Source organism: Nostoc sp. (assembly GCF_036917615.1).
In the GTDB taxonomy this organism is placed as follows: Bacteria; Cyanobacteriota; Cyanobacteriia; order Cyanobacteriales; family Nostocaceae; genus Nostoc.
This window is the reverse complement of the sequence record NZ_JBALCZ010000026.1, coordinates 1-57,671: the sequence shown is the minus strand read 5'-3', so window position 1 is coordinate 57,671 and position 57,671 is coordinate 1. Positions and strand designations below refer to the sequence as shown.

The 57,671-nt window shown below is 41.9% G+C and carries 48 protein-coding genes and 2 pseudogenes (1 of these 50 running past the window's edge); 32 read left to right on the top strand and 18 right to left on the bottom strand.

Going from position 1 to position 57,671, the window contains the following annotated elements; genetic code table 11:
• On the top strand, nt 1-1,343 hold the 3' portion of the coding sequence (locus tag V7K85_RS08730; protein ID WP_334812762.1) for a CHAT domain-containing protein. Its footprint begins 1,282 nt before the window's first position; only the last 1,343 of its 2,625 coding nucleotides appear in the window; its start codon lies beyond the left edge, outside the window; the stop codon is at nt 1,341-1,343.
• A gap of 36 nt (nt 1,344-1,379) precedes the next feature.
• Here V7K85_RS08730 and V7K85_RS08725 read toward each other — a convergent pair whose 3' ends face one another.
• The 8 genes from V7K85_RS08725 to V7K85_RS08690 all read right to left on the bottom strand — a co-directional run bounded on the left by V7K85_RS08725 (nt 1,380) and on the right by V7K85_RS08690 (nt 9,968).
• A complete protein-coding gene (locus V7K85_RS08725; RefSeq protein ID WP_334812760.1) occupies nt 1,380-2,225 on the bottom strand; it encodes a DUF928 domain-containing protein in 846 nt (281 codons plus the stop codon).
• Between the two features lie 422 nt (nt 2,226-2,647).
• Nucleotides 2,648-3,718 carry a hypothetical protein gene (locus tag V7K85_RS08720; protein WP_334812758.1) on the bottom strand — a complete coding sequence of 357 codons (1,071 nt, stop codon included), beginning with the start codon at nt 3,716-3,718 and terminating at the stop codon, nt 2,648-2,650.
• Between the two features lie 101 nt (nt 3,719-3,819).
• On the bottom strand, nt 3,820-5,463 hold the full coding sequence (locus tag V7K85_RS08715; RefSeq protein WP_334812756.1) for a galactose oxidase-like domain-containing protein: 1,644 nt from the start codon (nt 5,461-5,463) through the stop codon (nt 3,820-3,822).
• A gap of 671 nt (nt 5,464-6,134) precedes the next feature.
• On the bottom strand, nt 6,135-6,752 hold the full coding sequence (locus V7K85_RS08710) for a hypothetical protein (protein WP_334812754.1): 618 nt from the start codon (nt 6,750-6,752) through the stop codon (nt 6,135-6,137).
• A 101-nt stretch (nt 6,753-6,853) separates the two neighbouring features.
• Nucleotides 6,854-7,084, bottom strand: coding sequence for a hypothetical protein (locus V7K85_RS08705; protein ID WP_334812752.1), 231 nt, complete (start codon nt 7,082-7,084; stop codon nt 6,854-6,856).
• 121 nt (nt 7,085-7,205) lie between these two features.
• Nucleotides 7,206-7,610 (bottom strand): globin family protein, encoded by a 405-nt coding sequence (locus V7K85_RS08700; RefSeq protein WP_334812750.1) that lies wholly within the window; start codon nt 7,608-7,610, stop codon nt 7,206-7,208.
• A gap of 168 nt (nt 7,611-7,778) precedes the next feature.
• Nucleotides 7,779-8,507: a glutamine amidotransferase gene (locus V7K85_RS08695; protein WP_334812748.1), complete on the bottom strand. Its 729-nt coding sequence runs from the start codon at nt 8,505-8,507 to the stop codon at nt 7,779-7,781.
• Nucleotides 8,508-9,011: 504 nt separating this feature from the next.
• Nucleotides 9,012-9,968, bottom strand: coding sequence for a diiron oxygenase (locus tag V7K85_RS08690; RefSeq protein WP_334812746.1), 957 nt, complete (start codon nt 9,966-9,968; stop codon nt 9,012-9,014).
• Nucleotides 9,969-10,488: 520 nt separating this feature from the next.
• Here V7K85_RS08690 and V7K85_RS08685 point away from each other — a divergent pair.
• Together V7K85_RS08685 and V7K85_RS08680 are read left to right on the top strand one after the other, a co-directional pair.
• The gene (locus V7K85_RS08685; RefSeq protein ID WP_334812744.1) at nt 10,489-11,721 is read left to right on the top strand and encodes a sensor histidine kinase; all 1,233 of its coding nucleotides are present in this window, start codon (nt 10,489-10,491) and stop codon (nt 11,719-11,721) included.
• Between the two features lie 7 nt (nt 11,722-11,728).
• Complete coding sequence (locus tag V7K85_RS08680) at nt 11,729-12,388, top strand: response regulator transcription factor (RefSeq protein WP_334812742.1); 660 nt, start codon at nt 11,729-11,731, stop codon at nt 12,386-12,388.
• A gap of 202 nt (nt 12,389-12,590) precedes the next feature.
• Here V7K85_RS08680 and V7K85_RS08675 read toward each other — a convergent pair whose 3' ends face one another.
• Nucleotides 12,591-13,256, bottom strand: coding sequence for a MarR family winged helix-turn-helix transcriptional regulator (locus V7K85_RS08675; RefSeq protein ID WP_334812740.1), 666 nt, complete (start codon nt 13,254-13,256; stop codon nt 12,591-12,593).
• Between the two features lie 114 nt (nt 13,257-13,370).
• On the opposite strand from V7K85_RS08675, the gene tpx reads away from it, so the two are divergent.
• The 5 genes and pseudogenes from tpx (at nt 13,371) to V7K85_RS36425 (ending at nt 15,946) form a co-directional block, all read left to right on the top strand.
• A complete protein-coding gene (tpx, locus tag V7K85_RS08670; RefSeq protein WP_334812739.1) occupies nt 13,371-13,871 on the top strand; it encodes a thiol peroxidase in 501 nt (166 codons plus the stop codon).
• Between the two features lie 276 nt (nt 13,872-14,147).
• Nucleotides 14,148-14,381: a thioredoxin family protein gene (locus tag V7K85_RS08665; protein ID WP_334812737.1), complete on the top strand. Its 234-nt coding sequence runs from the start codon at nt 14,148-14,150 to the stop codon at nt 14,379-14,381.
• A gap of 307 nt (nt 14,382-14,688) precedes the next feature.
• Nucleotides 14,689-15,396 (top strand): MOSC domain-containing protein, encoded by a 708-nt coding sequence (locus V7K85_RS08660; protein WP_334812735.1) that lies wholly within the window; start codon nt 14,689-14,691, stop codon nt 15,394-15,396.
• A gap of 222 nt (nt 15,397-15,618) precedes the next feature.
• Nucleotides 15,619-15,783: pseudogene (locus V7K85_RS08655) on the top strand (hypothetical protein); the annotation flags it as partial.
• A gap of 1 nt (nt 15,784) precedes the next feature.
• Nucleotides 15,785-15,946: a hypothetical protein gene (locus V7K85_RS36425; protein ID WP_442940559.1), complete on the top strand. Its 162-nt coding sequence runs from the start codon at nt 15,785-15,787 to the stop codon at nt 15,944-15,946.
• Nucleotides 15,947-16,277: 331 nt separating this feature from the next.
• Here V7K85_RS36425 and dnaA read toward each other — a convergent pair whose 3' ends face one another.
• Entirely contained in the window at nt 16,278-17,729 is a 1,452-nt protein-coding gene (gene dnaA, locus V7K85_RS08650) for a chromosomal replication initiator protein DnaA (RefSeq protein WP_334812734.1), read from the bottom strand.
• Nucleotides 17,730-17,893: 164 nt separating this feature from the next.
• Here dnaA and V7K85_RS08645 point away from each other — a divergent pair, with 164 nt between their 5' ends.
• Together V7K85_RS08645 and def are read left to right on the top strand one after the other, a co-directional pair.
• Nucleotides 17,894-19,135, top strand: coding sequence for an HhoA/HhoB/HtrA family serine endopeptidase (locus tag V7K85_RS08645; protein WP_334812732.1), 1,242 nt, complete (start codon nt 17,894-17,896; stop codon nt 19,133-19,135).
• A 242-nt stretch (nt 19,136-19,377) separates the two neighbouring features.
• Nucleotides 19,378-19,908 carry a peptide deformylase gene (def, locus tag V7K85_RS08640; RefSeq protein WP_334812730.1) on the top strand — a complete coding sequence of 177 codons (531 nt, stop codon included), beginning with the start codon at nt 19,378-19,380 and terminating at the stop codon, nt 19,906-19,908.
• A 550-nt stretch (nt 19,909-20,458) separates the two neighbouring features.
• Here def and V7K85_RS08635 read toward each other — a convergent pair.
• The gene (locus tag V7K85_RS08635; protein WP_334812728.1) at nt 20,459-22,150 is read right to left on the bottom strand and encodes an NAD-binding protein; all 1,692 of its coding nucleotides are present in this window, start codon (nt 22,148-22,150) and stop codon (nt 20,459-20,461) included.
• Nucleotides 22,151-23,222: 1,072 nt separating this feature from the next.
• Here V7K85_RS08635 and V7K85_RS08630 point away from each other — a divergent pair.
• The gene (locus V7K85_RS08630; RefSeq protein ID WP_334812726.1) at nt 23,223-24,194 is read left to right on the top strand and encodes a c-type heme family protein; all 972 of its coding nucleotides are present in this window, start codon (nt 23,223-23,225) and stop codon (nt 24,192-24,194) included.
• On the opposite strand, the gene V7K85_RS08625 is transcribed toward V7K85_RS08630, so the two are convergent.
• On the bottom strand, nt 24,189-25,469 hold the full coding sequence (locus tag V7K85_RS08625; protein ID WP_334812725.1) for a TIR domain-containing protein: 1,281 nt from the start codon (nt 25,467-25,469) through the stop codon (nt 24,189-24,191). The two genes, V7K85_RS08630 and V7K85_RS08625, sit on opposite strands and share 6 nt — an antisense overlap.
• A gap of 1,066 nt (nt 25,470-26,535) precedes the next feature.
• Here V7K85_RS08625 and V7K85_RS08620 point away from each other — a divergent pair.
• From V7K85_RS08620 to V7K85_RS08610, 3 genes are all read left to right on the top strand, one after another.
• Nucleotides 26,536-27,636: a D-alanine--D-alanine ligase family protein gene (locus V7K85_RS08620; protein ID WP_334812723.1), complete on the top strand. Its 1,101-nt coding sequence runs from the start codon at nt 26,536-26,538 to the stop codon at nt 27,634-27,636.
• A 202-nt stretch (nt 27,637-27,838) separates the two neighbouring features.
• Nucleotides 27,839-28,489: a hypothetical protein gene (locus V7K85_RS08615; protein ID WP_334812721.1), complete on the top strand. Its 651-nt coding sequence runs from the start codon at nt 27,839-27,841 to the stop codon at nt 28,487-28,489.
• A 545-nt stretch (nt 28,490-29,034) separates the two neighbouring features.
• The gene (locus V7K85_RS08610) at nt 29,035-29,442 is read left to right on the top strand and encodes a hypothetical protein (protein WP_334812976.1); all 408 of its coding nucleotides are present in this window, start codon (nt 29,035-29,037) and stop codon (nt 29,440-29,442) included.
• On the opposite strand, the gene V7K85_RS08605 is transcribed toward V7K85_RS08610, so the two are convergent.
• Nucleotides 29,431-30,132, bottom strand: coding sequence for a hypothetical protein (locus tag V7K85_RS08605; RefSeq protein ID WP_334812719.1), 702 nt, complete (start codon nt 30,130-30,132; stop codon nt 29,431-29,433). The two genes, V7K85_RS08610 and V7K85_RS08605, sit on opposite strands and share 12 nt — an antisense overlap.
• A gap of 723 nt (nt 30,133-30,855) precedes the next feature.
• Between V7K85_RS08605 and V7K85_RS08600 the strand changes: the two genes are divergently transcribed.
• Nucleotides 30,856-31,629, top strand: coding sequence for a hypothetical protein (locus tag V7K85_RS08600; protein WP_334812717.1), 774 nt, complete (start codon nt 30,856-30,858; stop codon nt 31,627-31,629).
• A gap of 1,019 nt (nt 31,630-32,648) precedes the next feature.
• Here V7K85_RS08600 and V7K85_RS08595 read toward each other — a convergent pair.
• The 3 genes from V7K85_RS08595 to V7K85_RS08585 all read right to left on the bottom strand — a co-directional run bounded on the left by V7K85_RS08595 (nt 32,649) and on the right by V7K85_RS08585 (nt 35,815).
• Nucleotides 32,649-33,533, bottom strand: a complete 885-nt coding sequence (locus V7K85_RS08595; RefSeq protein ID WP_334812715.1) for a hypothetical protein — start codon at nt 33,531-33,533, stop codon at nt 32,649-32,651.
• A gap of 70 nt (nt 33,534-33,603) precedes the next feature.
• Nucleotides 33,604-34,203, bottom strand: coding sequence for a DUF1517 domain-containing protein (locus V7K85_RS08590; protein WP_334812713.1), 600 nt, complete (start codon nt 34,201-34,203; stop codon nt 33,604-33,606).
• A gap of 49 nt (nt 34,204-34,252) precedes the next feature.
• Entirely contained in the window at nt 34,253-35,815 is a 1,563-nt protein-coding gene (locus tag V7K85_RS08585) for a pentapeptide repeat-containing protein (RefSeq protein WP_334812975.1), read from the bottom strand.
• A 70-nt stretch (nt 35,816-35,885) separates the two neighbouring features.
• On the opposite strand from V7K85_RS08585, the gene V7K85_RS08580 reads away from it, so the two are divergent.
• The 4 genes from V7K85_RS08580 (at nt 35,886) to V7K85_RS08565 (ending at nt 38,586) form a co-directional block, all read left to right on the top strand.
• On the top strand, nt 35,886-36,725 hold the full coding sequence (locus V7K85_RS08580) for a prephenate/arogenate dehydrogenase (RefSeq protein ID WP_334812974.1): 840 nt from the start codon (nt 35,886-35,888) through the stop codon (nt 36,723-36,725).
• Between the two features lie 166 nt (nt 36,726-36,891).
• On the top strand, nt 36,892-37,182 hold the full coding sequence (locus V7K85_RS08575; protein ID WP_334812711.1) for a hypothetical protein: 291 nt from the start codon (nt 36,892-36,894) through the stop codon (nt 37,180-37,182).
• A 140-nt stretch (nt 37,183-37,322) separates the two neighbouring features.
• Nucleotides 37,323-37,466 carry a hypothetical protein gene (locus tag V7K85_RS08570; RefSeq protein WP_334812709.1) on the top strand — a complete coding sequence of 48 codons (144 nt, stop codon included), beginning with the start codon at nt 37,323-37,325 and terminating at the stop codon, nt 37,464-37,466.
• 190 nt (nt 37,467-37,656) lie between these two features.
• Nucleotides 37,657-38,586, top strand: a complete 930-nt coding sequence (locus tag V7K85_RS08565; protein WP_334812707.1) for a polysaccharide deacetylase family protein — start codon at nt 37,657-37,659, stop codon at nt 38,584-38,586.
• Nucleotides 38,587-38,929: 343 nt separating this feature from the next.
• Here V7K85_RS08565 and V7K85_RS08560 read toward each other — a convergent pair whose 3' ends face one another.
• Nucleotides 38,930-39,055 carry a hypothetical protein gene (locus V7K85_RS08560; RefSeq protein WP_334812705.1) on the bottom strand — a complete coding sequence of 42 codons (126 nt, stop codon included), beginning with the start codon at nt 39,053-39,055 and terminating at the stop codon, nt 38,930-38,932.
• A 274-nt stretch (nt 39,056-39,329) separates the two neighbouring features.
• On the opposite strand from V7K85_RS08560, the gene V7K85_RS08555 reads away from it, so the two are divergent.
• Complete coding sequence (locus tag V7K85_RS08555; RefSeq protein WP_334812703.1) at nt 39,330-42,188, top strand: CHAT domain-containing protein; 2,859 nt, start codon at nt 39,330-39,332, stop codon at nt 42,186-42,188.
• A gap of 339 nt (nt 42,189-42,527) precedes the next feature.
• On the opposite strand, the gene V7K85_RS08550 is transcribed toward V7K85_RS08555, so the two are convergent.
• Nucleotides 42,528-42,707 carry a two-partner secretion domain-containing protein gene (locus V7K85_RS08550; RefSeq protein WP_334812972.1) on the bottom strand — a complete coding sequence of 60 codons (180 nt, stop codon included), beginning with the start codon at nt 42,705-42,707 and terminating at the stop codon, nt 42,528-42,530.
• A gap of 271 nt (nt 42,708-42,978) precedes the next feature.
• Here V7K85_RS08550 and V7K85_RS08545 point away from each other — a divergent pair, with 271 nt between their 5' ends.
• The 12 genes and pseudogenes from V7K85_RS08545 to V7K85_RS08495 form a co-directional block, all read left to right on the top strand.
• Entirely contained in the window at nt 42,979-43,188 is a 210-nt protein-coding gene (locus tag V7K85_RS08545; protein WP_334812701.1) for a hypothetical protein, read from the top strand.
• A gap of 763 nt (nt 43,189-43,951) precedes the next feature.
• Nucleotides 43,952-44,161: a transposase gene (locus tag V7K85_RS36420; RefSeq protein WP_442940558.1), complete on the top strand. Its 210-nt coding sequence runs from the start codon at nt 43,952-43,954 to the stop codon at nt 44,159-44,161.
• An 801-nt stretch (nt 44,162-44,962) separates the two neighbouring features.
• Nucleotides 44,963-45,772 carry a response regulator transcription factor gene (locus V7K85_RS08540; RefSeq protein WP_334812700.1) on the top strand — a complete coding sequence of 270 codons (810 nt, stop codon included), beginning with the start codon at nt 44,963-44,965 and terminating at the stop codon, nt 45,770-45,772.
• Between the two features lie 109 nt (nt 45,773-45,881).
• Entirely contained in the window at nt 45,882-47,234 is a 1,353-nt protein-coding gene (locus V7K85_RS08535; RefSeq protein WP_334812698.1) for a PDC sensor domain-containing protein, read from the top strand.
• Nucleotides 47,164-48,261, top strand: coding sequence for a DUF7005 family protein (locus V7K85_RS08530; RefSeq protein WP_442940564.1), 1,098 nt, complete (start codon nt 47,164-47,166; stop codon nt 48,259-48,261). The genes V7K85_RS08535 and V7K85_RS08530 overlap by 71 nt, the downstream gene beginning before the upstream one ends.
• The gene (locus tag V7K85_RS08525) at nt 48,230-49,318 is read left to right on the top strand and encodes a cyclic nucleotide-binding domain-containing protein (protein ID WP_334812694.1); all 1,089 of its coding nucleotides are present in this window, start codon (nt 48,230-48,232) and stop codon (nt 49,316-49,318) included. Before V7K85_RS08530 ends, V7K85_RS08525 begins: the two co-directional genes overlap by 32 nt.
• 273 nt (nt 49,319-49,591) lie before the next feature.
• Nucleotides 49,592-49,912, top strand: a complete 321-nt coding sequence (locus tag V7K85_RS08520; RefSeq protein WP_334812692.1) for an NHLP leader peptide family RiPP precursor — start codon at nt 49,592-49,594, stop codon at nt 49,910-49,912.
• A 185-nt stretch (nt 49,913-50,097) separates the two neighbouring features.
• Entirely contained in the window at nt 50,098-51,231 is a 1,134-nt protein-coding gene (locus V7K85_RS08515; RefSeq protein ID WP_334812690.1) for a hypothetical protein, read from the top strand.
• Between the two features lie 68 nt (nt 51,232-51,299).
• Complete coding sequence (locus V7K85_RS08510) at nt 51,300-53,102, top strand: hypothetical protein (protein WP_334812688.1); 1,803 nt, start codon at nt 51,300-51,302, stop codon at nt 53,100-53,102.
• A 121-nt stretch (nt 53,103-53,223) separates the two neighbouring features.
• Complete coding sequence (locus V7K85_RS08505; RefSeq protein ID WP_334812686.1) at nt 53,224-54,294, top strand: radical SAM protein; 1,071 nt, start codon at nt 53,224-53,226, stop codon at nt 54,292-54,294.
• 148 nt (nt 54,295-54,442) lie between these two features.
• Nucleotides 54,443-55,889, top strand: a pseudogene (locus V7K85_RS08500) (NHLP bacteriocin system secretion protein).
• Nucleotides 55,876-57,671 (top strand): NHLP family bacteriocin export ABC transporter peptidase/permease/ATPase subunit (locus tag V7K85_RS08495; protein WP_334812684.1); only part of this gene is annotated, 1,796 nt, incomplete at its 3' end. The pseudogene V7K85_RS08500 and the gene V7K85_RS08495, both read left to right, overlap by 14 nt.

The window sequence follows — 57,671 nt, the reverse complement described above, 5'->3', positions numbered from 1 at the left end:
ATCGCCTTGAGTGGCAGTTAGGACGTTTGCTCAAAGCACAGGGAAATATGCCAGCCGCCATATCTGCTTATGATGCTGCTGTAACAACTCTTCAGTCTCTTCGCAGCGATTTAGTTGCGGTTAATCGAGACGTGCAGTTCAATTTTCGCGATCGCATAGAACCGCTTTATCGGCAGTCTGTAGAGTTGCTTTTACAAGAGAAAGGACAAGGAAAGCCTGATTTAGATAAAGCACGTCAGCGAATGGAAGCCTTGCAAGTTGCAGAACTCGACAATTTTTTCCGAGAAGCTTGCTTGAGTAACCAATTTGTGGTATTAGACAAAGTAGTAGACCGCGACAACCTGAATACTGCTATTTTCTACCCGATTATCTTAGATAACCATTTAGAAATTATTATCAAACTTCCCAAGCAAGCGTTGATGCATAAAACTTCTAAAGTCAACCGTCAGCAAGTAGAGCAAGCTATTACAAAAATACGAAATACGATAGTCGAACCCGATGCTCATCAGCAATTTCAAGCAGTTTCTCAACAGCTTTATAACTGGTTAATTAAACCAGTTGAAACAGACCTCAAAAATAGTAAAGTGAATACTCTAGTCTTTATCCCAGACGGTTTATTGCTAAATATCCCGATGTCTGCATTATATGATGGCAAAGAATATTTAGTCCAAAACTACTCTGTAGCCGTTAGTCCCGGACTGCAACTATTTGCTCCTAAACCTTTAGCACATAAAAAATTAAATGCCCTGCTTGGAGGACTATCGCAACCACCCAAAAATGAAAAGTTTGCACCGCTTCCCAACGTTAAGGTTGAACTGAAATTAATTCAGGAATCAGGCGTATCGACAACTACATTATTGGATGAAAATTTTACCAGTACGACTTTAGCAAAAACCATCAACGCTCAAGCTTTTAGAGTTGTTCATTTGGCAACTCACGGGCGGTTTAGCTCTAAAGCAAAAGACACTTTTATTTTAGCAGCTGATGGACGGATCAATGTGAGTGAATTAGATAGCTTGCTCAAAAGTAGAGAGCAAAAACGAACAGAGCCAGTTGAATTACTTGTTTTGAGTGCTTGCGAAACAGCAGCAGGAGATAACCGAGCTGCATTGGGATTAGCAGGAGTTGCCCTACGTGCTGGTGCGCGGAGTACTTTAGCCTCCTTATGGGAAATTGGCGATAACTCCACAGCTTTGTTTATTGATGAATTTTACCGCCAGTTAATCACTGGTAAAACTACGGCAGAAGCTTTACGTTTTGCTCAATTAAAACTACTCAAAACTTCTGAATACAACCGTCCGATGTACTGGGCACCCTACATCTTAGTTGGTAATTGGTTGTAGAAATTTAGGCTTATAGATACTTTGCTGGATATTAACTTATTGGCGGTTTGGTAAATTTTCTAGAGGAGCCGTAGCAATATTATCCAAATTGATGGATTGCAATAAACTTTGCCAATCTTGTTGAACAGATGCATTATTAGAATTAGAAATGTGTATTTTTGCCAGCATATTTAAAGCGTCGAACCAAATACCTTCTTTGGCATAGATTATAATCTTCTGTCGAGGGTCAGTTGTTGCTTCCAATTGCTGCATAACATGAGAATCTAAATTGATTCTTTTAATACCCCCTTCTACATACACAGGAATGCTTGGTGTATCTTGTTTACAATGTACTTTAAAATACCAGCGATATGTCTTATTTACTTCTAATGAAGCAATAGTACTAGGGAGAGAAATACCAATGACACTGGGCTTAGAAGGTAGCGCGATCGCATTTCTATAAACATCATTTTCTGCGCTATCCTGTAAGCTAAATTCGGCGCTTGAGTTAGACAAATCCTTAGTGTAGGGCATGTAAAACCAAAACGTAGGCTGTTCAGAAGTGGTTAGTCCCTCTACAACCCCGATAATTGATTTGTTTGTCTGTCCAGCAACCTTTTGTTCCTCTTTAAATGGTACTAAGGCAGTGAGCGGCGTTGAAACCGCAGGGCAATTATCCCGACTACCCATTCCTCTTCTACGCCCAGATACAGGACTTAACCGAGCAGGTGTTTTTGGTAAAGTAAAAACTAATCGAGAGGTCGGTTGTTGAGGTGAAGCAAGCGTTTTAACTGGTTGTGCAGGCTGTTTATTAGTGACTGATTGTTTAGTTTGATCTGTTGCTTGTGCTGAATATTGGGTAGTGCTGCTCAAAATCAGAGCAGTTGTTAAGATCCATTTCATTGACTTAACAAGGTAAGATTTTTGCTTGTTGCTATGTGCAAACGTTAATAAACATTGAATGTCCGAGTATGAAACAGAGCAAGCTTTGTCTTAGGGACTTCCAAAGGATTAATTTCTAGGCATTTAAATAATGATAATCATTAAAAGGGGGAAGAAAGTGGCAGCTAACGGCTGCCCTTGATTCCCCTATCCTAGTGATTATTATTATTTATAAGGGGATATTTTATTTTTTGGAAGACCCTAAATAGGTACTGGAAAGCTAATTAGTACCTATCTATGGGTTAATAATGTACTAGGAATCAAAGGTAAACAGAGTAGGCGTTTCCAGCGAAGTGGCATTAAATCAGGCGGATATCAGCTCAATCCGTTTAGAGCGCAGAGCGTCAATTCCGTAACTTTTTGACAGAATTGAATTTTCTCCCCTAACTGATTCCCCATTTAGTAGATGGAGTTGTTAAAAGTGTTGCTCTGGAAGCTTCCAAGTCTGTTTCCTTTATCATGAATCCTACCTTAGTCACGGATCCAGTGTCCAATTGTATAGTATAAATGGAATTAGGTAATCGATATTCAAGATTAGCTAATGCCACAAGTTGACCTGCTGGAGTGAATATTAGGCTTTGAATACCATGATACCAAGAATGCACACCATCGTAATCTTGGTAAGTCAATTCTGCTACAAGAGCAACTCTATTTTGTGCCAAGTCCAGTTTATACAGTTCTGCAGTAGCATTTGCTCTGAACACGCTTGTATAAATTGTCTCATCTGGAGCCTCAGCCAAACAGCTGAACCTCTTATCTGCGGGAAAACTAATCCGATTAGTGAAGCTAACTTTGCCAGTGGTGGGGTTAACATCTACTATTTCAGCGGGTCCCGTACCGTCTTTTTTCGTAACTAGACCAATAAGTGAACCACTCTTTAGCAACAGCAAACTATCAAGTGCTTGATCAATTTTTAGCCCGGAAACGGATATAGTTTGGGAAGACTTATTTAGAATTAGGAAACGAGTTGGTTCAGCTCCATTCGCGCTAGCACTATCAGGGGTAATAGCTACTAAGAGAGTACCATCAGCTAAGTAAGTTAAACCAGTTAATCGCTCACCAGGAGAGAGGATTGGTTGATTCACAATCCGACGAGTAATTTTTCTAGTTTCTAAATTTAAGAATTGTAAAACAATTGCTTGAATGGAGCTAGCTGGAGTATTACTAGGTGGTAGCTTGGTGTAGTCCTCTATAATTCCAGTGTAATCTTCTGTGACAATATCACCTACATATTCTATGTTAGGGAATTCGACAGATGGTAAGGTAGCATCTATGTTATAAACGATCCTTGCTTGAGAATTCTTGACAATATCACCATGCTCCACACCAACGATAACCAGGCTCTCTTTTACCGTTTGTGCAGATACACTGCTTAGGTAAACTCCCACTCCACCGATAGTAGTGGTGGCGATTATTAACCGATTAAACTGCCGACGTGTTAATTTCACAGCCATATTTTTACCCCGAAAATTTTTAGGTTTTCTAATTCAGAAGACAGGTTCAATGCAGTTGATGCAGTGTAGTCCCGCAGAGCGATTGATGTTTCAAATTAGTACTAAGTTAATTGAATCCAACTTGCCACTGATGGAATGTTATTTGTGTCAGTAATAAAGAGCATGTACCATCCAGGTGGCGCTAGATTGCGATTGCTCGTCACCTTGACATCAAGGGAGGATATATTTTTCGAGTTGATTCGCACATCTACTAACCGTTGTTCAGTATCGCAACTATGAGTAGTTGCGCTTGGTCTAATCAAGTTGACCCATTTAATATTTTGTGCTTGAGGAGTCTGGACTGTAAATTTTGCACCATAACCAATTTTTTTGGGAATACTTTGGATTATCGGTCGTGGCTGCGACATATACGATGGTTTATAAATTTGCATACGTAATTCATTACAAGCACCCGTAGGAGTTCCCCCGCCTGTAACTACGCTTCCATCTGGCAGGAGTAATCCTATTGAATGATAGACATGAGGAACTCCTTGCGCTTCTACAACTGTCCAAGTATTTGTAGCGGGATTATATATCTCGCTTGGCAGTAAGGCTAGCTTTGTATTTTCACCTATTACACTACCATTACAAACAAACACTGTACGATCTGGCAATATCACTGCATTGACGTGCATCCGGGGGCGACTTAAGGATGGCGCTTGCCGATAAGTTGGTGATGGTTCTTTGAAATCCACAATATATACTGTTTCAGTCGTCTTACCATTGACAGTATGCTTTGAGCCACCACCAATAATCATCACCTTCTGGTCTTGGGCAGGTGGTAGCAATACACTAGTAGCATGATTGCGTTGATCTTTAGGATTTTCAGGATTAAGGTTGTTTGGATTTTCAAACAACCCAGGCACCTCTACCTCTTGGATTGGTTTGGAGAAATCTTTGGGTAAGGTTAATATACGAGGCGTGATCACATCGTTTTCATTAAACGCACCACCTGAATAAAATATCTTACCATTGCTCAGGAGAAATAACTGTGCATATGTTGGAAACTTGCTTGTTGCTTTAGAAAAAGAAGTCCAGCCTAATTTAGAAAAGATTTCTGGGTTGAAATCGACATCGTTACCCTGGTTGTTTATACCAGTCATATTGAAGACTCTGCCGCTACCCAGTGTGACGAAAGTAGGATACCAACGACCACTGTTCATTGATGCTACTTTAATCCATTTTTGGTCAATCGGATCGAAAACAAGAGTGGATGTTGTACCACGGTCTGGAGCATATCCTGAAGTTCCACCACCAGCTAATAACCTACCATCGGGTAGAAAGGAATGACCAACGCAAAAAATGTCAATTGGTTTCCCTGTGTTATCAAGCGGTACAGCCGGACGGTAAAAAGTACCTTGATTTGGGTCCCAGACTGTACAAGAGTCAGTTAATCCCCACGGAGGACAAATAGTAGTGTCATTGGGATCTGCTGGGCAGCTATTGATAGAAGTAATATTAGGATTAGGACAGGTTTGCTCGAAAACTCTTAGGTCAGTAGCTGAACCAGCGATAAAAAGAACCTTGCCAGTTCGCAAAAGAGCAGCATGAACAGTTACTAATGGAGAGGAAAACGGTTTTTGCCAACCATTTTTACTACTAGACTGATTGATGAATGTAGGGGATTTTTCTCGAACTACTTGAGCTATTTTTGAGTTTAAATTCTCACTAAACTCTTTCCGCTGCATTGCTGACATGCGCTTCATATTTTTATCTCCTCAGTAAGAGTAGTACTAAACTTTCTAGAAAGCTGAAGGTAAATCGTCAAAAATAAATCCTTATTCATCAGGTTGCTATTAGTCATTGATATCTTCAATAACGCATAAAAGGCATAACGGTAGAACAATTATTTATTTCTGATTTTAATTACCTTATGTAATCAAACAGTACACCAATTTATCTTAATACAAATAGGCTAATTTGAAAAAATTTATTTATTAAAAAAAAGCCCATAAGAAACTACATAAATCTTTTTCATTATCTAAAGATTTTAAAAATTTTATTAATCTCCAGATAATGAGAATCAATTTATGTTATCCAACTATTTCTAATTACTTATACTATGCCAAATCGTGTAAAAATCCTTAAGGATAAATTTACTTTAAGTTAGGGTTTGCCATTTTTAAAACTATTGCCAGAGTCCACAATTCTGTCAATAATTAAGGAGTTCAAAATCAAATATTGTCGGCTAATTCTTGACCCACACGGATTTCGGCTCAGGGTGTAATCCATTCAACGGGTGGCGCTCAGGATTCTCCAACTTCCGAAGTTGGGGAATCCTGGGCGCTTCAGGATTGGAGAACAAATTCTTTCAATATTTGGTTAGGTTCTTAATCCCCATTCAAATCTTAAAAGTCCCCAATCCCCAGTCCCCAATTCAGGCAGTTAAAGCTCCTGTATATCGCTCTAGTAAATCAATCACTGTTGCTTCATTAGTATGTCCGAACCATCCTTCGAGTAATTGCAAGTTTTGATCAACCAAAAGAAATGTAGGAGTTCCTGGAAGTTGATTCAGAGAAAATGTTGCCGATGCTTGGTGTGTTCTCTGCAAGCAGGCTTTTATGTTCTGGCAAAGATGCTCTTGCTGTGTTCTCTTAAGGTTATCAAAACCCACGATCGCCTCGCATAAAAACTTCATGTTTTCTGGTGATTCCAATTTTGCGGCTGTGATCAGGCAATCCACAGCAATAGGAAAGTCGATTGACTGCGAATAGTTCTCTCCTAAAGCCTTTCGTGTAGCTCCTACTGTTTTCTTTTCTGTCAATAACAATTGAGTATTTTCTGCGGTGTTGTAATCAAAATCCTCGAATGCTGTTGCCAGTCCCAAAACATTGAGTCCACTATCCCGATACCGCCAATACAGCTGATTGACTAGGGGGAAACCATAGATAAAACAACCGGGGCAGTTCACCTGAAATACAAACAACAGGTTCAACGCTTTCAGTTCAAAGGTTCCCTGCAATAGGCGTTCAATACAAAGCTCTATTTTTGTCATTTTCTTAGTCCTTTATGGGTTTAATGGACTTCTCTGAGGAATTGAGTCCAATTGATTCCTTTACATTGATGTAACCTGTCAAGAGCGATCGCTTCTTTTTTTTAATTTGAGCAGTAAGCAATCGGTTTACCGTTGACCGATACAATTCGATCTAACCGGATTTCAGTTCCATCCTTCAACCTGAGAAAATCAGCTTTATTTGCAGCGTAAACATCTACAATTCGCTCTTGTACCTCTACCACCTCATCTACCGCATTCCGATACACGATCCTGCACTGCTGGCGCAAGGTTGCTAGTGCTTCTAACTCATCGTGAAAATCACAATCTACCAATATGTATGTATCTATTGTTAGTACCTCCTATGAAAGTAGGAATCAGGGATGAAAGAAAGTCGGTCTTCATCCTCGATAGTGACGCGATCGCCAATTTTGACTTGAAAAAATCTAAAACTAGTCACATATCCTTTGTCCCTTCTAGCATGATGCTGGAGATGGCTTCATAAGCATCTGTCCAAGACTGTTCTACCTCTAATGTCCAGTCCGTCCCTAAGTAAGATTTAAATGTTTTCAATAGCGATGTACCTACCATCGGGTAATGTTCTTGAACAGTCCCATATTTCACATGCTTTGCTCCCAAGTTCTTAAGTGTGTCCGTTAACACATCCGGTTTATGTAGATTATCAATTAACAGTACTAAAGCATTCATCAAATGCTTTCGCTGCTCAGTCATATTACTGTTGGCAAACAAGGGTTTAACTTGGGGGTAATCAGTAAATAGATTACTGTAAAAACTAGCTACAAACTCTGTGCTATGAGGTTTGATACACGCAAAACTGCGTTCCAAAACTTCGATATTCATTATTTTTTTTATTGTTCTAATGGAATTAATTCAATGTTCTGGATTCTGGTTAAGCAAGACGTTCGAGAAACCAAATTATTGCCTTAAAAAGCCAATACTGCTCGGGGTAAAGCATTTTTAAATCGGAATTTGGTTTTGGTTAAAGGTTTTTTCTTTCTCCTTTCCCTCTTAACCGACAAGTATTGCTTCAGGAGCAACAACTGATGCCAACCAGGCTCGCCAAAACTTGGTGGCTTGAACCTCTAAGGTGGCAGCATAATCAGCTGTATCCTGGCGTAATTTAGCGACGTTAACACCAGGAGTCAGAGCGATCTCGCAAGCATGTCCAATAAACCAACGCTCTAGACCAGGAGCAGTTACCTCCAGATGGAACTGTAATGCTAGACCAGATTTACCCCAGGAAAATGCCTGGTTTTGGTACTTGGCACTAGAGGCAAGTAAAGTAGAGTTCATAGGTAAATCAAAGGTATCCCCATGCCAGTGCAATACAGATGTATGCTCTACCGCCAAGTAAGCTAGGGCGGAATCCATACCAGCCTTACTCAGTTCTAAAGGTGACCAGCCAATCTCTTTTTCTTTCCCAGGGTACACCTTGGCTCCAAGAGTACGTGCTATAAGTTGAGCACCCAAACATATTCCTAATGTAGGTAAATCGGATGCCAGACGACGTTCCAATAAACGCATCTCATCAACTATAAAGGGATAATCCTGCTCATCGTAAGCGCCGATAGGACCCCCAAGAATGACGAGCAAATCCGGAGTCAGAGGATCAATATCAGCCAGATTATCAAGTCCTGCTTCTACATAGGTGACTTTATAGTCTTGTTGCTTGAGAACGTTAGCCAAACTTCCGAGATCTTCAAACGCTAAGTGCCTAATCACTATGGCATTTTTCATGTTGATCACCTTAATAAATAAACTCAAAAAAGAAAGAGAAGATTTCACGAATCATTTAAGACTGCTATAGGAATCCCATTTGAGTTTGGAAAAAAAAGTCAAGCTGACTAAAAGCCTACTAGATAATGCTTTGATTATCAAAGGTTGTTTTAAAAGGCTCTTTTGGTGTCGTAGTATAGCAAAATATAGGGTAAGCAACAAAGCGTAGTGAACGCGAGTACATCTTGCTCGATAAGTATCTGATTTTGTGGCTGAAACCCTAGATTTTACATCAACTACGTTCCACTCGTAATCATGAGTTTATACCTTATTAGACTTTTAAAACATCCTCTTAGTATACTTAGCAAAGCTCAAGTTTGATTCCCATATATAGCAGTCCTAAATCACTCGTGAGAATTTGAAATTATTGCAATCCCCCTGTAGTGCCCCAAGGCATCGGGGGGACGGCGTTAGCCGGGGGGGGGGTGAATTTTCTTACAACTCATTTAGGATTGCCATATAAGACTACAATAACTCGTAATCGGCAAAAGCTTGCTGGATAGAAAACATCGAAAATACACCACAGGCATCAAACATTCTCAATGTAGGTTTGGCTGCTTGTTTGACCCCTGCTGCTACTTGTTTCGATACGTAAACTTCCTCTAGAATTCCGTCTGCTTCTTCTCTCTTGAATCCTAAATGTCTAAGAATGTTGTACTCGTACTGACGATCTGGGCCCAAAAATGCCCAAACTAATTGTGGCAGCAATTGACCCATTTCTTCTTGTTCATAGGGTGAAAGATGATGCCACAGTATAGGGAACAAGTGGCGAAAATAAACGCTATGGAAAGCTTCATCCGCAGCATGATCGCCAATAACATCACGCACAACTGATGCTACACGGGGATCGGAAGGGACATCGTTGAGAACTTTTGTTACTAAGGTTTCGGAAATAGTCACAAAAAAGAGCTTAATCAGGTTGGGTGATATGCGACTTTGATGTTCAGAAATCAGCCTATCCAAAGTACGTTCAAATTGTGGTCGTCCAATTACAGAATGGTCAAGACTGAAAGTTTCTTCTACCTTCATTGACAACATTTCAACAAAAAGTGCATGACCACCCTCATCACAATAAATGCGTAAGGCATCGTTCTTCTGTTCAGTAGTCAAAGAAATAGGTGCCCTTCCTTGGGCTAATGTACTGCATACCGGATTGACATGATTCAGCTCCAACAGAGTGGTGAATTGTAGATGCGCCAGTAGCCGATAAGCAAGCACAGTCATCCAACGGTTAGAATCTATCGCAATTGCCTGATGCGAGGCGAGTGGGACTAATTCTGGAGAGAATGGTAGCCCAGAAATTGAATCCTGTCGCACAGGTTTGCTCCGAATCCAACTTACTTCGTCCCAACGCTTGAATGGGCTACGATAGGCTTTATTAACTGCTTCTGAAATGCCAAAATTTTTAGTTGCTGTAAGCATGGTTCTGTTACCTGGGTAAGGTGTTAAATAGTTCTACAAGACCAGCGATAAAATTCCGGTTATCTCCGAGGTACACCTAAGGGTACTCTTTGATTAAGAGATTCTGGTAGCAATGGAACAGGAATGTACGTTAAGCCCGAAATACTTACTGTGGCTGAACTTTAGCCATCACCAACAGATGAGTCTTGCGATTTGCCCAAAAGCTAATCGTTGTTTTTGTGCTTGACTACTCATCACCACGTCCCTTAGCTCTCAAAAAAGATGAATTATCATGTCTCAACAACTTTTGAAGGCATATAAAGCCTATGTTGATTGAAAGCTGGTCAAGTTAATAGCTTTATCATAGACATTCACCCTTGCTGGAAGCATCAGAAGAAGGTCTTATCTTTTGGCTCAACGAAAGTCGTAGCTCAACTACGACTTTCGTTGAGATCGTTGCCAGATCACAACGAAAGAGAAATGGCAGCTTGAAACTATTGACTAGTATTTTTAAAGAAAATCTTTGTGTGGCGATTATCCTATGCTATTTGCTCTAAAATTCCAGCCCAATCCATTTCGCTTTTTAGTGTATACCGAATGGGTGATGCTTACAAGCTGCGGTTCCTTAGCTGTATTGGAAGCGATCGCTGGGAGGCGGTTACCTCTCCAGCACATTTCAGTTTTGATGTTGCTTTGCGTCATGGGGTGGCTGCTGCCAACGGGCAAATCATCCGTTAAAATCCTCTATACATTTGCCCAAATTGGCTTAATTTTCTACGGAACAACGCTGGGATATCTCCACATTTTGCCCACGCTGTACCTGATTGTGTTTATTCGCAGTTGCTTCTTGTTGGGCATGATCGAACGCTGGGCAGTTGGAGGAATGTTGCTCGTGTTATTTTTGCTGCATCAGACCCGCTATGTGCAGAATATGACAACGGTTGTGCCCCAGTTCAAGGAGCAGTTTTGGATGCACCTAGTTGCCGAAACGCTGATGTTTGGATTGGGGCTGTTCCTGGTGCTAATGCTAGTTAATACGCTGCTGTCTGAACGTCAGACACAGGAGGAACTGACGAGGGCGCATCAGCAGCTAACTCTGTATGCCTCCCAGGCAGAAGAGTTGGCAACCGCCCAAGAGCGCAATCGGATTGCTCGTGATATTCATGATTCTTTAGGGCACGCGCTGACAGCGTTGAATGTGCAGCTACAAACGGCAGTGATGCTCTGGCAACAGGAGCCAGTCCGGGCAGAACCTTTTTTGCAGCAAGCTCGACGGTTGGGTGTGACTGCCATGCAAGAGGTACGAAAATCGGTGCAGGCATTGCGCCAAGAAAATCGAACACAGCAGTCTTTGACTGAGACGATCGCCGCTGTGGTCGATGATTTTCGCCAAGGAAGTGGCATTGAAACGCAAATGCAGATAATAGCGCAGACAGCAGGAATAGCTAATGCGCCGATGTCTGTTGCGATCGTGAATGCACTATACCGAATTGTTCAGGAGGCGCTGACCAATATTTACAAGTACGCTCGGGCAACAGCAGTGACGGTAGAAATTGAGACAACATCCGAAATCGTGCGACTGAGTGTTGTAGACAATGGATGTGGGTTTGATCGGGGTAGCTCCATTGGGACAGGATTTGGACTGCAAGGGATGCAGGAGCGAATCGCTGCATTGGGAGGCACATTCACCCTGGAGACAGAACCAGGAAAGGGCTGTCGAATTGGGGTGGAAGTACCTTTGACAACTACCGTGCCAGAAATGTCGTCTAGCTAATAGATTTATGATTCGTGTGTTAATAGTGGATGATCAAAGCCTGATTTGCCAAGGGCTGAAAACGATGTTGGAGTTGCAGCCAGATTTGCAGGTAGTCGGCATTGCCAGTAATGGCGAGATGGCGATCGAGCAGGTCGCAGCCCTCCAGCCAGATTTGGTGTTAATGGATGTGCGAATGCCGTTAATGGACGGCAGAGCCGCAACACGAACGATCTGCGAACAATTTCCCAGTGTGAAAGTACTCGTACTCAGCACATTTGACGATGACCAGTATATTGCCGAGTCGCTCCGAGCAGGTGCGAAAGGCTATTTGCTAAAAGATATGCCCGTAGAGGAGCTAGTGCAAGCAATTCGGCTGGCGTATCAGGGCTATGCTCAATTGGCTCCGGGGCTATTGGACAAGCTGATGAAAAATCCTTTGGGCATTGCTAAACCAACCGCTTTGTCAAAATTGGAGATACTGACGCCGCGAGAACAGGAGGTTTTGCAGTTGATTGCCAATGGAGGCACAAATCGAGAAATCGCTGAACAGTTATTTATCACCGAAGGCACAGTCAAGACTCATGTGACGCATTTGCTCAGTCGGCTCGATTGCAAGAACCGTGCTCAGTTAGCGATTGTCGCCAATTCGATCTTTGGAACTAAGCATTACCAACTAGATAAATAAGTAATTAAATATATAGTGTTTAGGCAACTATACTACATCAGCCCTCTCTGTTCATACTCTTTTTTTGGCGAAGGTATTGTTATAGTAAGGCAATAAGTATTCAAGGGGTTTAACCCGCATTTCTCAATTGTAAGAAAAAATCATTTACATAACCTGGATGACAGATAATTTTTTTATACCCAAATTTATATTTCGGACAGGTCTAGTCCCTTGTTTGAGAAAGAAATATTTGCCAAGCTCGCTCGGCTACCTGTGGTTCGGCGGTAACGTGTTCTGGACACTCAAGGCGCAGGTGGCGATCGCCAAAAGGGGCATTCACTAATGCACAATGATGAGGGCACGAGCAATCAGAGTAAACATTGGGACGGAAGAAGTGACAGGTAACGCACATATGAGCAACAGGAATTTGACCCCGTTTTTGGAGTGTTCGCACCATCTTAATCAGACAACGTAAGAAGACTTCTTGCTCCAATACGGAAAGCTCATCCATCACACTCAGCAAAGAGTCGGGCCAGCTAGCCGCACTGTCTGCTTCACGCAACCCTCGCTCTGTTAGAGTAATAGCTATAGCACGAGCATCATCTGGTGCTCTACTCTTTTGAACTAAGTTTTTTTCTACTAGTGCAGTCACTGCATCGCTTGCTGTCGCTGGTGTGACTGCAAGTCCATCAGCCACTTGCGACAACCGCATCCCTAAATTACTCGTGGAACGTAGTAAAGTTAGGATTTGTCCTTGTGTTGGTGTTAGCCCTTGCTGTCCTGCGTTTTGCCATGCACAGGTCTTTAGGGCGAGGCTAATTTTGTTCAGCCCAACCATCACTCGTTGTCCAATGGGGTCTTGTGATGTGTCAAATGGATTGGTAGTCACGTCTAGTTGGAAATTGTTGAGTTTTGCTGAAAATTAGGACTCCTAATTACCAGTTAGGATAACATCATCTTCTTCAAGTTATCAATTCAATTTTCTTAACAATATGAGGTAGAAATGGTTACGTTTCACAATCAACCCGTAACCTTAGTAGGTTTAAAACTCAAAGAGGGCGATATGGCCCGCGATATTAGGGTAAGCGGTAGCGATCTGTCGCCAGTGCTGCCGTTAGATTTTTCTAGAGGCAAGGTGCGGCTATTTATCACATTGCCTTCGCTGGATACTCCAGTCTGTGCGAACGTAACGAAAAAATTTAGCAATGCTCTCAAAGGACTAGGTAATACCATAGTTGCTTATGCAGTATCAGCAGACTTGCCATTTGCTCAAAGTCGCTGGTGCGTATCCGAAGGAATTGAAAATATCATTATGCTCTCTGACTACCGAAGCATGGATTTTGCCAGAGGCTGGGGACTACTAATTCAGGAATTAGGACTACTAACCCGTGCTATTTACGTGGTAGATCAAAGTGGTAAGGTAACTTACCGCGAGATTATACCTGAAATTGCTTCCGAGCCAAACTATGATGCAGCGATCGCTGCTATTCGGGCAAGTATGTAGAATCAGAGGCTGAAAAAAAAACGTATTTCCTGAATTTTTTCTTTCTACCCCCTTGACGGATCATTTTATTTCCGGTTATTATTTAGGAGTCCTAACTAAATTTGATTTAACCAACTTTTGTACTATAAGAATCGGACTTCAGTCTTGAAAGCTTACTGAGACTGAAAGCTTTATCCAGTCAGCTTTTTATCTTACAAAAGTTTAAGTAATCAAACCGGATTCCTATATTTAGGATTAGGACTAGCAACGCCTAATAGTTTAAAAGGAAATTAGAACATGAAAAATGCAGTGTTTTACCACGCAGGATGCCCAGTATGTTTGGCTGCTGAACAGCAATTCGCAACAGCTCTTGACCGATCACAATATGCTGTTGAGATAGTAAATCTTGGTGATGAAAGCTCACGTATTCCTGAAGCAGAAGGTTTGGGTGTGAAATCAGTACCAGTTTTGGTTATTGATAATAAACCTTTCCATATCAACTTCGGCGCTTCTATCAATGATCTGAAGTAGTCTTCGATTTTCAGGTAGTCCTATCCAACAGCAGTTTTTAAGGAAGGAAGAAAGAACGTTCTTTCTTCCTTCTTTTATAAAAAATAACCAGATGCTGCGTGGATAAGTATCGTCTTCTCAATTGTGATTTTCACGACCAGTTAGAAGCACTTCGCGTCAAAACTGTCGGATTGTCATATCGCAGTGCGGTTGAGGAGTTAGTTTAAGTTTAAGGTTGCATTGTCGATGTCTATGCTGCCAATCAAGCTGATTTTTATTTTTTAAATTAGTCTATGCAATATACCGCAATTAGTGAGTCCATATCTTAATGAAAATACCTCACCTAATTTCTATTCAGGTCGGTCTTCCTAAATATTTGGGTGTGGAAAATTCTGATGATCCAAATGATCGCCGATGGTCAACTGGGTTTTTCAAAGATCCAGTAGAAGAACCAGTTTGGTTGGGAAAAACTAATTTAGACGGCGATGGACAGGCTGACTTGAGATATCATGGAGGATCTGAAAAAGCAGTACTCGCCTATGCTGTTAAGCATTACCCAACTTGGCAGGTTGCACTCAATCAATCCGAACTGTTGTATGGTGCATTTGGGGAAAACTTTACTGTTGCGGAAATGACAGAAACATCAGTTTGTATTGGCGATACCTATGAGATTGGAACAGCATGTATCCAGGTCTCCCAGCCTCGTCAACCCTGTTGGAAAATATCACGACGTTGGCAAATAAAGAATCTAGCATTGCAAGTTCAGAAAACAGGCAAGACTGGCTGGTATTTCCGTGTTCTCAAGGAAGGTTATGTGAAACGGGAGCAGTTCTTTGTTCTGTGCGATCGCCCCTTTCCTGAATGGACGATCGCCAAGGCGAACGACATTATGCATCATCAAATAAATGATCGAGAAGCTTCTGCTGAACTGGCTGCTTGTCCTTTGCTTGCATCAAATTGGCAGCAAACCTTATCTAATCGTGCAACCAAGGGTATAAATCTAGATCCCAAGCCTCGTCTGTTTGGAGTTGACTAAGTGTAGTCACCGTGGACTTTTACTTAGGTAGTGCTCTCAAACAAAACCAACTGTTGTATAAATTCCCATAGCGATAGTTGAAGTGACTAGTACCGCAAGGCGTAAATAAGCAGACCATTGAAAAGCCCTAAAGAGCTTATTCCATAATACTTTTGACTTTTACTTCGGCTACGCCCTTACCTCGGCTTCTCTACGAGACGCTACGCGAACGCTCGGCACAAATTGCCTACGCTTAGGACAAGCTCAGTACAAGTGACTTCAGACTTTCTTGCATCCTCCGATCCCGCGATCACCCAATTACTCAATCAAGAACTCCAGCGTCAACGCGACCACTTGGAGTTGATTGTTAGTGAAAACTTTACTTTCGCCGCCGTTCTAGCAGCGCAAGTTGCCAAAAATCCGCGATCGCAATTTGTTTGATGCACAGGGATACTCACAAGCCACTGAAGCTTTGAAGACGTGTGAACTAGATTTTCAGCTATTTACGGAACAGGTGTATGAAGCACAGCTGTTTATTTCTCTGGCGCTCTGCGCGGTCAAATTTTTTTAGCCATTTTTTGAATGAGTGATTTACCAAATACTACAGAAAACATCCGATTTGATTAAGTGATAAGTTTGTTTAACAGATGTTTTAGAAGTTAACTACCTGTGGAAAACTTGTGGAAAAATACCATAGTTTTTCCACAAGGTAATTATACTTAATTAAGTTTTATCAGCAAAATATTAAGTTTTCCAGAGATTTATCCACAAAAAGTCAGATTTTTCGACAATATAAGTTAAATTTAATCAATTTTTAGACGTTACTTAATATTCTCGACTAATTATTCAGCCGTCAAGGCTAATGAGCAGAGTGCTGGTTGTGGAAAACTTAAAATACATCTTCAGGATGGTTTTTGGGAACGGCTTGTCATATTGATGCGATCGCTCAGTTGGCGTAGTGTTTGTGCTAAAGTGCGATCGCTCTGGTGAAGTTGGGTAATTTTGTCGCAACTGTAGATCACCGTTGTATGGTCTTTACCACCAAACTCCTCTCCAATTCTAGGCAAACTCAGAGCCGTGTGTTGGCGCATTAGATACATTCCTATTTGACGCGCCCAGCTAATCTCTCTTCGTCGCGAGTTACTTTTGAGGTCGTCTATTGAAACATCAAAATTATCCGCCACCACCTTTAAAATTGCTTCTGGGGTAGCTGCCATTTTTTCGTTAGGCGGTTCTAAAACTGGTGTGATATTTTCCACCGTCATCGGTAAGCCCCAAATGGAAATATAAGCCACCGCCCGAATTAAAGCTCCTTCTAATTCTCTAATATTAGAAGTATAGTTAGAAGCAATATACTCAATCACGTCACGGGGAAGACGAATATTTTCATACTCGGCTTTTTTCTGCAAAATTGCCATTCTAGTTTCTAAATCCGGCTTTTGGATATCTGCGATTAATCCCATAGAAAACCGAGAACAAAGACGTTCTTGCAAACTAGGAATCTGGTTAGGAGGACGGTCGGAAGCAATCACAACTTGTTTACCAGCTTCATGTAAAGTATTAAAAGTATAAAAAAATTCTTCTTGGGTGTATTCTTTCCCTTCCAGAAACTGAATATCATCAACTAATAAAACATCGGCGGCTCGGTAATGTTCTCGAAAACTTTGCATATTATCCTTACGAATCGCTGTAATTAAATCATTAGTAAACTGCTCAGTAGAAACATAAAATATTTTACAATCAGGACGAATTTTCCAGCGATAATGACCAATAGCCTGCATGAGATGTGTTTTACCTAAACCTACGCCACCGCATAAAAATAAAGGATTAAACTCTTTACCTGGAGATTCTGCAACTGCCAAAGAAGCAGCGTGAGCCATACGATTATTGGCACCAACTACAAATCGTGAAAAGACATATTTAGAGTTTAATTCAGTAGTTTTTTGGTTGTGATTAGGAATAGTTTCAGAAGTAGTACTGGGATTTTGTGATTCCCAAGAAACCTGTGGTTCACTAAAATGAGAAACTTCAGTTTCAGAAATAGTGCTGGAATTTGGTGATTCCCAAGAAACCTGTGGTTCACTAAAATGAGAAACTTCATCACCTTGAGCAACGGTAATGTAAATTCCTACGGGATGACCGAGAATATCTTGTACTACATGAGCAATGGTATTGATGTAATACTTTTGTAACCAATTACGAGCAAATGGGTTAGGAGTGCGGATCACTAAGCAATTATTTTCTAATCGCTCCGCACTAGCAGTTTTGATCCAAGTTTCAAAGGTAGGTCGGGATAGTTCAAGCTTTAGGCGCTCTAGTACCTGACTCCACAGACTTTCTATGGGAATTTCCATTATCCACCACCTTTGCTGCTAATCGTCACAATAGAAGAGAAAGCACCAATTTAGCATTGAGATACGCTAGACCTAGAATAAGCTTTTAAGTTGTAATCATTTTGGGACATACTCGGTAGGCAAGATCCTAACACCCACTGACTGACACGGAGAAGCAACGACACATGAAGACAAGAAACCATGACTTAGCACCCAAAAAAATTGATCCCAGGGGTTTGCCCCGCAGGTTATGGATGCTCTCATATGGGGTAGCAGTGGTGTTCCTGGGGAGCTGCTCTCTTCTACCAGCCAAGACCTTTGAGACTCAGCCAAGCGATACTCAACCCCAAAAGACAATAGAACCCAATCCGGTATTTGTCCCCCCGCCAATTATTTCGTCGTCTGGAGATCCTAATTTTGTGGTAAAAGTAGTGCAAAATGTGGGGCCTGCGGTAGTTCGCATTGATTCTTCCCGAACAATCACTTCTCGCGTACCAGACGAATTTAACGATCCATTTTTCCGGCGGTTTTTTGGAGACGCAACGCCGCAGCCTAGACAACGGGTAGAGCGGGGTAGTGGCTCTGGATTTATCATTAATTCCTCAGGTCAAATTGTGACAAATTCCCATGTGGTAGATGGTGCTGATAGAGTTACTGTCACACTCAAAGATGGCCGGACTTTTGATGGTAAAGTTTTGGGTGAAGATCCGGTTACGGATGTAGCTACGATCAAAATTGAGGCTAATAATCTGCCAACTCTATCTGTGGGTAACTCCGATGCCTTGCAACCAGGAGAACCAGTAATTGCCATTGGTAACCCGTTAGGCTTGAATAATACCGTTACTTCTGGGATTATTAGTGCTACAGGTCGTTCTAGTACCGATATTGGTGCTAGCGACAAGCGGGTTGATTACATCCAAACGGATGCTGCGATTAATCCTGGTAACTCTGGTGGGCCATTGTTAAATACTCGTGGCCAGGTGATTGCGATGAACACAGCCATTATTCAAGGTGCTCAAGGTTTGGGATTTGCTATTCCCATTAATACAGTGCAAAGAATTGCCCAAGAATTAATTGCTAAAGGCAAAGTCGATCATCCTTATTTGGGTGTTCAAATGGTAACATTGACACCAGAAAATAAAGAAAGAATAAAAAATATAGCAGGCGATCGCTTAAATATTACAGCAGATGACGGCGTTTTACTCGTTGAGATTGTGCCGCGATCGCCTGCATCTGTAGCTGGACTACGAGTTGGTGATGTGATTAAAAGCATTAATAGCCAGCCTGTTACTAAAATTGAAGAAGTACAAAAGCTAGTAGAAAAGAGCAAAATCGGTACTAAATTACCAATAGAAGTGGAACGCAATGGGCAAATTGTCCAACTAGGAATCCAACCTGCTCCTTTGCCTGTGAGACGTGAAGGATGATATTAGTCATTAGTCATTAGTCATTAGTCATTAGTCATTAGTCATTAGTCATTTGAAAAACAACTGACATACTCCACTCCCCCAATCGCCAGTTGCTTTCATAGCGGGTTCCGCTTTAGCGGTACAAGTCGGGCATTGCCCGCCCAACGCACTGGCTCTCCAATGACGCCAGGTCGCACAAGTCGGGAAACCCGCCCATGCGACTGGCTCCCCAATGCCCCATTATCCAAAGGAGTTTTCTCATGACTGAATTAGCGCCAATCATTCAATTAGGCAATCCGACATTGCGCCAAAAAGCTGCTTGGGTTGATAATGTTCAAGATGAGCATATCCAAAAATTAATTGAAGACTTAATCGCCACCGTTGCCAAGGCTAACGGCGTGGGAATTGCTGCGCCTCAAGTAGCACAATCCTATCGTTTATTTGTTGTGGCTTCCCGTCCTAATGCCAGGTATCCTAACGCCCCGGAAATGGAACCTACTGCCATGATTAATCCCAAAATCATTGCTCATTCAACTGAAGTTGTCAAAGATTGGGAAGGTTGTTTAAGTGTTCCAGGAATTAGGGGGTTAGTTCCTCGGTATAAAGCTGTTGAAGTGGAATACACTGACTGTCAAGGCAACTTACAAAAGCAAGAATTAACCGATTTTATCGCTCGGATTTTTCAACATGAGTATGATCATCTCGACGGTATCGTATTTGTTGATCGTCTAGAGAACACTCTCGATATGATCACTGAGCAGGAATATCAACAACGAGTCGTTAACAATTAATAAATGGGAGTAGGGAATGGTGTAGTTCAATTAATTGAAAAAGGCTGTAAATAATTAACTTAACGTGAGTTCGATAAACCTCTCCCTGCCTTGAACTAAAGTTCAAGGCAGTCCCTCTCCGACCCGGAGAGGGACGATTTTGCGTAGTAAAATCTTTTAAAGGATGTCTGAGAAGTTAAAAATGTCATGCGGAATGGAGCGATAGCCAAGTGTTGCATCTCATCAACCCACGTGAAATTGCAATTCTTCTCTTCTCTACGAGAGGCTGCGCCAACGAGACGCTACGCGAACGCTCCACTGAGAATGACAAATTATACCTTTCGTACACTTTTCAGACATCCTCTAAGAGGATGTCTGAAAAGTGGTGGCTGATGTATCAAAAACTTTAGATCCTCCTAAATCCTCCGATAAATTGGAGGACTTTGAGAAGGTTATTCCCCTGTATAGGTAGTAGATATTTCGTGAAATAGTATTACTATTGCCTGCGATCGCCCCTACTCTGAAACCGTCTTCTAGAGAAGAGGTTGGCGCAGCGAGCGATCGGATCGCTTTAAGCGTGTGATTCGCAAACTCGCTCGTCCCGCCACAATTGATATAGCTGCGTCGCTGGCATAGTCATATATAAAACATCCCCAGCACAGAGGTAACTTTCTAATAAATCCCAGCCGTGATGAGTTTGGTGGTTTTTATCTAAGTATAATGGTACGCAATCAGTAGACATTGCTACATGTTTCACCCACTGACCACAAAAGATGTGTGAAGGTGTAATCACAGTCGCAAAAGCCACCCAAAGACTATCGGCTGTGATCCCATTACCGAGGATGCGTCCCCCTAATGCAGCGGCAGCAAAAGCTGGGGCTGCCAGTTCAGCCGGACTTAGTACTGCCTCAAAGCCAAATAGCTCTTGTGCTATGCCAGCAAAATCGGGATCGGCATAATGAACAATCACCGGAATGCTGGATGTCAAGTTTTTGGCTTTGAGGGCGATTTCCAGATTGGTAGCATCATTATTAGTAACAGCAAGCACTGCGGCGGCAGACTCTATATTGCTGGCTTTGAGTATTGTGCGAAAGCTGGCATCGCCCTGAATTACGGGGATACCGAGTTCGCGGGCGGTATTGATATATTTGTTGTTGGAGTCGGGTTCAACTACTACAACTTCATATCCGCTGGCGTGGAGTTGCTGGACAATTCTTACCCCAATACCACTTAAGCCACAGACAATGTAGTGATATCGCTGGGGAATTCGGGCTGCATCCCAAAATTGCTTAAAGCGGCTTCCCAAGACAAAATCGGTGAGCATTGCATACCAAATACCAATCACCACTGCTCCAACCAGCATCATCACAACGGTAAATAACTTAATACTGTTAGGAGCATTTTCTACTACTTTGTCATTACCACCCGCTCCAGTAATCATGCCTACAGAAAAATATAGAGCATCAACAGGAGACAAACTCAACTCAGCCGACATATAGGTGAATGTAGCAATCAGAATAACCGCCAATAGTGCAATAGCACCCACCAGTACTGAGCGCCCATGTTGCTGAAACAGCCTAATATTAGTCAAGACTTTCAGCAGTTTTTTAATCAATGATCTCCGAGGAGAACGAATACGGGGTAGGGTGCCAACAATTAAGCGATCGCCTACTTGTATCTCTTGTCCAGATATTACACCTGACACCAAATCCATCTCACCTTTTACTGGCAAGTAATAAATCAGCATCCGCGATCGGTCTTCCCACAATTCACTCAGCTTTCGACCCTTCCAGAAGTGGTTTTCATCAATGTATTCTTCGTGAATCGGCCAAGTTTGCTGAAATAATTTGATTTGTCCAATCGCTTGGTTTCCCAATGCTGCAAACGTGAATACAGGTGCTGCTAATCCCACAACACTCATACTCAAGTGGTCTGGCAAACTTTGGTCTAGGCGCTCCCCCAAATTTGTATTATAAAAACGGTTGATAATCCGAATCTGGGGATTCAGCACCCGCGCTTGCATCATAATTGACAAATTTAGAGCATCTTTAGATCCAGCAATTACTAAGGTGTGTGCCTGTTGAATTCCGGCTGCCGTTAGGGTAGAAGCTGCTTGTAAATCGCCAACAATCACATCTCCTGCGGTTTCGCCAGGGATAGATTGGTGATGAATGCCAACAACGAAGGCTCCCTGTTGTCTCAGCAACCGAAAGGTTTTATATCCGGTAAGTCCTAAGCCACAAACAATAATTCTGGGTTTCATGAAACGGCAGCATCTTTTACAGGTACGGCTGCATTTCTAGTTAGTTATCAATATATGTTGCCCACTTTCCTGGAATATAACTGTAGCTGACAACACGATTGTTTCAATTGGAGGCAGGAGTTAGAGGAAATATATTTTGGATCTTTGAGCTTCGTAAATCCGCCTTATAAGGAACTTCCAGAAAATAAATTATTCAATTTACTCAGATAATATTTTGTTGTCTTCCCCCAGCTAAGAGCTCCCTGCTCCCCTGCCTACCCAGCGATGGGATATTTTTTTAGTTGGAAGTCCCTAACTCCGTTGACGAGTTTTTTAGCGGAAGGTGTGTTACAATTTAAGTTACTAGTGGTTATCATGGTCAAAGCAACTTGCGTGATTCAAATCACCTCTCTCAAATTTTTCAGATATCCTCTTAACTCGACTTTATCCATTTTTTTGCAAAGCGATCGCCTTAGCTTAAATCTCTGTGGGACTGTAGTTTTACTTTTTGAACTTCATAGATAATAATCTATGACGTGCAAAAAGTATTTACCAAAAAGTCAGGGTTTTTGCAGGATAAAACTTAGTACAGAATTTCACAAGTTCGTAGCCTTATTAAATCTCGCAAAGCCTTACTAATAGATCGCTCAATTCGTCACGGATTTATGAAATGCTGTACTTAGTTGCCATTCGTGAGAAGTTAAGGTCGAATACTATTTGTCAATAAGCAATAGTACTTAAAATGTTGCTGGAAATGGGGGTCGGAAACACAATTTTTGAGCAGGCGATGCCTACGACGGGCTACGCCTACGCTTAATCTTGATACGCATGATTCATTCTTGCCCCATAAGTTCAGTATAACAATTAACTTCATACCTATGTTTTTCTAAATTTTCAGCATAACTTCTAATTGACAAAAGTAAAATTATCTTAACCTCCCACCGATGCTTAGTTGCTCATTTTGGATAAAGTCAAGCTTAGAAGATTAGGGATGGCAAGTAGAATACAACCTCTCAATTAAAAGATAAGGAGATGCAGATGTAGTGCTGCATTCTCCACAAGGGAAAATTAAATTAAAGATAGGCTCAAAATAATGAAAATCTTTGCACTAATACCGAAAAATTTTAACCTAAGCAAGAAACTGACCACCCTAATGCTGACAATTTTTTTGGGAGGGCTTATTATCGGTAGTGTTATTTTTTATAATATTCTCTTTGACAGCGCTAAGAATGAACTAAATACACAAGCTAATGTACTCATCTCAACTATGGACTCTGTTCGGAGGTATAACCAGGATAAAGTGCATCCTCTGTTAGAGAAGCAATCAGAAGAGAAATTGTTATTAGAGTCTATTCCTTCCTACGCTGTACATGAAGTATTTGATATTCTTACCAATAGCTACAAAGATAAGTACGGAGAATATCGTTATAAAGATGCGATGATTAACCCGACTAATCTCAAGGATAAAGCTACAGACGAGGAGATAAAGATTATAGATAAATTAAGCCTAAGTCAACAAGATAAATTAGTGGGGCAAAATATAGATCAAGGTTTTCTCATGATAAATGGTGAAAACAAATTCTATAGTGCTCGTCCTATCAAAATTACTCAAAGTAGTTGCTTGAACTGTCACAGCAGTCTAGATAAATCTCCCAAATCATTACAGATTTTATATGAACAAGGTAAATATAAACCTAATCAAGGGTTTGGCTGGGAATTGAACAAAATTATCGGTACTAAGATTATTTACGTCCCTGCCAAGCAAGTATATAAAACTACCAATGAGCATTTTGTCCTCATCCTAGTAATTTTTACTGCAATTTTTGCTGTGACTATATTCTTAGCAACCCTCTGGCTGAAAAAATATGTCGTTCAACCTCTTAATCGAATAACTCAAGTTGCAGAGGCAGTAAGTTTAGGCGACATGGATGTTGAATTCAAGAAACACTCAGATGATGAAATAGGGCGTTTAGCGGATGCTTTTACGCGCATGAAGACGAGTTTAGAAATTGCCCTCAAAAGGCTTATCAAAAAAAGAGAGCGCAATAACGATGAGTCATCATAGATATTCCTTGAACTGTTTTGCATTTTGAGGATTAGGAATTTCGGTAGATAGTAACTCAACCAGTTGTTGTGGTAGTATTCGTGGATGTTCAGCGAGAGTATCCTCCAGAATAAAACGCGCCACTGGTCCAATATAACGGGCGAGTTCTCGTTGACAACGCTCTAAAAATGTTGGATCAAGGGAAGTAGATGTTTCGGTTGCTGGTTGAGCTTTTGGAATGGTTTTAATGCTATTTGAAAAAGCCTCTGGCTGTTGCTGTATCTGTTGGATAGGCTCTACTATAAGTGTTGTCAATTTAGCTTCTATAGGGGCTAGATCTTCGTATCTAACTTCTAAAGACTGCTGAAAACTATTGACTTTTTCTAGTTGTTTTTCTAGCTCTACCTGTTTGCCTGTTTCCGCTTCCTGTTGTCGCTGTCTCTGGGACTCTTCTTCTTTTACTTTATCTTGCTCCTTAGCTTTTGCCTGAGCGAGAATCCGTTTTTCAATTTGCTCTGCATCCTCAGATTTGATCCCTAAATCCCTCTGGCGAAGCTTCAAAGCCTCTTTGCTTTTATCACTAAGGGGATACTCCTGTTGAATTATTTTAAGGAAAGTTTTCTCGTATTTTTGCAGATTTTCCTTATACTTTTTATAAGGCGCAAAAGCGCAGGTTTTTAATTCGCCAGCCTCTTCAGGAGTCAATCCCAATTCTTCTCGAATTTCATCTAGCGTATCTTGTGCAGGGATAGATATCTCTCCATCAAAAGATAAAATCTCCTCAACCTTCTTAAGATATTGATTCTGTGCTGCTTCCTTCTGCTTGAATTTTTGCTGGTGCTGCTCAAACAAACGTTCAGCTACTATACGAATCCCCTGAATCACATCCAAAAAGGCTTCGTTTGGATTTGTCCAAGTCGTTATCGGCTTTGCATTCTTGGGAAAAGCTTGGTATTTGCTGAAAGGAAGCCATGTCCAGTCACAGGGTTCTAGGATAATGGGGACGACTATCGCTTCTCCAGCCTCATGCCGCTTAATTGCTTGTTCCACTTCAATTTCAGAGCAATAATTTGAGAAAATAAAATCAGGGCTAATCAACAGCAAGATAATGTCAGCTTTATTCAGGTTATCATCGATTTGCTTTGCCCACTCCATGCCTGCTTCAATCTTGTGATCATGCCAAGAATCTATCACTTTTTGCCGCTTCAGGGAAGCTAAGTGCTTATCTAATTGTTGCCGAAGTTCTTCATCTCTATGTGAGTAGGAAATAAAAAGTTCAACCGATTTACCTGCCATATTATTACAACTCCATAGGTGGATCATTTAAGCTGTTCGTTGGCTTAGAGCTGATTCGTAAAGAAAATATTAAGAGTACTCAACTCTTTACTAGATCGGAGTTTCAGCGAATAAATGCGTTATTGACTTAAATTACTGAAACCCTTACTAGACAAGTACTTTACTTGAGTTTACAAATTAGCTCTTATTTCGATCTAAGTTTTCAAATTACTAACAACAGAATAAATGTTTCAAACTTTCTCAAAATTGTGTTTGCTACCAACTAGTTCATTTGAACTATAAACAACGAATAAAGAGGGCGATGAAAATTTTTTTAAAAAAATTGAAATCTTTGTCAAATATAGGTTTTATGAAATTAGAACAAATATTTAAAAATGAGCGAACGAACAGTTTAAGCTCCTAAACTCAAGCATAACTATTTAAGTCAGCGTAGATATAGCGTAGCTGATATCAGGGGTAAGATAGAGTGGAAGTATTATTATATAAGCTTTTTAGCTATTACTTTTTTATAAATCATCCTTTCCTAGTTTACTTCTGTTAGACAAAGCTGGCACAGGGTTGTCACGAAAGAATAAACTTTTTAACCTATACCATATGATATAGCAAATGATATATCATATGGTATGTATTAGCTACATTTTAGCTTGATGACAATCCGGAAAAGTACAGAAAATTTTTTGTCTTTAACTATAAAGCAAAAATTGATGCACCCGTTGCCTAATTACTTACAAAACTATAGTGGCTTCCCGCCCTTAGGGACTTCCAAATAAAAAAATAATCAATCGTTTTGGTAAGCAGGGGGAGCAGGGGGAGCAGGGGAAGCAGGGGAAGCAGGGGGAGAAGAAATCGGATAGTCGTATTGGATTACAGGAATTGAGTAATTTAATTTTTGGAAGTCCCTTATGTCAGATGGGCGCTCGCTGACTAACCCCTCAATGGTTAGTTTCACACCTGAAATACTTTCTCTAGCCAGGGGTTGAACAGGCAATAAAATAATATAGAAAAATATGGCAACTTTTGTAGGTTGTGATACGCTATCTGCTTGAGGAGTGTTAAGGAACCGAAAATGACTAAGCTGCGCGTGGGGTTACTGTTTGGCGGTCGTTCGGGAGAACATGAAGTTTCGATCAACTCAGCACGGGCGATCGCTAAAGCCTTGAGTGCAGAACAAAATGCTAGTAAGTACGAAATACTGCCTTTTTACATCCAAAAAGATGGACGTTGGCTAGCAGGAGAAGCACCGCAAAAGGTTTTAGCAACCGGCAGTCCGCTACTGGAATCTGAACAATCAACTTCTGAGGGACATCTGACATCCAACCCTCAAGCCCAAACCCTCAACAAGTGGCAATCTCCCTCTCAAGTTGCCCAAGTGGATGTTTGGTTTCCCGTTCTCCACGGCCCCAACGGTGAAGACGGGACAATTCAAGGGTTACTCACCTTGATGCAAGTTCCCTTTGTTGGTTCTGGGGTGTTAGGTTCGGCAATGGGGATGGATAAAATAGCCATGAAAATGGCTTTTGAGCAAGCGGGACTACCACAGGTGAAATACAAGCCGATAACTAGAGCGCAGGTTTGGTCTAATCCTTGCGTGTTTCCGAAACTGTGTGATGAAATTGAGGCAGCATTAGGTTATCCCGCTTTTGTCAAGCCTGCTAATTTGGGTTCATCAGTCGGTATTGCCAAAGTGCGATCGCGCCAAGAATTAGAAGCCGCCTTAGATAATGCTGCCAGTTATGACCGCCGACTAGTTGTAGAAGCTGGTGTCGTCGCCAGGGAAGTCGAGTGTGCCGTTTTAGGTAACGATCAACCCCAAGCCTCTGTCGTTGGAGAGATTATATATGACAGTGACTTTTACGACTATGAAACTAAATATACTGAAGGATTAGCAGATTTACTGATACCTGCACCGATTCCAGATGCGATCGCCCGTCAAATTAAAGACATGGCTTTGCAAGCTTTTGCAGCTGTTGACGCTGCGGGGTTGGCAAGGGTAGATTTTTTCTACGTGGAAGCGACAAAAGAAGTTTTGATTAACGAAATCAATACGTTACCAGGCTTTACTGTGACGAGTATGTATCCCCGACTCTGGGCCCATAGTGGAGTCTCTTTTCCAGAATTAGTTGATCGGTTAATTCAACTGGCGATCGCTAGGCATTCTCCTAGTTAACCCAGAAAACAAGCGAACTGATTTCCAGCTGATTACGGCAAAAGTTACCAGAAATACAGAATTTTGGCAAAAGTTAGCCAGATTTTAGTAGCCTTTATTTTTCAAAAAAGCTACTTGAATCTGGACTTTTATTACGGATACCTGATGCTTGACTCCTCCAGTACAATTTATTGACTAGAGGGGTACAAATCTGAAAGTAATCATGGAAAAAAGTCAGAGTGTACAGCGCGAGCCAACCCAACGAACAGAGGGGACTCCAGAGCTGACAAACAGGAAATCGAGACTAAGAAAAAGCTCGAATGTTCTGATATATCTGGTTGCACATCATCCTTGGCTATTGTTAACTGGGTTTTTAGCAATGTTTATCGGAGGTGGTGCCTTTGCCCTGTATAGCTTGGGTAATGCTGGGCAAGTAGCACAAGAAGAACCAGAAAAAATCCCAGTTATAATTGAAGAACCAATCAATGCGCCCTCTGAGAATAGTAATCCTACACCTTTATGGATGTTGGCTGCGATCGTCCTCAGCTGTAGTAGTGGTTGCTTGCTCATTTTCCGAATACTCAACCGGAAAACGCAACCGCAAAAAGTTCAAAAACAGATTAACCGTCATCAGGCACGCTTGGCACAGAACCATTACCAAAGATTGGAACCACGCCTTCCCAAGAACCAGCCAATTTTTGTGCCACAGCGACAACTGATGCCGATTATGCAGATGCCATCTAAAACAAAACATCTGGTGACGGTTCTACCAACAGAACATAAGCACCACTTGGATACGCCTACAGAATCTTTGGCAGACTTGATGGATCTTCGTAAAGATAGTTCATTATTTGCAATTTTACGTCAGTATTAATAGTACTGTAAAGCAAAAACCTATCAAGTTAATACTTTTTGCGAATTAAGGCACGATAAAACCGTGCCTTTACTACTTTCTACAGTAGATTTCAAGTTTGTGATGTACAAAAATACCCTACCCGCGCTGTCGCGTACCCTCCCCAATGCATCGGGGAACCACTGCCTTGGGGAGCCAGCGCGGTCTTCTCCCATTCGTGAGAGGCTAGCGCCTCTCGTAGGATGCCCGAACGCAAGAGCGTCTCCTTTAGGAGAAGGGCTGTAGGGAGAAGCAAATGGCGTGAGGGTTGCAGGGAGGGGGATGTACTTCATTTACTTGCAAAGTGCTGTATATCTAGCATTTATATAGCAGTTACTCATACCAATTCTGTATGAAAATGCGCTTATAAGACTTACACAAAACAACACCCTGTAGGGGTAATTCATGAATTGCCCCTACGTGAATAAAGCGCAACCGCACATAGAATTGGTATCAATGCAGAAAAAGCAGTGGCCCGTCCGGTTAAACTGATAAGGAAGAAAATAGCAGATCAAGCAGTGAATAACATAGTGCGGTTAGTTTTGACAGCAATATTGCTGGTGCTAGTGACAGCTTGTGGCAGTATTGGACTGCTACCGACTAGCGAGTTAGTGCAAAAAGCGATCGCACTTGGACTAGAACAAACTCAACAAAAACTTAGCCAACAGTTGGATCTAGATTTTCAAGGATTTGAAATCAAACGGCTATCAATTACCCAGGAACAACCCCTGACGATTGAAAATCTACCAGCTTTCCGCGTTCGGGGAACCTATGACTTAATTGTTAAGTTACCAAAACGGCGCTTGACGCAACCACAACAACCCTTTGACGTTTACCTGCAAATTCAGCAAGAAGGTAAAACTTGGCGATCGCTAATTCCAGAAAAAGGTAGTGAAAGTACTCAATCAACTTGGCGCAGTTATCTAATTGAGTAAACCTGGTACTTTTTTACGGTTGCGTAAGAATTGTAAACCAGTAGCGCAAACACCAAATGCCAGTAAACCTGACATAAAACTGGGTTCGGGAACACTAGTAGTAGATACAGAATTTATACTTACAGCAAAGTCTTTATTCAAGTCTACATTATCAGCAAATGAGCTGTCGGCAGCACCAATAAATATAAATTTTGCATCAATGGGAACTTGCACAATAGCCCCATTAAAATCTCCACGTGAGATGTAAAAAATACTATTATCTAAACACTGCGATGGAAGACAACCGTTGGTAAGAATTGCATTCATAGCACCAGGAACTCTATCAGTCGTTGCACCATTATACTCTCCACTGCTTGGTAGCAATCTACTGTCAGTGCTGAAAGTAGCCCACATTGCACCAAAGTATTCGTCAGTCGGATCACCAAAGGGTGAAAAACTGCCAAACCGTTCCAGTTTAATTGTGTCCCCTGAATTAATTCCCAAATCTATTAGAGAAAAAGGTACGCTATCAGGACTAAATGTATATGAGGAAATAAAACTTGCACTGGGGTCGATGTTGAATTTCGATGCAAAAGCTTGAGCAGAATCAATTTTGAATAGTAGTACTAAGCTGAAGGCAGTTCTAGCAGTTGCAACTGATAATTTGGTGAATAATTTCGGAATTTTCTGATTTCTCAAAAAGGTTGACATAAAAGTTCTTACAAATTGTTAATTACTGGAGTCAGACAGAAAGTGAGGTATCAAGTAAGAAATCAGCTATTTTACTGTTTAATTTAAATTTGCAAGTATCTTTAAATACCTAGTTGTAAAACTATCTTATAAAATCTCAAATTGTCAATCTACCAATAGCTAGTTGACAAGTGATAAAAATACTAAATCACAGCTTTTTATCTACGTTTTGCTTGATGAATTGAAATCTCCTTATCAGGACTTACGCAAAATCATGATAAAACTAATCGCAAAGGACGCAAAGGACGCAAAGGAATAAGAGTTTCAGAGAGTTCTTGCGTAAGTCCTGCTTATAAGGGCGAAAGTTCTGCGCCGCCTCTCCCAAATTCTGATAAATGGTGGCATGAGGCTATTGTTCCAAAGTCAAAGCCACAAACTCTTCGGATGGAAAAACTTTTTATCGGTAATTAACACTTAAAAAGTTCAAGAAATAAAGCTAAGGCATTTACGCTACTTTGTCGAAGTTGCAGAAGAACTACATTAAAGATTTTTGAAGTTTGAATTCCCCACAGTAGGATATGTGCAATTAGAAAAACTATCACAAGCATTCTGAACACAAAAATTTTGAAGTTTGAATTCCCCAAGGTGGGATATGTGCTACTATAAAAACCATCACAAGCATTTCCGTATAACTGCCGGGGCAAGTCAGGATCGAGGTGATAGTTTCACCAAAGACAGGGCAAGATGTATATTAACTTTTTCATCAGTTCCATTGCTGGAATTGTGGTTGTGGTGCTAACGGCTTTTGGCTTACTGCAATGGTTGCACATCCCTACTGGTAACTTTCTTGATTGGGTGATTGGTGGTGCAAGTTTTTGGTGGCTGTTGGTAATTGTTACCGTACCGTGGAATGTACATTTTCAAGCCAAAGAAGTCTTAGCAGAAGCAGCGCAATCCAAGGAGAAAGGAATTCCAGTCGATGAGAAACAAGTGAAGTATGTCACAGTGTTGGCAAAGCGATCGCTCTGGGTTGCCATTGCTTTACACTTATTCTCAACCGTTGGTCTTTATACTCTTGCTGCTACTGGTATTAGTACGGTGGGATATATCAGTTCTGGTGCAGCTTTGTTATTAACAATTCTGCGTCCAGCTATTCGCGCTTACGAGTATTTATATGCGCGGTTAGCAATGATTCGCCAAGAATGGAAGTATCCGCGCGAAGATATTGTTGAACTGCGCGATCGCTTCTCTATATTAGAACAAAAAATCCAGTCATTGGAAGATCAACTCAACCCTGAACAACCCTATTCCTTACCCGCAACTCAACAACGCTTTGCCGAAGAAACTCGCAGAGATTTAGCCCGAATTGCGGCTAATTTTGAGGAATTACGGGCGACAAATCAAACGGAACATGAGCGTTTGGGGAGAGAAGCTAGAAATGCGATCGCCCAACTTTCCACTGACGGGCAATTTCTCGATCATGTCCGCGAAATTATTCGATTTTTTAAGACTGCTTAATTATTACTCTCATAGCTAACCGAATTTTAAATTTTGGATAATAGAATTAAATATTCATCATCCAAAATTTAAAAAGTTTCTTCAAAGAGGGTTAACTAGATACAAACAGGAAGAAAGGTTTCACATAACATAAATGGCAGGGATTTGGTATATAAAGACATTGGTAATTTCCAGGGCAAGGGAGAAAACCAAATATGTTATAACTTTGTAACGGTTGATGTTTGGTGAAGCTCACATAACTTCAGGAGTACTCACGGTGAATCAGATCCAACTGACTTTAACTATTGGTTACTTATTCATGACATGCTATTTTTTAAGCAATTGGTTAATATTTTCCTTGCGTCATCCTGCTTCCACTCCAGAAGATAAATTTTTATCGTTTGTGATGTTTTTGGTAACAACTATCTTCTGGCCTCTGATGATTCCAATGTCTTGTTTAGAAATGGTTCAAAAAAAGCAAATAGATTTTAATAAAATGATTCCTGTTCTCTTAGCAATATTTATATTTAGTATTTCATATTATTTGACCGAATAATTCATAATTAATCGTTGCCGCCCCCAAGCCATTTTAAAAAGAGGGGCTTAATTCAATAGGCTTGGGTTAATAGAGCTTTTGCTATATGTGGGGTCATACCAGGCAAAACATCCAATCCATCATGGGCAGATAAAAAACCCTACATCCGCGTGTGACAGCGATTGTAGGGCTGGTGTGTAATGAGGTGTCGCATTCTGAAATCTTTTAAATTGTATGAAAGGATTTCAAACGGATTAAACAACTGCGGGGGGATATCTGGGTAATGCTGAGGTTATAGTTTATTGAATTTGCTGAGGGTTGGCTATTTTACTGAAAAAATTGCTAATCGAATGCTGGTAGCTTTTTCTTAGTTCTTTTTAGAGAGATGACGACTCACAACAGTTTACTAACAAAAATCATTCAGCCCGTTAATTAGCTTTAGTTTCTCCCCACCTTGAAACCTCCCCCGCTCAAGAATTCTTCATTGAACAGTAACAAAATTTTATTAACGGCGTCTGCTGCCAAAACCACTTGAGCGGCGGGGTGCTGCACTCCGCCCACTACCAAAACCACTGCCAGAATTGCGTCTGGGTGAGGTGGCTCTGCCAGAGGGTCGCAACGTACTACCACCAAAACCAGAACCAGAAGGACGGTTATTACCTGTAGTGCTACGCGGTGTATTGCGTATAGTTGAATTTCCAGGATATGACCTTCTAATTGTCCCTGTATTGCGGAACGCAGTGCGATTTGTCACGGCTGCCGGTGGCGTATTGTAGCGAGTTTGGTAGTGTTGAACTGCTTGGCCATAGCTTGTGCCATATCCACCGAAGCCACTTAATCCTTGTCCTGATTGATAGACAGGGGGTACATAATACTGAGGTCTAAACAACATACTACCAATTGCCTGACCGGCCAAGCTACCAGCCACAGACCCAGCAAACGGTGCCCAGAAGTTATTTTCTCGACGGACTACAACCGTCTCTTGTTGTCCTGTTTGGGGATTGGTTTTATTCTCGGTAACGTTGTGGACATACTCAATTTTAAAGTCTTCCGTCAGATATAAAATCGGTTGTGCTTTTTCTACCTTTAGATAGGTTTTCTTACCCTGCTTGATTTCATCATCAGTTAAGCGTGCCATTTGCAAATTTTCGGTTGCAAAGGTTGGGGGATTATTGTTAAGTAAAAACAGGCTGTACTCCCCAGTTGAATCGTCATAAGTAGCTTGTTGTATTTGATACTGCCCATCCCTAAGGTTGGTGTTAGTAGAAGTTTGGCTAACGTTCTTAGGTGGAGGAGTAGTTTGGTTTCCGCCACCACAAGCGACAGTTGTGATACACAAACTCAGAGCTAAAAAAACGGCTGTAAATTTACGTACTATGGTCATGATCATTGGATTATTGTCCTATCTCTGAGCTTAACAATTTCTCGATGTGAGTAGTAAGTACGGACTACCCAACAGATTACAAAGGAATCAATTCTGGATAATATTGCAACAGTTGATCGTTAGTCAGTTCATCGCCTAACTGTGCTGGCGAGAAATGCACTTGGATTGCCTTGAATCTATGTTTATAATGCAAATTTATCAATGCTTTCAATCCTTCTTTGAGTGCCTGAACGTTAGAAAGATCAGTTTCTAACTCTAGTACTTCTCCTTCATAAGCTACTGTAATCATCACAATTACGTTGCGGGTTACAGGTATAGATAAAGGTTCATTCAATCCAGATCCAGAGTCAGAACTGTAATCTGGTTCACTGAGATATCTTTGGGCAGAGTCAGTAAATAATTCATTTACGTAATCCCCTGCCTCGCCTTCATCCCAAAATACGTCACCTTCGTTGGCAGCAGAAAGCCAATATTCATCGTATTGCAGCAGGGTTTGACTAATTTCTACTAATCCTTCTCCCAAAACTTCTAAGTCGCCATCAACATCGATCGCATCCCGTCCAGCACTATTTAATACTCCCAAAATTGGTGCTACCTCACCTCCCCCTAAGTGCAGAAATAGGCGAAAGACTACATAGCGAGTTCGACCGATCATTTTATTAAAGGTATCACGCATTTTTATCCTCCATAAATTTGCTTTTTGTTATTTGCCCAATGCCCCATGTTTAATGACTAATATAGTGAAATCCTTTGACAAAATCCATAACTATATTTAACGAAGGTAAAATATATTTTGTTGATTCATGGGATATATAATCATAAGCTGAAGCATTGACAGAGCGATTAATAAATTTTTTCCCAAAGTTAGGATGGTCATGGACAATCAAAGTGTGGGCGCTGGAATTTGTTAAAACTATTTGGGTTGGGGCTTTGCAAAAATTTAACTTTGCGGCTACTTCGATATTTTTTTTCATCTGTTTAATTGTTGTAGCCTGACTCATGGCTTGCTCTACAATAATATTTAATTGTTTCACCATCTGAGGCAATTTTAAATCTTGGTTTACAACAAGTTCACTGTTAATCATTTCCAGCATACTGGAAATATTATTTTGGGTAGATACCGCATCTAGAAAGGGAAGAATCACAATGTAAGCAGTGGAAAATAATGCTTCGTCGCTATCTACATAAAAGGTAAAAACAGTTCGACGACGCCCACTTTCGATGCTTGGGGGTTGTTTCAGCCCCCGGTATTCCTGAGCAATTTGGTAGTAAGCGCCAGCGATCGCAAAATTGGCTTCGTGTTCTAGGGCTGCATCAACAATAATTCGGATTGTTGGCGCTGTTTCGTTAAAAAAATCTCGTGAGTCTTCGGAATGGAACTTTTGGATAATGGAGCGATCGCCTGCGGGGCTAAGATCAACCCATTCACAAGTTATGCCTTCGGTTTTTAAACCAAACCTGGAGGTGGCAAAAAGCTTTGCCCCAGTTAAAGTTGCTCCTGTTAAGTCAGCACCAATCCATTCCGCCTTAATTAATTTTGCCTGAGTCAAATCGGCGTGGATTAAAATTGTATTCGTTAAATTCGCATTGCTTAAATCTGCGCCAATTAAATTAGCCCCGCTCAATTTTGCGGCACTCAAATCTGCCCACCGGAGGTTCGCCCCGCTCAAATCTGCCCACCGGAGGTTTGCTCTGCTCAAGTCTGCCCCGCTCAGGTTAGCATGCCTGAGATTGGCTTGTCTGAGTTCAGCATCTCGCAAATTTGCGCCGCTAAGGTCAGAACGACTCAAGTCACTGGCATTTAAGTTAGCCATCTCCAAGTTGGCTCCCGTCAAGGAAGCGCCTCTCAATACGGCCTCACTCAAGTTAGCGTGACGGAGATTTGCTTGGCGGAGTGTCGCCTCTCGCAGGTCGGCACTGGTGAGGTCAGCTTCCAACAGGTCGGCGCGACTGAGGTCAGCCCGAATTAACTCGGCGCGGATCAACGACGCTTTTCTTAGTTGAGCGCGACTCAGATCCGCTCGAATCAAATTAGCGACGTTGAGACTAGCGTTGTTTAAGATGGCGCTGCATAAATTCGCGCCACTCAGTCTGGCTACATTCAGCTTGGCATTACTCAAGTTAGCTTCAGTCAGATTTGCGCCACTCAGGTTGACTATACTCAAATTAGCATCGCTAAAATTCACGCCACTGAGTTTGGCCCCACTCAGGTTAGCTTCTGCGAGGTCAACACCACTAAAGTCTAAGACTCCTGTCGCATATTGTTCTAGTAATTCCTCTACAGTCATCGATGCTACCCCTTGGATGCCAACTTTAATAGTTGGTAAACTCATAAAAAACGGAATGTCAAAATCAAAAATGAATATTGGGATTTTAGGACTGGGACTGATCGGCGGATCTTTGGGTTTTGATTTGCGATCGCAAGGACATCATATCTTAGGAGTCAGTCGCCGTGAAGCCACCTGTCAAAAGGCAGTTACCCTCGGCAGTGTTGATCAAGCATCAGTTGATCTGAGCCTATTGGCAGCCGCAGAGGTTGTATTTATTTGTACACCTCTCGCCCTTATTGTGCCCCAATTTGAGCAGTTGATCGCTCATTTGTCTGTCGCTACCGTCGTCACTGATGTGGGTTCGGCGAAAGCCCAGATAGTCAAGGCGATTTCTCCACTTTGGGATAATTTTATCGGCGGTCACCCAATGGCGGGAAAAACAGACAGTGGCATAGAAGCTGCACAACGGCATTTATTTGTCGATAAACCTTATGTACTAACACCGATCACTACAACATCAAACAGTGCAATTACGGTGGTGGAAGAAATTGTGCGATCGCTGGGATCGAATATCTACTATTGTCAACCTGAGCAACATGACCGCGCTGTTAGTTGGATTTCCCATTTACCTGTAATGGTCAGTTCTTCCTTGATTGCTGCTTGTTTGAGTGAAACTGACTCCGATGTTTTGCAATTAGCCCAAAAGTTAGCTAGTTCAGGTTTTCGGGATACGAGTCGTGTGGGTGGTGGGAATACAGAGTTGGGTGTGATGATGGCGCGGTATAATCGTCAAGCATTGCTGCGATCGCTGCAACAATATCGTCACAATCTCGATGAGTTGACTAACTTAATTGAGCAAGAGAATTGGGCCGTTTTAGAGGAAAAGTTAAAATCAACACAACAGGCACGACCTAATTTTGTTGAATAGTAGTCGGGTGCGTTTGGCTATCGATAACGCACCCATTTTAACATTTGGCGAGTTAATTACTTATTGGTTCAAGAATTCTAACAATAAAATCTTTAAAAAATGCTACTCAACAGTTTGATACTCACCAAACCGATGTATTATACAGATAAATTTACAAAAATCAACAATGGTAGAACGCCCAATCAAGAAATCGGAACGTCAGTCCCAAGAAAATACTGACAACAATTCCGAAAATTCGGATTCTATACCTCCTATTGAATCCAAACCCCAAAGCTCAAAACCGAGCCGAAATCGTTCGTCTGGCACAGGGAAAAAAGCATCCTATGGGGATGAAAACAGGCAGCCGGGGAATCCTGCCTTAGCGCGTGGCCCAAAACCCGTTAAACCTCCAGCCAAAGTCAAAATAGAAGAAGTTGAAACCGAATCGGAACCTATCTCTGAGGAGTCTCAAGACTAACATTACAAGTATTGCGTGTGATGTGGGAGGCTATAAGTATATGAAGACTGAGATTTCTGGCTTTGAAGGCAGTGATCAGGCCCCACATCACCATTGAGTTATTCTTATGTTGAATGCTTTTACATTAAACAAGTTTACTCATGGCACTTTTGTACGTAGGCGACGAATTAGTGCAGATCCAATTGGGACTTCCTTTAGCTTTAGCTGGAATGTTTCAAAGTATTTTATTCTTTTTTCTTTTAGCAACAGATATATTAATTTACAATCGGCTACGAGTGAAATAATAGGGAAATAAGCGGGATAGGCAAAGATCAGGGAGCAAAGGAGCAGAGGGGAAGTTGCAGTACAGTCTTTCCCCAGACCTCTGCTCCTGTGCCCCTCTGCCTTTTATGCCGAATGACGCCAGGTCGCACAAGTCGGGAAACCCGCCCATGCGACTGGCTCCCCAATGCCTAATATTTGAGGAGATTTAATGTGTCCAGTCGTAAATTATCTTTGTTACTGAAACTAATAATTATTACATTGGTTACTGGTGCTGGTAGTTTAGGTATCAGTTTGCTTTTAGCTACAAGCGGATTTGAACATCTGTTGGGAAATATAAAACCAAAAAGCGAGAGTGGTAAAGCCAGGCAGGACAAGCTGACGAGTGCATCCGCACAGAATATCAGCCCACTAACAAACCAGATGAATGCAATACCAAAGCCTTTTCAGGGAACAATCGTTTATCAAGCGAAACTGAAAGCAAACGATAAAGTCATCGCCCTAACTTTTGATGATGGCCCCGGCCCCAAAAATACGGCACAGATTTTAGAAATTTTGAAGAGAAATGATATCAAGGCGACATTCTTCATGATTGGACAAATGGTGAAATATTTTCCCCAAGTTGCCAAGCAAGTAGCTGCTGATGGTCATGTAATTGGTAATCACACATGGCATCATTGGTATTTTCAAATGGATGGAGCGACTGCGGCTAGTGAAATTGATCGCACAGCAGACATCATCTACAAAACTACTGGAGAGAAAACGACTCTGTTTCGCCCCCCTGGCGGCTTTCTGAATAATGGACTAGCCCAATATGCCAAAAACCAGAAGTACGCTGTCATGATGTGGTCAGAAGAGTCGGGAGATGCCGAACGTCGTTCGCCTCAAGTGCCAATGCTGGTCAAAAATGTGCTGAAACACGTAAAACCAGGTGCAATTGTACTGATGCACGATGGGGGCGGCAACCGTTCTAGATCTGTCAAGGCTTTACCAGAAATGATCGTTGGTTTGAAGGCCCAAGGCTATCGATTTGTGACGATTCCCCAACTCTTAGAAATGCAAGCCGAAGAACAACATCTGGCGCAGGTAGCTTCACCTACGGTTACAAAGGATGAACATCCAAATCAGCTTAATCATCAGTAATACGCTACGGTGAGCTACACCTCTAATTTTGGCAGCGCTAGGTGAATTAGTGACCGATAAATCGGTGGTGTTAAACCTGGGCGTGTGGCTGGTTTTATTGCTAGTTCAGTTACAGGTAATACTTACTTAGGATTATTGATTATTTATAGCACTAATATCAGGAATAGCGATCGCCTCGATTCATGCCCTGCTAGTAATCTTTTACTGCATTCAGACCGCAAACAGCTTCTCAGACACAAGCATCAAATGATTTAACAGAAATCTTCTTGGGATATTTTAAGAAGATAAATAGTGTTCTGGACTGATCAAATTTTTGTAAGAAAAGTTGCTTTGAGCCTCAGTATTAGCGATCGGCGATATCGGATATTGGGTCATCTTGCCGCACTGCCAGTCCCATTTCCCCCGAAAAAAATCGCTCTCCTATTTTTATGGCGTAGGCGTAGCCCGCCAACTTTTGGAGACGCTCCACGTAGCAAGTTTTAAGAGTAGGGGTACGGCATCGCAGAACTTTTCGATCTCCTGACCTTAAAAATGTAAAAGATGATATTTCTTTAGTGAAATTTTTTTATCTAGAAAAAACTTATCTTTTCGTGAAATACTTTCGATGTGATTTAAATAAATGAAAACTGCTGTAAGAATTGTGTATGAGATGCCTAAATTATTTTTTACTAACGCTGTTCACTGCGTTTCTATGCATAGCCTTATCCCCTGTTTTGGCAAAATCTCCTATTGTCTATTCTGTTATGCAAAATTTTATCGAGCAAGGGAAGTGGGGAAAACAAGGAAATGGAGAAAACAGGCAACTGGTGAATGCTGAATCCTCTATTCCCTATTTTTTACTACGTCAGTTGCCTCAAACTCCTCCATTTCCACACGGTGTTAGCTCCCCTACTCCCTACTTCCTATTCCCCCTTAAAAGCCAAGCATCCCACACGAAAAGCTTAGTGGAACAGGGAAAAACATTATACGACAGGGGAGAGTTTACTGAAACGGCCAAAGTTTTGCAACAGGCAGCTGCTGCGTTTAGAGCCTCTAGGGATGGATTAAGGGAAGCAATGACGCTGAGTAATCTCTGTTTAGCTTATCAGCAACTTGGCTTGTGGGCTGAGGCTAAGAAAGCAATCGCTCAAAGTTTAAAATTATTACAGTCAGGGGAAAATACGGGCACTTCCGGTGAGCGAATCTCCTTCTCCTGTCGGAGACCCTGCGCGAACGGAGGAGCTGCGCTAAGGCAAATTATCGCACAAGCCCTAGATGTGCAAGGGCAGTTACAACTGGCACAAGGACAAGCACAAGCGGCTTTAACTACCTGGCAAAAAGCCGCTGATATTTATCAGCAAATAGGCGACAGGGCTAGATTAACTGGTAACCGTATTAACTCTGCACAAGCTTTGCAAGCTTTAGGGCTTTACCTTCAGGCTAACAAGATTTTAAATGAGGTACAGCAAACCCTTACAAGCCTTCCAGACTCACTTCTCGTAGCCACAGGACTGCGTAGTCTTGGCAACGTCCGCCGAGTCGTCGGTGATTTAAACGTATCACGGTTGGTGTTGGGGAAAAGTTTAGCAGTGGCAAAGCGAGTGCAATCTCCAAAAGCGATCGCTGAAGCTCAACTCAGTTTAGGCAACACAGCCCGCGCCCAGCAAGACACTGAAGCGGCTTCACAATACTACCAGCAGGCTGCTACTGTATCTGTTTCCTCGATCACACGCATTCAAGCTCACGTAAATTTACTTAGTCTACTTTTGGAAAAAAAAGAAGACAATTTGAAAGATGGATTGGCGTTGTCGTCCCAAATCCAGTCGGAAATTGGCAACTTGCCACCCAGCCGAACCTCAGTATATACTCGGATTAAGTTTGCCCAAACTCTCAGACAATTAAAAGAAAAAACTAGCCTAGATACCCCCTCATGGCTGAACATTGCCCAGCAATTGTCCACCGCTATCGAGCAGGCGCAAAGTTTACAAGACCGGCGAGCAGAATCTTATGCTCAAGGTAGTCTTGGTGAGTTGTATGAAAAAACCGGGCAGTTCTCTGATGCTCAAAACCTCACCGAGAAAGCTTTATTCATAGCGCAAAGTATTAATGCATCGGATATTGCTTATCAATGGCAATGGCAACTAGGACGCATACTGAAAAAAAAGGGAGATATAAAAGGCGCGATCGCATCCTATGATGCCGCCTATAAAACCCTTAAATCTCTGCGTGGCGATTTAGTCGCCATCAATCCAGACGTTCAGTTTTCTTTCCGAGAAAATGTTGAACCAGTGTATCGAGAGTTAGTTGAACTGCTGTTGCGTTCTGCCGTTCGCGTTGGCGCAGCCTCTGGTACAGAAGCGGAACGAAGTTCAGGCAGCAGTGCTTCTTTTGGAGAGGCTTCTCTACTTGAGGCTGACGCTCGTAGACTCGCTAACACTGACGCTTCACTATCGCTAACGCCAACGCTATCGCCCCAAGAGGGTATCAATCAAGACAATCTCAAGCAAGCTCGTGATGTAATTGAATCTCTGCAATTGGCAGAACTGGATAACTTCTTTCGGTCAGCCTGTTTAAATCCTACACAGGAACTTGATCCAGTGGTTGACAAAAAAGACCAACGAGCAGCAGTGATCTATCCGATTCTTTTGCCAGACCGCCTAGATGTTATCCTCAAGTTGCCTAATCAAGACTTGCGCCACTACAAGACTGTAATATATCAAGATCATGTGGAAAATATAATAGCAGAACTGAGGAAAAACTTACTAAGTATCACCGCGACTGTTCGGGTTCAGCAGCAGTCCCAACAGATATATGACTGGTTAATTCGACCTGCACAAACAGAATTAACCAAAAGTGGGATAAAAACCTTAGTGTTTGTACTGGATGGTGAGTTACGGAATATCCCGATGGCAGTTCTCTACGACAAACAGCAGCAGAAATATCTGGTAGAGAAATATGCGATCGCCTTAACACCGGGTTTGCAACTCCTTGATCCCAAACCTTTGCGACAGGTACAGCTAAATGCTTTAACTGCCGGAGTCAGCGAAAAACGCCCAGTCGAAGGCAGAGAATTTGCCGAATTGCAAAATGTACCAGGGGAATTAAAAAAAATCAAATCTGAGGTATCCAAGAGTGAAGAACTGTTAAATGAACAGTTTACCCAAATAAACCTGCAAAATAAGTTGCAAACAATTCCCTTCTCCGTGGTTCACCTAGCAACTCACGGTGAATTTAGTTCTGATGCTGAAAAAACCTTTATTCTCACCTGGGATAAACTGGTTAAGGTCAAGGAATTTGATAATCTACTGCGAGTTAGCGACAAAAACAGGTCTAGTGGCATTGAATTACTCGTCCTCAGTGCTTGTCAAACTGCTGAGGGAGACAAACGAGCAGCTTTGGGACTGGCTGGGATAGCTATACGGGCGGGGGTACGCAGTACACTAGCAACATTGTGGTCAATAGATGATCGCTCCACCACCGATGTAATGAGTGAGTTCTATCGACAGCTAAACGCTGGGGTGAATAAATCCGAGGCACTCCAGCGTGCCCAACTAGCTGTTTTTGCTAAGGAAAAAGCTCCATATTTCTGGGCACCCTATGTTTTAGTAGGCAATTGGCTATAATGTCCGCCAGAAACCCAGTTTCTTTAACTAATACCATTTCAGATAAACCCTGACACATCAGGACTTACGCAAACAATAGCCGAAAAGAAAGATTTTTAGGTAGGGGCAATTCATGAATTACCCTAGAGCGCGTGTAGTTTTGCGTAAGTCCTATTAACTTTAATCAGATCGTTAATAAAAGAAGCAGAACCACCCGTGAGGCGGCTGATGATATTTTGACTATTACGCTTCTCGTTTGTATGCAATACACTTTCACTTCTGTGCTTTTAGGAGAGAGGCTTTGAATCTTACCCCCCTTCCCTATAAGGGAAGGGGCTGGGGGTTAGGTCTGTATTGGACTCAACCGAGAAGCGCTATATATAAAGCGTTGTTGAAGTAAGGCTGACTACCAATGGGTAGAGAAAACTGCTCAAAACTGTGGAAAAGATTACCTCCTGATGGAGTTCCTGCTTCAATAATTCTAGTATTCCCCTCTAATTTGACAGTGGAATTATTCGGTAAAGTGCCATCAGGCGTAATTTGAGCAAAGGTGGAAATTCAGGTATGCACCACTAATAGCTAAAGAAATCATTAGCTTTAAAAGCCAGCAGGAAGTGCGTAAGTTTTCAGTCATTTGATAAATTTCCTTTAACAACAGAAATAAGTGTGACTTTTTCTACTATTTGGACAGCAGAAATTATAAATTTTTGTGAAGAAATGGCATAATTGGCAGAAAAATTCTGCTGCAACTTGGGTTATTAAATAGAGGTGATTTTACCTCTAAGGAAAAATAATTAATTGGGTGATTACTATGCCTCATTCCTTCCGGGATTTAGACCATATTAAATCAATTGTTGAGCAGGATATCACAGCTATGGAGGCTGAAAAAATCGTCGGAGAAAGCGAATGTGCTGCCGATGACTTATACTGTCAAATGAATCAACTTCCTAAGGAAGACGAGCCTCTTCCTCCCAGTCTTCTGAGTCCAACCATAAGTTTGCTGGACAAGGCAGATTTATAGTTACTAATCTCTGTGAAACTTAAAGATGAGGCGATTTTACCTCTAAGCAAAAACAATCAATTGTTGAACAGCACATCAAAGTTGTAGAGGCTGAAAAAATTGTCGCAGGAAGACCAAGTGGAAGTGTAATATCATTTCTTTGCGCCAGCCTTAATCATAAGTCTTCAAGATTATTTAGTATTTTTTAATACTATAAATCAGATACAAGTAGGTCGGCGTAAATAATTATCGTTGGGATAAGGCAGGAGGCAGGAGGGAAAAGGGTTTTAGCTTTATTTATTTTTCTTCACATAGCTTGATTTTATTGTGCCGACTTACTTAGATCCTCTGGCTGACCAAATAATTACTAATTCGTAATTCGTAATTCGTAATTAAATGGGTACAGAGCAAGCACGCTCATTAAAAATTTAGTGGTCAACTTTCCCAGTGGAGGGTACAGAGCAAACACTGATTGCAACTACGAATTACGTAGCTTGCTTCTCGCCGGAGGCGAGTATTATCAATTACGAATTATTTTGACTTTTGAATGAGTGACTTTTGACTTAAGAGAAGGGGCGGTTATACCTATTACTTTAAGGGTGAGCAAAAACGCTTAGAGCTTCACATTGCGTCGTGGTCGCAGATTAAGTATTATTGGCTTTCTTGAACATGAGAATTAGTTTTGTTTACGGTCTCGTAATTGGAGGTGTCAATCGTAAATCTTACATCCATATGATGGAGCAAGAAGCTATTGAAGCCCAAAGAACCGGACGTACTAGGGTAATTGTGCAGTCCTTTCGGCCCGATACATCGATGCCTTGAGGTACAAAAGTTATGGACAAAGTGGGAACAGATGGGTTTGTACGTCTTCTTTTTACCCAAGTATTGCTCGAAGATGAATCCAATTAAATTGGAATGGCAACACTTGAAAAAAGATGAGCTATCTGGGCGAATATTTGATGATGAATTCAACAAGTGCTTATGCCGTAATTGATGGCGTTCAAGCTAGAGGAAAAAGGTAACTACAGTACAGCGCGTATAAAATTTACCTCTAATTCTTCTGCTTAACTTTTCGTTACATAGTTGGGAATTTTTCCGCCCACCTACTTAGTAACTATTAATAGGCGCGGATCTGATCTTTCCCAAGGCGATCGTATTTGCATTAAATGGTCGTAAGCTTGCAATTCACTTTGTTGCAACATCCCCAGATATGACTTTTTTGTGGATGGCCAAGCCTACAGGAGCGCACAATGCCATTAACTAGCTTTGTTAAAGCGAGTTGTCATTGTGGCGATCGCGGTGGGTGTTGCTGGGCTGAAATAGCCAGTTGTAGTAGATGTGAATCTAGTTCATCTTGTTCGGGATGATGCATTTGAGACTCCAAAAACGAAAGTGAATCTCTATTTTTCTCTCGCTCTCCAGCCCGAAATTTTACGCAAAACAATTGTTTTCGTCACGAATGTTTACATTTAGAGGTTTTAACCGACACAATTTCCCCACTGGCACAGAATTCATGGCTTTAGAGGATGTTTGGTAAAGTTTTGTAATAAAAATCCGCCACTTCGCAGAAAAAAAGTCGCAATAGCAAGAGAAACAAGTAGAACAACGCATCAGTAAATCAATGAGATCAACAAAAACTTGTTCTTCCCTAACTTGAGATTTGCACTGACACAGTGGTGAAATCGCTATGAGGAATAAAGTTGATGCACAGATGGGGAATGGTTAATTGTTAGTAGTTCGTTCTCCTTGACTACAAACAACTAAATAACTAATAACTATACTGTTGGAGAAGGCAATGAAAAAGATTTTAGTGATTGAAAATCAGGCAGAAAGCCGAGATATATTTTTAGACAGGTTGGAGATAGAAGGGTTTGAAGCGATCGCTGCGGAAAACGGCGTTGTTGGCATTCAGAAGGCACAAGAATGTTTGCCAGATTTAGTGATTTGCGACATTCTGATCCCGAAACTTGATGGTTATGGTGTCTTAAGAACGCTACGTCAAAACCTTGCTACAGCGATTATTCCGTTTATATTTCTTACCGCTCAGGCTACTCAGGCTGAGGTTCGTCAAGGCATGAATTTGGGAGCTGATGACTATCTGATCAAGCCGTTTACGGTAGAAGAAGTGATCAGGGCAATTACTGCTCGACTAGAAAAACAGGCAATTCTCCGACAGTGGTACACTGCACAGTCTGAGTACTTGAAAACACCATCTACAGCTAATACTGAGAAATCGGTAGATCCGCATTTAATCTTTCCTAACTGCTCCCAACTGAGTAAAGTCTTCGACTTTATAGAAATTAATTTTCATCAGCCTATTGGCTTATGTGATGTGGCTCTTGCAGTTGGTTACTCTCCAGCTTATCTCACCAGCCAGGTGAGACGCTTGACGGGACGCACAGTCAACCGTTGGATTGTTGATCGCCGGATGGCAGAGGTATGCTTTTTACTTCAAAAGACCGACCAGCCAGTAGATGCGATCGCCCAGGCTGTAGGCTATCAGAATGCGGTTCATTTCTTCCGTCAGTTTCGCCAATATAATGGAACTACGCCCCAAGCTTGGCGCAACGCCCAACGTATTCAACACAACGCCAAGCAGAATTGAAAGAATTGTTAGTCTTACGAAAAGATTGTACATTGTGTCCAAATCTAGTGTTTCCTACACTATGGAGATATTGCTATGTCTGAACAGATAATTCAGCTACAAAGCAGATATGAAAACGAAGCACTTGCATCAGCTTTTTTACCCACCTAGCTGGTCTATCAGAACTAAACTTTCGGTAGCACTGCTTTGTGTAGCGCTCATCCCGATGAGCTTCACTACCTATCACAACTTGCAACAGAGTCTTAAGAGTGCAGAGGAGAGGGAATACCGCAAACTGGAACTTTTAGCTACCAGTAACGCTAGTCGCCTCGACCAACTAATCATTGACATCCAGCGCGTTGCCGTCCAAATCAGTACAGATAAGGATGTGGTGGGTTTCTTTGCTTCTACCATGCCCCAGAAGCAAACGGTTTTCCACTCCTCGATGCAGCGATCGCTAGACAATGTTTTTCGCTCTAACCCTGACTATGATCTAGTTTATGTTATGGATAGAGCGGGCCGCTGCCTCGCTGCCACCGATCCAACATTCATTGGTCAAAACTACGCGTTTCGGGAATACTTTCAACAGTCACTTCAGGGACGCCCTTACGTTTCTAGCATTCTGATTGGTACAACGAGCGGACGGCCAGGCATTTACTTTTCTAACCCTGTGCGGTCTGAGGACGGCACAATTGTAGGGGTGGCAGTCTTAAAGATTAAGGGACAGGACATCTGGGCGATTGTGAATGCTCTACAGGCAGGCTCTCTTAGTGATGCCTTTCTGATTGACGAGCATGAAGTTATCATCAGCCATTCCGATAAATCCCTGCTTTACCATAGCCTAACCCCCTTACCGTTAGAGAAACTCAAGCAAATTGAGACTGATCGGCAATATGGCCTCAATCAGATTAAAAGCCTAGAAATTCCAGAGTTAGCTACGGTGATGGTGAGAGCGAAACAGCCTGGTCATACAAATTATTATTCCCCGTCAGAGCAGATGCGCCAAATGATCGGCTTTGCACCTTTAAATGAGGAACCTTGGGTTTTGGGCGTTAACAAACCAATCGCCCAGTTTACCGCTCCCCTTAATCGTCTGATCTGGCAAAATAGCCTGAGCTTAATAGCAGTGGGAGCGATCGCCGCGATTATAGCGCTGGGAACAGCGCGAAGTATTGCCAAACCGATTCGTGTCCTCACAAAAGCAGCGAAAGCACTAGTGCAGGAAGACGATTTCGATACTCAAAAATTAATTGAGGCGGGAAATGCAACTGACGACATCGGTCAATTGGTGCGTGTTTTTCTAGAGATGTCTCAAGAGGTGAAGGCGCGAGAGCAGAAGCTGAAACAGCAAATGATGGAACTGCACGTTGAGATTGACCAAGCCAAAAGAGCTAGTCAGGTAGCCGAAATTACTGAGACAGATTACTTTCAACAGTTGCACAAAACCCCATATAGCTGCTTGGGAGGAGTATACAACTGCTAGTAAAGAGATAGGAGCCTTTGAAGCACTCAGACGCGTATTGGTGCAGTTAAGGTTTCCCATCCAAGAAGGTATCAGTCAGACTGAGGTATATCGTTCTGCTACCCGCAAAGGTGTATCGGTGGATGATATGGCTGAAGCAACTGGTTTGCTTTTAAAGCAACCAGAAAAACTGCAATTAGAGGTGCATCAAAGTTTGGCTGGAGCCATCCCAGTTTTGCTAACTGGGAACCGAGAAGATTTTGTATCTTTGGTACAAGCGCTAACAATGCGGAATGAACCGAGTTTAGTCCCTGCTTCTATGGGAGCCTGCATAGTTGTCGGTTTCAACAATTGGGATCGGATTCATCGATATCGCAAACAATGGCAACAAAATTTTGCTAATTGCTCTGAAGATGAATGGATAGAAGAGTTTAAACGGCTCATCCCGCAAAAGGAGCTTTATCAGGATGAGCTCATTATTCTGAGTGACGGTGATTATAGCAATGTTTCAGCCAGCGACATCGGACTATTGAAACAGGAATGGCGGCGTTTATCGCTGACAATTCGGCTGGAACATGAATTTACTCACTACTTCACCCGTCGTTTGTTTAATTCAATGCGTAACAACCTGCTTGACGAACTGATTGCCGACTACAGAGGCATTGTGGCGGCTATAGGACATTATCGGACTGACTGGTTCTTGCGCTTTTTGGGGCTGGAGTCGTTTCCAGATTATCGGCAGGGGGGTAGATTACAAAATTATCGGGGTCAACCGCCACTTTCAGATGGAGCTTTTAAAATTTTACAGATTTTAGTGAAGAATGCCGCTGAAAATTTGCAGCGTTTTGATGCTTTGAATGGAAATTTAGACCAAACCGACACAACTACTTCACACCAATTAACAGATAAATCTAATCGCCAAACTCTGATTTTAATCGCTCTAACCTGTCTGACATTGGAAGAATTGGCTTCAGAGGAGGCGAACTTGCGTATCCAAAAGAACATGGATCAATTTTATGACAGAAGTTTTACTCAAGGAATTAAGTAATAGCGATATCAATTGGATGATTACTACAGGTCTTCAGAGGGAGATAGCTGCTGGTACTGTAATAATCCAAGAAGGAAAAGCTACCGATACTCTACATCTGGTACTCGATGGAGCTTTGGTAGTTACTGTTTCTCAAGCTGATAACAATCCTCTAGGTCGTGCTTTTGCAGCTATAGAGGGCGACGAAATCAAAGAGCGGGAAATTGCGAGGTTATCAAGCGGTGAGATAGTGGGAGAAATCCCGTTTATTAATGTACGCCCAACTGCTGCAACCGTGAGGGCTGCTGAAAAATCCCTTGTGATTTCGATTCCCCAGCAGGAATTGGCGGTGAAATTGCAGATGGATGTCGGTTTTGCTTGCCGTTTTTATCGAGCGATCGCAATTCTACTTTCAAACAGAATAACTCAACTTGGTCGTAATAAACTTGTTCAAAGAGAAGCGCTTAGAGATATGCTGTTTGTTTTGGGACAATTGCATGATAGTGACATCGATTGGCTGATTGCTACAGGAACTAGCCAAAAAATTGCCGCTAACACAGTACTCATCGGTGAGGGAGGGCCTGTGGATGCGCTGTATATCCTCCTAGATGGAACAATGACAGTTTCTGTTTCTGAGGATGAACGCAATCCTTTAACTCGCGCCTTTGCAGCTTTAGAAGGTGAGGAAACTAGAAGCAGAGAGATAGCAAAATTATCAAAGGGCGAAATCGTGGGAGAAACAGCTTTCATTGATACCCGTTTGCCTTTTGCAACTGTCAGGGCTACTGGAAACTCGCTTGTGCTATTAATTCCTCGACAACAATTAGCAGCAAAATTACAGCAGGATATAGGTTTTGCGTCTCGATTTTATCAAGTGATTGCCACCCTGCTTGCAAATCGCCTACAGAAAATGTTTAGTCGGCTTGGTTATGGCAGACGCATTTATAGCAAAGGTCAGCCACTCGATGAAAATGTTGAATATGAGGATCAACTGGATTCTCATGTTTTAGATGGCATGGCATTAGCTGGAACAAAATTTGATTGGATGTTGAGCCGTTTAAGAAATTCCTCGGACTGATATTGACGAGTTTCTCAAACAGAAGTAGTTTCACAGACAAATTTTTGTAAAATAGGCTCTGTTAAAAACAGCTAGCCTATCTTTTTATTAATTAAGTTTAAATCGAATTTATAAATTTTTTAACTTATGACACAATCAATCGATAAAATAAATCAAAAAAAACGTTAGTTCTATCAAAAGACTGTGCAGTGTTATTTATTTTGATTAGTCTTACTCTTTAAATTATCAACCTTAATTATTCCAAACGGTAAGGAGCAACAAATGAGTACAGCAATGACTAAAAGAGAAATCGAAGAGAAAATTATTGCTCGTGCTTGGCAAGATGCGTCGTTCAAGCAGAAGTTACTCAGCAACCCTCGGGCTGCTTTTGAAAAAGAAGGTATCCCTCTACCTCAGAGCATTGAACTCAAGGTTGTTGAGGAAAGCTCCAACACTCTATACTTTGTTCTACCTATACAGCCCAGTGAAACAGGGGAACTGTCCGAGGCAGAACTAGAATCTGTCGCAGGAGGATCCTGGGGTGGTGCCGATGATAACGGGAGTAACAATAATGTTAGTACTAACTCTCCTACTAACTCTCCTTGTTGTAGTTGATACTGGCAGTGAAGTTTCTTGTGTTGGACAGTAATCGAACTTAGTTGCCTATCAGGAATCTGCGAATTATTAAGAACGTTAGGGGGATGAGTAAACAGATCTTAAATATAGATAAGTTCATCTCATCCTACCCTCCTTGGTTTTCTTTATACTCTGATTTTTAAGTTGATTAAGGATTAGTAATTATGACCAATTCGCTAAAAAATGCGCTACAGGTTGCTGGCTCTTGCCTAGATGACGAACTTGTTTCTTATGAGGCTCTTTTCCACATTAGTCAAATAGCAAATTTACTACCAACTATTCCCACTGTATCAGAAGCTGGTTTTGAATGTCACTTGGGTTCATCTGCATCAAGAGCAGACTTCTTAGCAGCTTTCACTACCTTTAATAATGGTAGGGAGGCTTTAGTTGATTGTTGTGAGCCTCTAGTAAGCTCACTCTGCGTTAATCCTGTTTGGAGCCGTGTACATGATTTTTGTACTCACTGGGTAGACATAAAATCTTCTCTATATAAAAATGTAGGCAATGTATGGCTAGAGTTTGATGTAGATGGACAGCTTTCAGAAGTTCCAGAGCCTAGTTTATTCTTCGCCCCTAGAGGCATTAAGGAAGAGGAAAAGCAGCTGTCTTTACCTAACGGCATTTCTTGTACAAATAACTGGGTTACTGATGAAGCGCTCAGGTTATTGTTTGGCAACTCCTTACCAGATCAAGTTAAAAAACAATTGCTAACTTGTTTTGCATCACTACCTCATGGTGGGGAAGTTTTTCAAATTGGTGTGATGCTGCCCAGAAAATCTGAATCCCAGGCTATAAGATTATGTGTAAAAGGTATTGCCAAAGAGCAGATATTAGCATATTTGAGAAATATAGGCTGGTCAGGTTCTATCAATCAATTGAGTTCTACTTTATCTGAATTATCTAGTTTTGTTGATGATATAAAACTTAATTTTGCTGTTGAGGATACCGTCTTTCCCAAAATTGGATTTGAGTGTTATTTCAATAAGCAACCTAAAAATACACCTAAATGGCAGTTATTTTTGGATTACTTAGTAAGACATCAATTGTGTACTTTAGAAAAAGCTAATGCACTCTTAAACTGGCCTGGATATTCAGAAGAAAAGTGTCATCAAGAACTGTGGCCGAGTAACTTTGCTAAAGCATCTGCATTTGTTTCTCCTAGCTTAAAAAGTACTATTGTCAGACTCTTGCATCACATCAAGATTGTTTATCAACCCGATCAACCTCTACAGGCAAAAGCATATCTATGGTTTAGTCATCGTTGGCTTGCTCCTAATGGTTTCCTTAAAAATAATTAGAGAAGCTCGAACAGATACCTCTGCTGAGGCTAAGGCATATTGTCGGTAGCAAAAGAAGGAGTTTTAAAATGCTAGTGTCGGAAATTTTATATGCACTTCCCGCTTCTTTAGAGTGGATGGTTCTGTTCAACCTGTCTGCTGTCAGACCTTTGACTGAAGATACAATTGTCAGACAAATGTTCTTTTTGCCAAAAGACGTAGAACTAAATTTCTACAGCCATGTAGTTTTGACTAGTAGTGGTAGATTCTTGGCTCCCGATCGAGGAGCAGAACTGATTGATCCGTGCAGTAATCATACATGGTCGATCGCTAATACAGATGCCTCACTGCGCGATCGCTTTTCTAGTCAACTGTCACTTTTTCAAGTGGATGAAGCAGATTGTCTCGGTCTTGGTGAAAAGGCCCCTTTTCCACCAGTCTTACTTTATCTCCAAATTAAATCGGGATATGGGGAAGCAAAGGCGATCTTTGATCGAGAGCCTTCTCAAGCCGATTATGAACTGCTCAAGGCAGTAGGGGTGAAATTTTTAGGTGGCTATCAACAGGGTTCACATTATGTAGCCCAGTTTCAGAATCGGCTACCAGTCCATATACACGCTGGAATTCTAGCGCACTTCACCACAACTGGGAATTGCAATCTATTTTTCCTCCAACATGGTTCCATAGATCCTCAACTGAAAGCAGGTTTGCTTAAAGCTGCTGAAAATAGGGTGACTTTGGTAAGAAATCTTTGTTTGAAAGCGGTTGTACAGCTTAGTAATGAAGCCTGTTATCAGCCTATGGCGATGACCTGTTACCCTCCTCCACCAGCAGAACCTTCTCCATTAGGTGACCTCGTTCCGCTCGGATTTCTCTTGAAAGCACTGAATATAGATGCTTCCGACTCATCAACTGCAATCCGCCACTCACTGAGTAGTCTGCTGCTAAACAAGCGTCAAGGTCATCTTTGGTCATTTCATACAAATTGTTTAACGACCTCAACTGACTCTGTGCTTGTGCTACAGGGTTTTGACCCTCCTGAAGCTGTGGAAGCGTTGGAAATTTTTGCAGACGGGCGCGGTGGTTATTATCCTCAACTCTGGTCTCAAAACCAGCAACCTGGAAAGATGACGATCAATGACGGGAATCGGCACTGGTGTCAACCTGATTATGCTACCACCTGTCTTGTCAGAGCGTTGAGGAGTGAGGTTGGGCTAACTACTAAAACCACGACCGACTACTTAGCAGCAGGCTTTGAAACTAGAAGCGGACTTTATTTTGCTAATCCGTACATGGTTGACTGGGCATTGGCTTGTGCTCTTAATAAAGACGAGTCAGCAGTAGAACTGAAGCACAAACTGCTTGCAGATATCTTAGCCAGCATGAATGATGACTACTCTTTTGGCGTTTATGATGTAGCGATGTCTACAGCATTTGCTATCCTCAGCTTGGCTGCTCTTGACTCTCGTGGCAGAACTATGCGGTTAGCTCAACTTAGACTATTAGATTTCATCGAACCCCAAGGTACATTACCAGCAGCAACTCCTTTTTATTCCACATTGCTAATCAACCATCAACGTATCTCGCCTAACAAATTGTTCAAATTATTACTTAGCGAGCGCCAAAAACAAATTATCCAAATTAACGACCAATATCACGGAATTTCTTACTACGTTGATAGCTATCGGATGATTGCTACAGCAGTGGCTGCCCTCGCCTTGGACGAAAAGTGCTGTTCGACTAACCGTGATAGAGATTTGATTCATATGACACGAATAGAAAGTCATCCTCGTTATCAATGTCCTAGCCATTCAGAATATATTGCTAAATTCGCGCTTCCTCCCTATTTATCAGCAGGTACATATAAACTATGCTTTGCCAAGGCACTTTAACAGCGACTATTCCTTTCGTATTAGAGGGTGTTTGCAAATCCTCTTAGAGGGTTTCTGGTAATGCAGCAGTGGTTTTAGCTTTTCCCACTGCTTATCACAATAGTTAATAATAAAGGAGTAGATGATGATTAATACACATACTAAAAGTAATTTCCAAGTTCTTAGCGATGATAGTTTAACTATTGATAATACTGGAAAAATCTCGCCAAGGGATACCCAGGATAAAAAATTGATGAAGATGGGCATATCAAATTACTACTTTCAGCTCATCATATTACCTACGGAAAAGTGTAACTTTCGCTGCACCTACTGTTATGAAGACTTTGCAGCAGGACGGATGAAGCAAGAAACTATTCTTGGAATTCAAGCCTTACTAGAAAGTCGCTGCGCTGATTTAAGGTATTTGAATATTTCATGGTTTGGTGGTGAACCTCTCACTGCTAAAGATATTGTCTTAGAAATTTCTGAATACGCTATGTCGCTAGCCTATAGGTATCCCAAATTGCGTTATATAGGTGATATGACGACAAATGCATACTTGTTAGATTACAAGACAGTTGCTATTTTAGCAAATGTTGGTGTACGAGAATATCAAATTTCCCTTGATGGACCTCGTGAGGTACATGACAAAAGCCGAATCCGTGCGGATGGCAGCAGCACATATGACAGAATTTGGGCTAATTTACTAGCAATCCGCGATAGCTCATTATCAGTTTCTATTATCTTGCGTATCCACTTTACCGCTGATACTTTTAAACTCATTAACCCGCTAATTGAGGATATTAGAAGAGAATTTCTACATGATTCGAGATTTGGTATTTTCTTCAAGGCAATTGAACGCCTTGGTGGACCTAACGATGCATCAATAAAAATATTTTCAGAGGCAGAGAAAGAGGAAGCAGTTAAATCTCTAAAAACCAAATTGTTTGGCGAAAATCTTGCATCATCACAAAATGTCTCTGTGTCGGATAATACTGTCTGTTACGCATCACGACCCAACTCCTTGGTAATTCGCTCTAATGGTGATGTCGGAAAGTGTACAGTAGCTCTCTACGATGAGCGCAATAAGATTGCTTCTTTACAGCCGGATGGCACGCTGAGGCTAATACCAGGTCGTCTTGCTCCTTGGGTGCGTGGTATTGAAACCCTTGATCCGACTACACTAGGCTGTCCCCTTGTGAATCTACCATAAAACAACCAAGCTACTTCTGATTCCAAGCTTATTTCATTCTCTAAAGTCTCAAGCTGTAGAGACGTGATTAATCGCGTCTCTACGTTTGGCAAAAACTAACTATTCATAACTTTTTAGTCCATTAAAGCCTATTAAAATGACACCATAAATGGTTGAACAAAAGCAAAGCTTATTTCGCAAAGAGTCACTGGAGCGTTTATCTTCTCCTGAAAGGCTAGACCAACTTATGCAGGTGGTTAACCTCAAAAGCTGGTTGCCTTTAACCGCCTTGGGTTCCTTGGTAGCAGTTGCCGTGGTTTGGAGTGTTTATGGACGCATTCCGATTACCGTGGAGGGTCAAGGGGTACTGATTTATCCACGCAACGTTATGCCATTGCAATCGAAAAGTGCAGGGCAGTTACTTGCTTTGAATATTAATGTTGGGGATGTGGTCAAGAAGGGAGACGTACTGGCAACGCTTGACCAAGTTGACCTGCGTAAGCAATTACAACTAGCACGGGCTAAACTAGTCCAACTAGAGGGGCAGGATCGCAACGCTAGCTTGTTACAAGGGCAGCGTCAGCAGCTTGACACAAAGGCAATCCAAGAGCAACGCTTGTCTCTTGAGCAAAGACTCAAGATTGTGCAGGATTTGACACCTGTGTTGAGGGAGAAAGGGCTGGTGTCAATAGAGCGCAATCGCCTGAACCTACAGCGACGCTTGCAGACACTCCAAGGGCTACTTCCTACCCACAAAAAGAGACTAGAGAATCGTCAGAGACTGTTAACACAGGGAGCGATTCCTGATGATGTGGTGTTAGAGGCGCGGCAACAATACGAAGATGCCCGTGCAAGCATTGATGATGCTGAATCTCAGTTGAAGCAACTAGATGTTAAGGAAGCGGATGCACAACAGCAATACCTCTCAAACCTGAACGAAATCAAAAACATCCAAGCCCAGTTGCAAGAACAAAACAGTAAAGCAGCCTACTCTCGCTCAAGAAGATTTGCAAACTGCAACTACCCGCAAAAACGAGATTCAAGAAGTCAAACGAGAGATTGCCAAACTCGAACAGCAACTAGGCAATAACAGCCAGATTATCTCTCAACACTCAGGACGTGTTCTAGAAATCACTGTTAGTCCTGGACAGGTCATTGATGCCGGAACCCGTTTGGGGAGCATAGACGCGGAAACTTCATCTAGCAAGCTGGTTGGTATAACCTATTTTCCGGTTGGGGAAGGTAAGAAAATTCAACAAGGTATGACGATTCAAATTACGCCCCAAACTGTGAAGCGGGAACGCTTTGGCGGTATCGTTGGTACTATCACCACTGTCTCACCATTTCCTATTACCAGGGAAGCAGCCGCTAGTGTAGTGGGTAATTCAGAAGTGGTGACAGGTTTGGTGGGTGAGAAGCAAGAGGGAGTCATGCAAGTATTTGCTGACTTGCAGCCAGATTCTACCACATTCAGTGGCTACAAGTGGTCTTCTTCCTATGGGCCGCAACTAAAAATCTCTTCTGGAACTACTACAGTTGTTCGCGTCAAAGTCGAAGAACGCGCTCCAATTACGTTTGTTTTACCGATTCTGAGGTCGATCAGTGGTATCTATTAATCCTTCATTAGCAACACCGATTAATCCTTTGCAACAGTTGCAACTGCTGCTGCAACGTCCAAGCAAGCGGATAAAAACCCCGACAGTTTTGCAAATGGAGGCTGTGGAATGTGGTGCTGCTGCTTTGGGAATTATTTTAGGTTACTACAAACGAATTGTACCACTGCCAGAACTCAGAAGAGAGTGCGGAGTTTCCCGCGATGGCAGTAAGGCTTCTAATGTGCTGAAAGCTGCTAGAAACTACGGGCTTCAAGCAAAAGGTTTTAAAAAGGAACTGGATCAACTTTCAGATGTGCGCCCTCCCTATATTGTGTTTTGGAACTTCAACCACTTCTTGGTAGTGGAGGGATTTGGGAACAAGTCGGTCTATCTGAATGACCCTGCTGCTGGGCCCCGAAAAGTGTCCCGACAGGAATTTGACGAGGGGTATACCGGGGTGGTGCTGGTCATGGAACCAAGCCAGGAGTTTCAGCAAGGCGGGCGTAAACCAAGCCTGATTTTATCTTTGTGGGAGCGGCTACAGGGCGCTACAGGGGCGCTGATTTACTGTATGATAGCGGGATTTATGTTAACAATCGTGGGGCTGGCAGTACCCGTATTTAGCCAAATATTTGTAGACGAAATCCTGGTTCAGCAACGATACCACTGGCTGCGTCCACTGCTTTTAGCAATGGCGATCGCCACTGTACTTCAAGGGTCACTAACACTACTGCGGTTGCGATATCTGCGTCGCTTAAAAGTCAAGCTATCTGTAGGGATGTCCAGCCGTTTTCTCTGGCATATTCTACGTTTACCTGTTAGTTTTTACGCCCAAAGATTTGCAGGAGAAATTAGTAACCGCACCAGTCTTAATGACCAAGTTGCTGATGTGCTTTCGGGGAAGTTGGCAACTACAGCGATCGATACGGTGATGGTAATTATTTACGCGCTGGTTATGCTCCAATATGACAAAGTATTGACCTTGGTTGTAGTCTGCTTTGCTGCCGTAAATGTCTTGACCCTGCAATTAATCTCCCGTCAGCGCATAGATGCAAATCAGCGCTTAATCCAAGAATATGGCAAAGCTGCTGGGGCATCTATAGCTGCTCTCCAAAGTATAGAAACCATCAAGGCATCTGGGTTGGAGTCAGATTTCTTTTCTCGATGGTCAGGTTATTACACTAAAGCAATTAATTCCCAGCAGGAATTAGGAGTGACGAACCAGACTTTCTCTGTATTACCAACGCTTCTATCTTCGCTCTCATCTATGGCTTTGTTGATTGTAGGTGGTTTACGGGTAATGGATGGACACCTCAGCATTGGGATGCTCGTAGCTTTTCAAGGGCTAATGCAGAGCTTTCTGCTGCCTGTCAACAATCTTGTTAGCTTTGGCAGTACTCTCCAAGAAATGGAGGGCAATTTGATTCGCCTAGATGATGTGTTGGATAATCAGGTAGATGGAGCAGGGGGAGCACAGGAAGATAATACTCTTTCATCTGCTTGTCTACAGGGGTACGTTGAGCTAAAGAATATTAGCTTTGGCTATAATCGCTTGGAGGCTCCCCTGATCGAAAACTTTAACCTCTCGATTAAGCCTGGACAGCGAGTAGCTTTAGTAGGTGGGAGCGGTTCTGGCAAATCTACCATTGCCAAAGTGGTAAGCGGGCTTTATGAACCTTGGGAGGGAGAAATTTGCTTTGATGGTAAACCGAATGGCACTAAGAAAAGCTCTAACCTATACTCCATAATGATTACAGGCATTAATGCCTTAAGAGCAGTGGACGCTTTGCTGCGATCGCTATT

What these genes read in the sequence shown, in the direction of transcription:
- V7K85_RS08505 (WP_334812686.1), top strand. Translation starts at nt 53,224, where the DNA reads ATGATGATTAATACACATACTAAAAGTAATTTCCAAGTTCTTAGCGAT.
- V7K85_RS08595 (WP_334812715.1), bottom strand. Translation starts at nt 33,533, where the DNA reads ATGATCATGACCATAGTACGTAAATTTACAGCCGTTTTTTTAGCTCTG.
- dnaA (WP_334812734.1), bottom strand. Translation starts at nt 17,729, where the DNA reads ATGGAAATTCCCATAGAAAGTCTGTGGAGTCAGGTACTAGAGCGCCTA.
- V7K85_RS08665 (WP_334812737.1), top strand. Translation starts at nt 14,148, where the DNA reads ATGAAAAATGCAGTGTTTTACCACGCAGGATGCCCAGTATGTTTGGCT.
- V7K85_RS08725 (WP_334812760.1), bottom strand. Translation starts at nt 2,225, where the DNA reads ATGAAATGGATCTTAACAACTGCTCTGATTTTGAGCAGCACTACCCAA.
- V7K85_RS08630 (WP_334812726.1), top strand. Translation starts at nt 23,223, where the DNA reads ATGAAAATCTTTGCACTAATACCGAAAAATTTTAACCTAAGCAAGAAA.
- V7K85_RS08510 (WP_334812688.1), top strand. Translation starts at nt 51,300, where the DNA reads ATGCTAGTGTCGGAAATTTTATATGCACTTCCCGCTTCTTTAGAGTGG.
- V7K85_RS08620 (WP_334812723.1), top strand. Translation starts at nt 26,536, where the DNA reads ATGACTAAGCTGCGCGTGGGGTTACTGTTTGGCGGTCGTTCGGGAGAA.
- V7K85_RS08690 (WP_334812746.1), bottom strand. Translation starts at nt 9,968, where the DNA reads ATGCTTACAGCAACTAAAAATTTTGGCATTTCAGAAGCAGTTAATAAA.
- V7K85_RS08680 (WP_334812742.1), top strand. Translation starts at nt 11,729, where the DNA reads ATGATTCGTGTGTTAATAGTGGATGATCAAAGCCTGATTTGCCAAGGG.
- V7K85_RS08555 (WP_334812703.1), top strand. Translation starts at nt 39,330, where the DNA reads ATGCAAAATTTTATCGAGCAAGGGAAGTGGGGAAAACAAGGAAATGGA.
- V7K85_RS08615 (WP_334812721.1), top strand. Translation starts at nt 27,839, where the DNA reads ATGGAAAAAAGTCAGAGTGTACAGCGCGAGCCAACCCAACGAACAGAG.
- V7K85_RS08700 (WP_334812750.1), bottom strand. Translation starts at nt 7,610, where the DNA reads ATGAATATCGAAGTTTTGGAACGCAGTTTTGCGTGTATCAAACCTCAT.
- V7K85_RS08580 (WP_334812974.1), top strand. Translation starts at nt 35,886, where the DNA reads ATGAATATTGGGATTTTAGGACTGGGACTGATCGGCGGATCTTTGGGT.
- V7K85_RS08605 (WP_334812719.1), bottom strand. Translation starts at nt 30,132, where the DNA reads ATGTCAACCTTTTTGAGAAATCAGAAAATTCCGAAATTATTCACCAAA.
- V7K85_RS08715 (WP_334812756.1), bottom strand. Translation starts at nt 5,463, where the DNA reads ATGAAGCGCATGTCAGCAATGCAGCGGAAAGAGTTTAGTGAGAATTTA.
- V7K85_RS08660 (WP_334812735.1), top strand. Translation starts at nt 14,689, where the DNA reads ATGAAAATACCTCACCTAATTTCTATTCAGGTCGGTCTTCCTAAATAT.
- V7K85_RS08575 (WP_334812711.1), top strand. Translation starts at nt 36,892, where the DNA reads ATGGTAGAACGCCCAATCAAGAAATCGGAACGTCAGTCCCAAGAAAAT.
- V7K85_RS08625 (WP_334812725.1), bottom strand. Translation starts at nt 25,469, where the DNA reads ATGGCAGGTAAATCGGTTGAACTTTTTATTTCCTACTCACATAGAGAT.
- V7K85_RS08720 (WP_334812758.1), bottom strand. Translation starts at nt 3,718, where the DNA reads ATGGCTGTGAAATTAACACGTCGGCAGTTTAATCGGTTAATAATCGCC.
- V7K85_RS08685 (WP_334812744.1), top strand. Translation starts at nt 10,489, where the DNA reads ATGCTATTTGCTCTAAAATTCCAGCCCAATCCATTTCGCTTTTTAGTG.
- V7K85_RS08635 (WP_334812728.1), bottom strand. Translation starts at nt 22,150, where the DNA reads ATGAAACCCAGAATTATTGTTTGTGGCTTAGGACTTACCGGATATAAA.
- V7K85_RS08535 (WP_334812698.1), top strand. Translation starts at nt 45,882, where the DNA reads ATGAAAACGAAGCACTTGCATCAGCTTTTTTACCCACCTAGCTGGTCT.
- V7K85_RS08590 (WP_334812713.1), bottom strand. Translation starts at nt 34,203, where the DNA reads ATGCGTGATACCTTTAATAAAATGATCGGTCGAACTCGCTATGTAGTC.
- V7K85_RS08570 (WP_334812709.1), top strand. Translation starts at nt 37,323, where the DNA reads ATGGCACTTTTGTACGTAGGCGACGAATTAGTGCAGATCCAATTGGGA.
- V7K85_RS08515 (WP_334812690.1), top strand. Translation starts at nt 50,098, where the DNA reads ATGACCAATTCGCTAAAAAATGCGCTACAGGTTGCTGGCTCTTGCCTA.
- V7K85_RS08600 (WP_334812717.1), top strand. Translation starts at nt 30,856, where the DNA reads ATGTATATTAACTTTTTCATCAGTTCCATTGCTGGAATTGTGGTTGTG.
- V7K85_RS08645 (WP_334812732.1), top strand. Translation starts at nt 17,894, where the DNA reads ATGAAGACAAGAAACCATGACTTAGCACCCAAAAAAATTGATCCCAGG.
- V7K85_RS08710 (WP_334812754.1), bottom strand. Translation starts at nt 6,752, where the DNA reads ATGACAAAAATAGAGCTTTGTATTGAACGCCTATTGCAGGGAACCTTT.
- V7K85_RS08695 (WP_334812748.1), bottom strand. Translation starts at nt 8,507, where the DNA reads ATGAAAAATGCCATAGTGATTAGGCACTTAGCGTTTGAAGATCTCGGA.
- def (WP_334812730.1), top strand. Translation starts at nt 19,378, where the DNA reads ATGACTGAATTAGCGCCAATCATTCAATTAGGCAATCCGACATTGCGC.
- V7K85_RS08540 (WP_334812700.1), top strand. Translation starts at nt 44,963, where the DNA reads ATGAAAAAGATTTTAGTGATTGAAAATCAGGCAGAAAGCCGAGATATA.
- V7K85_RS08520 (WP_334812692.1), top strand. Translation starts at nt 49,592, where the DNA reads ATGACTAAAAGAGAAATCGAAGAGAAAATTATTGCTCGTGCTTGGCAA.
- V7K85_RS08545 (WP_334812701.1), top strand. Translation starts at nt 42,979, where the DNA reads ATGCCTCATTCCTTCCGGGATTTAGACCATATTAAATCAATTGTTGAG.
- V7K85_RS08525 (WP_334812694.1), top strand. Translation starts at nt 48,230, where the DNA reads ATGACAGAAGTTTTACTCAAGGAATTAAGTAATAGCGATATCAATTGG.
- tpx (WP_334812739.1), top strand. Translation starts at nt 13,371, where the DNA reads ATGGTTACGTTTCACAATCAACCCGTAACCTTAGTAGGTTTAAAACTC.
- V7K85_RS08585 (WP_334812975.1), bottom strand. Translation starts at nt 35,815, where the DNA reads ATGACTGTAGAGGAATTACTAGAACAATATGCGACAGGAGTCTTAGAC.